The sequence below is a fragment of the Halostagnicola sp. A-GB9-2 genome (assembly GCF_030068615.1).
Lineage (GTDB): Archaea > Halobacteriota > Halobacteria > Halobacteriales > Natrialbaceae > Halostagnicola.
The window spans coordinates 392238-447692 of record NZ_JASJOC010000004.1 but is presented as its reverse complement, the minus strand read 5'-3'; the positions used below and the strand labels follow the sequence as shown (position 1 = coordinate 447692).

Below are 55455 nucleotides of genomic sequence, written 5' to 3'. Positions count from 1 at the left end.
TTGATTTGTGAGGGACAGTAATTCAGAAAAGGGTGTAGAGGTTGAATGGAGCATCCGAGGAGGATCTGTCGCGTCTATAGTAACGGTGGACCAAAGGCGGCTGCGGTGAACGAATCTGCGAGGAAAAGGAAAAACGCAAAGCCACCGTTGAAATCATGGTCGTCTGTTCGAATCGAGGCGTAAACGTATGCAGCCAAGCTTAGTACCATATCTTCCCCTGAGTGAGTTCCCATTTATGTGGCTCTGTTGAAATCCTTGAAGAGTTACAGATTCAGTCGATAGTTTGAATGGATGCAGACCCTCCCAAAATCTCGGTTGCTCCGATTTGTCGAGGAAGCATTTCATCTTGCCCAGCGAGCAGTCTCACCATATTCTTCAAAGTACTCGAAACAGCGCTACACGCTTCATCAGCACGTTGTTCTGCTATGTCTCAAAGTTCGGAAGAACACGACCTATCGAACACTCCTCGACGAACTCATCGAAATGCCTCGTATTCGGAACGCGATCAATCTCACCGAACTTCCTGCCCCGTCAACGCTATGCAAAGCATTCGATAGACTCGATATGGCAGTCTGGCGGGTGCTTCTCAATCTCTCTGTTTCACTGCTCCCAACTAACGGTGTTGCGGGAATCGACGCCTCGGGCTTCGACCGAAGCCACGCCTCGAAACACTATACGAAGCGAACGAAGTTGACGATTCAGCAGCTGAAAGTCACGCTATTAGTCGAACGAGAGTAAACGCGATCCTCGATCTCCATGTCACAACAACTCGAAGACACGATACGAAGATCGCACCATCGCTCATCAACCGCAATGCAACTGAAGTCGAAGTTTTGCTTGGAGACAAGGGATACGACGACCAGCAGGTTCGAGCAATAGCACGCGAGAGCGAGATTCGCCCACTCATCAAACACCGTGAGTTCTCCTCACTGCAGAAAGCGTGGAACGCTCGGTTGGATACCGCCCTCTATGGCCAACGGAGCCAGAGCGAAACGGTGAACTCTCGACTCAAGCGAAAATACGGTGCATTCGTCCGTTCACGACGCTGGTGGAAGCAGTTTCGTGAACTCGCCCTTGCGTGTATCGTCCATAATCTCGACCGAGCTATCTGACGGTTAATACAGAGGATTCACTTACCGACTAATTCTCGGAGAACACTCGCTCCCAAAGACGGTCTGAAATCACGATACCAAGATACCCCCCGATAACCATCACCAGAAACGGGGTGATTGCATCGGTGAATTTCTCAACCTCGAACAGGTTCAGTAGACCCACAAGGTCTACCGAGATGCAAGCGTGGCAATCACGACTAATGCTACGAGTAGTCGGGGTTGAATCAGGGAGGAACTATCAGATTCGGGGCTTTCGGTAGCCATTGATTCTGCTTATAGGCTTGTTCAGATATATGTTTGACTGACCGGGAGAGACATACGAAAGCACGTGTAGTGAGCAGTAGTTTCATAGGATTAAGTGTCTATAGAAGAGGATTTCAACAGAGCCGGTTTACCCTATTTGGGAACCCGTTAGGACCCCATTCAATCTATGATGCGAGAGATGTTCGGACATGGTCGAAGAAACTGTCTAGGAACCCTTCACGGTGGTTCCAAGCGAACCTAATCCTATTCCGTGGAAACACTCAGCTAATGATAGCTTTCAGGAGTCAGCAGAGGACTCTTATCACCAATTGAGAATCTCAACAGAGCGTTAGAAGGAAACATGTGAACTTAGATATTAACTTTCAGGTTAACATGCGAATGAGAACGCGAATATCCTACCGTGAACGCTTGTAAACAGCTGATTTGACGAACTAACTAACTTGAATCTGTTGTCCTATGGCCATTAATTTCCCACCACTGAAGTGCGCGAACGAGGGTTACCAACGTGCCGCGCAGCGAGTGCGGCTGGTCATGGAATTGACCTGAGAGAGGAATCCCGACCTGGGCGATCGTGGTGGGTCACCCGGATCTAATCAAAACAGCGAGAGAAATATCTGTTAACACTTGAAACGCAGACAAGCAGTCTGCAACCCCAGCCTGCGACGCGAGCGAACTTGTCAATCCTTACAGCAAAACGTAACCGGTTTGAACCCCTTGAGACGAAGACCTCTGTCACAGTGACGCGAGTGTGTTTCGAATCCCCGGTAATCGCATGAAGGCCTGAACCCCCAACCGGGGTACGGTCCGAATCCGATTAGGAATAGGCGCGAGAGACGCCGGAACCCTTAGCCTTACAATGAGTCTACTCGGACTCAAAGAAAGCGCGAAAGAGATGGGATCGCCCGGATTTGAACCGGGGTCACGGGCACCCAAGGCCCGAAGTATACCAAGCTAACCCACGATCCCGTACCTACATCTTAGGGTAGATGGGTTAAAGGGTTTCGTTATGCGATCGAACGATTTACCCTTCTCGTGACGAACCATCTACTATGGTAACTGGACTCGAGATTCTCCTTCTCGTACTGGTACTCGCGGTGATCGTCGGCGCATCGCAGGTCATCCAGGCCGTCAAACCGTTTATCCTCAACGCAGTCGTCGGCTTGCTCGTCCTCTTTCTCGCACAGGCTCTGTTCAACTTGTCCGTGGCCATCACGCCGATTGCGCTCCTGATCGTGGCCATCGGCGGCGTCCCGGGCTCGATTCTCGTGATCTTGCTTTCGGTGCTCGAGATCGCGTTCGTCTGAGCGTCGAACCAAACGTATCCTCAGCACGTAGAAAATCCGCTCCTCACAGCTCCGTATCGCGAAGTTCGATCTCCGCAACCAGTTCGTACGGATGGGCCTCTTTTCTGATCCCGTCGAGCATCGAGAACGCCTGCCCGGGATCGAGGAAGTGCTCGGTGACGACCCGACCCAACGGCGTCGGCTCGAAGCCGTCGATGAAGTCGAACTCGAGGAGCTTTCCGAGTGCATGTTTGGTCGGCACCTCGCCGAGCATCCGATCATTGAGTCGCTTGGCCGCACGCCCGCCGACCGTGACGTTCGCCAGCGTCTCCTCGATGGCCGCCGCCTCGTCGTAGTGGGTCATCACTGACTCCATTTCGCCCTTGAGGAGTTTGAACGCGACCTCGTCTTCGGTCATCTCCATCGAGTTGTGGTAGGCACAGTCGGGTTCGACGAGAACGTACACCTTCCCCGTATCGTGATAGTCCGGCCGTCCCGCTCGGCCGAGCATCTGGTGGAACTCCTGAACCGAGAGCCACTCGATCCCCATCGCCAACGAGTCGAAGACGACCTGCGAGGCCGGGAAGTCGACGCCGGCGGCGAGCGCGGCCGTCGTCACGACCGCCGAGAGATCCTGATCGGCGAACTGGCGTTCGACGCTCTTCCGTCGGCCGTAATCCAGTCCCGCGTGGTACGGCGCCGCCGAATACTCGAGTTTCCGCGAAATCTCGTGACACCGTCGCCGGGAGTTTGTAAAGATGATCGTCTGGCCGCGATACCCCTTCGAGGATTCCGTGTCGAACTCGCGTTTGACCAGTTTGTTCTCGACGTTTACCTTCTCCTGGCCGTCGGCGAAGGTGACGTGACGTTCGATGGGAATCGGGCGCTCCTCGAACTCGATGAGTTTCGCCTCGAGCGCGCGGCCGAGTTCCTTGGGATTGCCGACCGTGGCGGAAAGGTACACCCACTGGGTACCGTCGTACGACTCGCGCTTTTTCGCACGTTGTTCGCACGTATATTTCAGCCGCGAGATGAGCCCGTCGAGTCGGTGGCCGCGACCTTCCTCTTTGAGCGTGTGGACCTCGTCGATGACGACGGTCCCGATGTCCCCCATGTTCTTCCCGGTCCGCAGGGCGTGGTCGATCCCCTCGTAGGTACCGACGATGACGTCCGCGTTCGGATCGAACTGGTTGCCCGAGTCGGCGACGCGACTCGCACCGACGCGGATACTCACGTCGACGAGGTCGCCATACTCGTCTTTGAAGTCCTCGTACTTCTGGTTCGCGAGGGCGACGAGGGGAACCAGAAACAGCATCTTCCCCTTGCCGTTGAGCACGCGGTCGATTCCCGTCATCTCGCCGACGAGCGTCTTCCCGGTCGCCGTTGCCGAAACCACGAGCTGGTCGTCGCCCTCGAGCAATCCGTGGTCGGTCGACAGGCTCTGAACCGGCAGCAACGTCTCGAACCGATCCTCGAGCAAGCCCTGAAGGTCTGGATGGAGGTCGAGCGTCTCGACGCGGGCGAGATCGACCTCGTCGGTGGTCGAGGAAATCGTATCAAACTGCGTCAGATCGGGATCGAGCTGTCCCTTGAGCAGGTTAACGATCCGCTCTAAATCCTGTACGTCGTGCATGAGTTCCTCGAGGCGCTCTTTGGCCGCGCCCGTCACGTTCCCGACGTGAGAAAGCTGGCGCTCGAGTTCCTGGCTGGCACAGTCGGTACAGATCCAGTCTCGATCGTCCTTGATCGCCGTATCTGTCGTGATCGGGGAGTAGCGGCCGGCCGAGGCGCAGTACCGACAGGTTCGGACCGTTTTCGCGTCTAACTGATAGCCCTCGAGCATCTCCCGAAGTTCCTTTCGGCCCTGCGGAGAGGTTTGCTCGGAGATGCGGATCCGTTTGGCTCGCCGAGCGAGTTCGACGAACTCGTCGGGTTGGCGAGGCTCTTCGGTCGAGCCCTGTTTGAGCCTGAATTTGGCGGGTCGCGGCCCCGCATCCGTCTCCGAGAGCCCCAACTTTGCACGAAACAACCGCTTTCCGTCTCGGCTGACCACGACGAGATACTCCGATCCCACCTCGTGGCAAAATATCGTTTCGACGTCCTGAACCTGCTTCGACACGACCGCTGATAGGACCGTGGCCTACTTGAGCGATTCGGACTCAATACTCGGTTCGTTGCGCTGGGTTTCGTATTAGCACGTCGCCAAACCCACTGAACGGCTCGCTACAGGAGTTCGACTAACGGGACGATGCCGAACCAGATGATGTAAGCGAGCGACGTCGCCATCAACACGTTGATCTGACCGGGTATCGACCGGTTTTTCCCCCACAACCGGTCACGAAGCAACCAGAAGAGGAGCAAGGCGTGCGGAATGCTCAGATAGATAGCCGGTCCGTACGCGCCGGGAACCGCGTCCAGAACCCCCAAAAGTACGGCCGTTATCGTAGCCGCCAGCGTTGCAGCCGCCGCGACGAGTGCGGCACCGTCGATTCCGAACCGGACGGCGACCGTCTGTTTACCGACGGCGCGGTCGGCGTCGTAGTCGGGGACCCCAGCCAGCGTGATCGACGGGATGACGGCTAGGAAAAACGGCAGACCGAGAAGCCACGGGAGCGGATCGCGCCACGAGCCGCCCAGGACGAGAAATCCCAACAACAGAACGCCGATGCTGTGGGTTGTGGCTACGTCCAGCTCTCCGAGCGTTCGATACGCCAACTTCAGTGGCGGTATCGTGTATCCGATCGCCAGCGTCACCAACACCGCCGCTACGGCTATTTTCGCGAGAACCGAACCGGCTCCGAGAGTCACCACTGCCAGTCCGAATACCGCCGTGAACACTCCCGTGATGCCGATACCCCGCCGGAGCTCGTCGAACGACAGTTCGCCGTCGACCAAAACGCGAGATCCACCGGTGAACGGCCCGGCGAACGTATTCTTTCGGTCAGTGTCGTAATCGACGTATTCGTTGCTCAACACCGTAGTCGCTTCCAGAAAAAACAGGAACCCGAAGCCAGCCCAGTAAGCCGTAGTCGAGAAGACACTACTCGAGCCAGCCGCGGCCAGCGCGCCGATCGAGTACGCTACCCACGCCATCGGATAGAACTGCAACCGAAGGGCTTTCAGCCACGTCGTCAGCGTCCGTTTCGCTCGCGTCGACCGCGACTCCGGGCCGGTAGCCAGACTCCGGCCTAATTCCGTCACTTCCTCTAGCCACGCCTCTCGTTGCTCGAGTGTCGAGTCTTCGACCGAGCCGAGGTTCGTCACCCGCGTGGTTCGAATCCCGGCGAATCCGAGCGTGGAGCGCTTAACTGCGTTGTTTCCGGGTTGGCGATAGATCCACCGATACACCCATGCGGGCATGTCCATCGTGACGATCAGCTCGGCCGTCTTCCCGCTCAACAACGCTTCGTGACCCGCCCCTTCGTCCTCGTCGTAAAACGAGAACGCGAACCCGGACGTGAACACCCGATCGAAGAATCCCTTGAGCCGTGCGGGCATGGTCCCCCACCAGTTCGGGTAAAAGAGGACGAGATGGTCCGCCCACTCAATCTGACGCTGGGTGTCGATTAGATCTTCCTCGAGCGGCTGTTCGCTCGGCTCTTCGGTGTGAACGTCGGGATCGAACTCGAGGTCGGCGACGGAAATCTCTCGTATGTCGACGCCTGCGTCGCTCGCACCCGATCGATACGCTCGAGCGAGAGCGCCGCAAAAACTGTCGGTCCGTGGGTGTCCCAGGATGAGCAAGACGTTCACGTTTCGGTGTCGGTATTGTACGGACCGAACCAAATAGCTGTTTGATACCCGTTACGTTCAACGACTCTCGGATCGCCGTTACGAGTGTCGTCTTCGCGATGTTCGACCTCGTTCGTGTGCTTGGGAACCCCGGTCCCGGCCTCGAGAGTGAACCGGCGCATTGCGAAGTTCGGTGCGCCGTGTTCCTCGCCGATCAGGACGCCCGTCTCGAAGCCGTTCGCGGCATCGACCGCCTCGTAGTCGACATCGTCACTGCGGCGGAAAACGGGTTCGGATTCAGAGCTTTCGCTAGATTCGGATTCCGCGGTAGAGTCGCCCATACTAGCAGATGGGAGCCGTCGCTACGTAACGCTGGGCCCGATGCAACGCGCCCTCAGTTTCGGTTTGTCGACCGCGATACCGACTGCCGGCGCTCGTCAGTGTGTAAAATACGATTTTGAAATGCCGATACCTCAGCGAATTCGCCTTACAGGCGCTCGACGTTCGTCGCGCGCGGGCCTTTTGGGGCCTGCTCGATGTCGAACTCGAGGTCCTGTCCTTCTTCGAGATCTGGGCCGCCGATGTCTTCCATGTGGAAGAACACGTCGTCGTCCGCGTCCTCAGTTTCGATGAATCCGTAACCGCCTGTGTCGTTGAAGAAATCAACCGTTCCTTTCGCCATTGCCTTTGAACGTAGGTGGTAAAGACTCATAACCTTTCCGGAAATCCGCTTTCTGCGGAGAACATCGTCGTAAAGGGGCCATACCGAATAATTAGCCGTTTCAGTACTAGACATCCTCGAGATCCTCGAGTCGGTGAATCGCGATCGAGACGAAAAAGACGAGCATGAAAAAACCGAATCCGACGAGGAGTCCGAACAGTCCCTGACTACCGAGACGGATCGAGTTCAGCGTGGTAACTGCGGCGACCGAGAGGATGAAGACGGCGATAGTCAACACTCCGACCGCGTAGTAGAACTTCGTGTCGGACTCGAGGACGCTCCGCATACGCTCGTTTTTCGGTTCGAATCGCAAAACTGTATCGACGGGTGCACGCGAACCGGGGTTCACCTCGACAAACGTTCGGGGTGCGATAGCTGATCGGACGTTCGAGAGGCAGAAAGCGCACTCAACAGCAGCGATCGTCGTCGTCAGTAGAGGAGGCTTCGCGTCGCTGACTCGAACTCGTCCGGAATCGACGCGGCGATCCGGTCTGGCTCCGTCTCGCCGTCGAGGTTGACGAGGTAGGCCCGTCCTTTTTCGTTGCCGTAGACCGCCTGAAAGTCGTAGACGAAACCGTAGACGGTGACGGAATCGGGGATCTCTGCGGATTCTCGAAGGAACTGCGTCTGGTAGTCGACGTTGTACTCGACGAGTTGATTGATGACGCGTTCGTCCGGCCCGTCGGCATCGATGAGATCGCTCTCGAGGCCTTCTTCAACGACGGGGACAAGCTGGGAAACCCACTTATCGACGCCGAGCGGTCCCGGCGGCTCGGCTCCCATCGCGACCTCGTATGCGGCCGTGACTGCGCCACAACCCGTGTGACCGACGACGGCGACCGCCTCGGTTCCGGCGTGGTGGATCGGGTACAACACGCCGCCGTCGACGATCCGCTCGCCCTCGTGGTCATCCCAGGTCTGATTGCCGATATTGCTCGGCGTAAAGACCGTACCGGGATCATCGACGTTCCACATGCGCTCTTGGGGAACTCGAGAGTCCGAACAGCAGATCGATACCACCTTCGGTTCCTGGCCGTTTTGCACGTCGGAGAAGTAACCGCCTGGGAGTCCTTCCGTGTGGACGGCGTTTCCAGTGAGTAGTTCGACCAGTAGCTCGTCGTCGGCATCGCTCATACTGGTACGTGCACAGATCAGCCCCAAAACGGTTTCTTCTTTTCTCGGATACGTGTCGAATCCCGCGCCGTGCTCACAATCGATCGGTATCGGGGTTCTCAGTTGATCTCGAGCGTCCAGTCCCCGTCGGCTTCGACGTTGAACCACGTCGCGTTACCGACGCTGTAGGATCTCGAGCCGTTGAACTCGCCGACGACGTTGACGATCTGTTCTCTGCTTCCGCTCGAGTCGAACCCGTCGACGAGGAACTCGCGGTTTCCGTCGTGAGTGACGTCGAGGCTGATATCGTCCTCGCTCGCGAGCGGCCCGACGAACGACGAGCCAGTTCCCGATTCCTCGACCGGCAGTTCCGTGAGATCCGCCTCGGTGACTTCGGGCTGGTCGATTTCGATCGACCATTCCCCGTCGGCTTCGACCTCGAGCTGGTACGTTCCCTCCTCCACGAACGTGATCGACCCGCCCGGTCCGGACCCGGCTGTGCTCACGAGCAGGTCGTTCGCGAGGTCGCCGTCGGCGGTCGACGCTTCGACGACGAACTCGCCGTTGCCTTCGTGGACGAAACTACACTCGAGACCGCCCTCAGCGAGTTCGAACTCATCGGTCCGGTGGTTCCCGTCGCCGCCGAACGTGTGTGCGTTCCCTGCCTCGAGAATCGGGCCATCGTCGGTCTCTTCGGGTGCGTCGTCACCGTCGCGTTCCATCGTCCCGTCGACCAGATCCGAAGGCGTGACCACGTCGACGCCACGGTGTTCAAGATGGTTGAGCAGGTGTTCGAAGTCCTCGAGCGACATGTTGTTCGCCGTCACGTCGGCCTCGTCCTCGACAATCCCCGGAATTCGGAGAACGGTGAGCTGATTGTACTGATCCGAGAGGTTGATCGCGCGGCGAACGCCGCCGTGGAGGTCCGGCCCCCAGATGAGCGAGTTCATGTGAATCCCAGTCGGCGCAGAAGAATTCGGGCTGGCACCGAACAGGAAGCCGGATTCGTGAAGGTCGCGAACGATTTCGTGGGTCGTCTCGTCCATCCGGTCTTCCGGCGCGAAGAAGTGACGCGAGCCGTCCTCGAACCCGTGCTCGTGGAGCGAATCTCGCGCGTGCTCGAGGACGTCTCGCTGGCGATCCTCCGGCATTTCCGGAAGCCCGCCTTCACCTTCCGGATACGAACAGACATCCCAGCCCCCATCCCGAAGTTCCTGAAGCTGATTGCGATCCATTCGCCCCCCTTCTCCGATCCGGTCGGGATCGATCGGAATCGCTCCCGCCCAGTCTCGTTCCTCGAGTTGCTCGGCCGCAATATCGTAGTGTGAATCGAGGCCGCCGTAGAAGGCGAGGATCGCCTTCCCGTGATCGACGACCGATTCCGTCTTCCGGAGGTCGTCGACGACGACTCGAGTCGGTCCGCCCTCCGGTCCGGTCGCGACGATGTTGAACTGTGTTACGTTTGAGAGATCCGGATCGCCGCGTTTCATGATGTAGCCGAAGTCGACGCGAAGCCACCCTTCGTACTCGTCGGGGAAATGCCGGATGCTCGTCAGGTGATGGTCGCGGTTCGGGGCGAGAACCTCGAGTGCGATCTGGGTGGCAGAATCCACCTTGACCGCCAGCGACGCGTCCTGGTTCTCGAGGTCGACCCCGCCGACGACCTCCAGTCCGGAAGCGGCGGTGGCTTCGTCGCTTTCGATGACCATCGCCTGATCGCCAGTCACCGCTTCGTCGGGTGCTGGCTCGATATCACCGGTTCGGGCCACCCAGTGGTCGTCCTCTCCGAAGTCGGAGATCAGTTCACCCGAGTCAGAGCCAGGCCAGGATGCACCGCCGCTTCCGCCGCCGCCGTCACCGTTCCCGCCATCGCCGTCCCCACCGTCGCCGTCGTCGCCAGAAAAGAAGTCGAGACATCCTGCGAGTGAAGCCGAACCCACACCGACTGCAGCTAACATTCGACGCCGCGAGGAATCGAAATCCATACCGGAAAGCTCCCATCCGGAGTACTTTCTAATGGAGCTGTTAACGCGAATTGCGCTGAGCCAACTAACCGACAGGGTCCGAAGAGAAACACACTGGAGCCGATTCTCGTCAGAGTCGCCGCTCGAGCCGATTTATACAGTCGATAACCGCCTTTGGAGAGAGACGAGAACGGCAGGTGATCGATCGATCGGTTCCGGGAGGCGAATATTGATCTTCTGTCAGCGAGATGTGCGTACATGGCAACCACCAGACAATGGCATCTCGCGAGCCGTCCAGTTGGCGAACCGACCGCCGAGAACTTCGAGTTGGTCACCGTCGACCGTCCGGAACCCGACGACGGCGAAGTGCTCGTCGAGACGCGTTACCAGTCGGTAGATCCGTACATGCGCGGGCGGATGCGCGACGCCGAATCATACGCCGAACCGTGGGACGTCGGGGAGCCGATGAAAGCCAGTGTCGTCGGCGAGGTTCTCGAGTCCAACGATGAGGGACTCGAGGCGGGCGATATCGTCACGGGCGACCTGCTCTGGGCCGAACATGCGGTCGCTTCCGCTGACGAACTCCGGCGAGTGAATCCGAATCTGGCACCCGTTTCGACGGCACTCGGTGTCCTCGGGATGCCGGGCGTGACGGCCTACTTCGGCCTGCTCGACGTCGGTGAGCCGAAACCCGGCGACACCGTCGTCGTCTCCGCGGGTGCCGGCGCGGTCGGGTCGATAGTCGGGCAACTCGCACGAATCGCCGGCGCACACGTCGTCGGCACCGCGGGAAGCGACGAGAAAGTAAACTGGCTCACCGACGATCTCGGGTTCGACGCGGCGATCAACTACAAGGAAACGGACGATCTCGGCGGCGCGCTCGAGGACGCCTGTCCTGACGGAATCGACGTCTACTTCGACAACGTCGGCGGCCCGATTACCGACGCCGTCTGGCCACGGCTGAACGTCCGCGCCCGAGTGGCCGTCTGCGGACAGATTTCGCAGTACAACGCGACCGAAGTACCCACCGGACCGCGGAAACTCGCGACGCTCATCGAAAAACGCGCCCGCGTCGAGGGTCTCCTCGTTAGTGATTACGAGGGCCGCTGGGGCGAAGCACTCGAGCGTCTCGCCGGGTTCATCGACTCGGACGAACTCGAATATCGCGAGGAAGTCGTCGATGGCTTCGAGAATGCGCCCGACGCGTTCCTCGGGCTCTTCGAGGGCGAGAATATCGGAAAGCAGTTGGTCAAGGTTGCGGACGGATCGGCGTGAGAAATCGGTTCGATCGGCGTAAGAAATCAGTTCGAAATCGGTTCGATCGTCGAGATTAGTCGGTCAGTCCATATCCGATTTTAAAGAGGTAGATATCGAGCAGGACCACGAGCGTCGTCACACCAATCAGTGCGGCCAGGGAGGCCAGCGGAACGTAGTCGGCGTAGGCGGATGGTCCGATCGCGGCGAGATCCGAGTAGCCGAGCAGTCCGTACCTGACGCCGTCAACCATCAACACCATCGGGTTCAGCAGGGAGACCTGCTGCCAGATCGGGTCGAGCATCTCGAGGGAGTAAAACACCGCCCCGAAAAAGACCAGCGGGCGCAGGATGAACTGGTTCATGACGGTGAGGTCGTCGAAGTCTCGAGCGACGAGGCCGCCGATGATTCCGAATCCGGCGAACAACACGGAGATCGTCGCCATGATCGTGACGAGGTAGAGCCCGTTCTCGAGGCTGATCGGAACGAACAGTCGTCCGACGATGGCGATGATGACGCCGACGATGATCCCGCGAACCGCGCTGGCCGCGACGTAGGCGACGACCATCTCCGCGTAGGAAAGCGGCGACGTCAGCGTCTCGTGGATATATTCGTTCCAGCGGCCGTGGAAGATCGAGAACGAGGCGTTCTCGAAGGCGTTCGAGATGGTTCCGAGAACGACCAGTCCCGGGAGGATAAAGAGGATGTAATCGAAGCCGGCGATCTGGTCGATCCGACCGCCCAGAATAACGCCGAAGACGGCGAAGTAGAGCACGTTCGTGATCGCCGGCGGCATAAACGTGTTCTTCGGCCGCCGAACAAATCGCAGGATCTCGCGCTGAAAGAGCGCTCGAGAGCCAACCGACCACATCAGACGACACCTCCTTGATCCTGCTCGAGGAAGTCCTTCTCCCGTTCGGGGCCCGGCTCTTCGTCGTCACCGCCTTCGCCGTGCGGTGAGTCGCCCTCGCCATCCGATCCGTCTCCTCCCGCGTCACCTTCTCCGGAGCGCGTCACGGATTTGTCCTCACGCTCGGTGAGGTCGACGAACACCTCCTCGAGCGACGTGCGGGTGATCTCGAGGTCGACGATGTCGTACCCCTCGGCTTCGAGGTCGTGAAGCAACTGCGGCGCGGTCGAGCCGCCGTCGTCGACGCGGACCTCGAGCGCGTCGCCGGTGAGCCACGCGTCCTGTGCGTAGTCGCCGAGCGACGGTGGGGTAGCCGGCGGCGATTCGAGCGTGACCGAAATCGTGTCGGACCCCTCCTTTTTGAGGTCGTCCGGCGTCGCGACGGTTACCTTCCGTCCCTCGTTCAAGATTGCGACGCGATCGCAGAGGCGTTCGGCCTCCTCGATGTAGTGGGTCGTCAAGAGCACCGTCGTCCCCTCCTCGTTGAGTTCGGTGACGAGGTCCCAGAGATCGTGGCGCAGTTGGACGTCGACCCCCGCGGTCGGCTCGTCGAGGATTAACAGATCGGGATCAGTAACGAGCGCTCGAGCGAGCAACAGTCTGCGTTTCATCCCGCCGGAGAGCCAGTCGAAACGCTCGTCGCGCTTGTCGTAGATTCCGACGCGTTTGAGCACCTCGTCGGCTCGCTTCCCGGCTTCGTCCTCCGAAATTCCGTGGTAGCCGGCCTTGTGCATCAACACCTCTCGAATGGGGAAGAACCGATCTACGTTGAACTCCTGGGGAGCGAGCCCGATCGCGTCTCGAGCCTGCTGGTACTCCGCTTCGACGTCGTGGCCGAAGACGCGCACGTCCCCGCCGCTCTTACGAACGAGGCCGACGAGCGTGTTGATGAACGTCGTCTTCCCCGCGCCGTTCGGGCCGAGCAGTCCGAAGAACTCACCCTCCTCGACGGTCAGCGACAGGCCCTGTAACGCCCGTAGCTCGCCGTACTCTTTGATAAGGTCCTGCGTCTCAATCGCCGGTGGCATCACTCGAGCGGTGGCCACGACGGCGGTTAAGGGTGTTGTCCCCGGCATCCCAGGGGGCCATCCATTCCTGTCACTCACAATCATTCGTTTCTGTCATTCACAACCAACCGATCCTGTTCACTCACAAACACCATCATCTATTATTATGGGCGTGTCGTTACTCCGACTATGGCCTCGGAGTACACCCCCACGGCGATGATGGATCGCGATTCGCGGTCGAACCGGTACTACAGAAACGCGGTTGAACGACACTGGGACCCCAGCGAGATCGACCTCTCGAGGGATCGAAAAAACCTCCTCGAGGTCGCCGAGACGACCGACGGATTCGATCGGCTGGCCCTCGACGGAATGGTAAACGGGATCGCAAAGTTCGGCGCAGGTGAGGACGCCGTCACCGAAGACCTCGCACCGCTGGCGACGGTCCTCGAGGATATCGACGACCAGCTGTTTCTGACGACACAGCTCTACGAGGAAGCCAAACACGCCGATTTCTTCGATCGGTACTGGCGCGAGGTGGTCTGGGCCGTCGAGGACGAACTCGGCTGGGACCGGTCGAACCCCCGCGACGAAAAGTGGTTCAACGACCCCTATATCGAACTGTTCGACCGAAACAGGCAGGCGCAGTACCGCCTCCTCGAGGAGGACACCCTCGAGAACCGCGCCGGCGCGTACTGTCACTATCACCTCGTAGTCGAAGGAATTCTGGCACAGACGGGCTACTACGGGATGCAACGCTCCTTCGGCGGCGAGTTCGAGACCCTCCCGCATCTTCCCGGCCTCGTCGAGGGATTTACGAGCATCCGCAGCGACGAAGGCCGCCACGTCGGGTTCGGGATGAATCAGCTCAAGAAACTCATCGCCGAGGGTGTCGAACCCGCACTGATCGAAGACACCGTGAACGAACTCCTCCCGCTCGTCCAGGGGATCACCGAAGACGACCGGTTCCAGCCCGAGGACGGCGAACCCGCAGGTCTCGAGGAAGGGGTGCTCGCGAGCTACGCGGTCGAAAAACACACCGACCGCATGCAACAGATTACCAACGCCGCCGCGGACATCCCCGACGTCGACGAACTCGTACAACTCGAGGGTGACGACTGAGTTCCGCGGTCGGTCGAAGGGGTCGGGTAAGTTTGGCCGTCGAGTGGGTAGGGCCGTCGAGTAGGTTGTGCGGCTCGTCGAATAGGCAGGGCCGTCGGTCGAATCCGTCGAATTACGCCTCGCCGTTGCTTCGCTACAGCGGCGCGCCGACAAGAACGAGCTTCGTGGCTTCGTCACTCTCGTTGTGGATCTGTCGCTCCACTTCGGTCTCGATCCGGAGCGCCTCGTCGGCCTCGAGCGTCACCGACTCGTCGTCGAGATCGACCGTTACCGTCCCCTCGACGACGTAGTACACCTCCTCCTGACCGGTGTGGGTTTCGTCGTGGGCCTTCCCGCTAACGCCGGGCTCGAGCTCGAGCACTGAAAGTCCGATCTCGTCGGTCTCGAGTTCCTCCTTAAGAAACCACAGACCGCCGCTTTCTTCGGGAATGATCGATTCAGGATCAGTCTTGTGAGCCTTCTCGTAGGACATGTTCAAGGATTGTGTCGTACGCCATATAGGTTGGACGAAAGCGGAAGGCTTCGAACGAGTTCCGTCGCAGGCGGCTCCGCTCCCTCGAGCAGGAGTCCCAAGAGCCCGGGACAGGCGCTCGGTGAGGTCAACTCGAACTGCGGCGCTCGAGAAACCAACAGGTTACGCGTGAGTTCCGGACGACATCCGCGCCCGAACTGGCGTTGTGGCGGCGGACCGTCTTGTAGCGGCAAAAGACCGTCTCGTAGCGGCAAAAGACCGTCTCGTAGCGGCAACACTGTCGTTCGTGCGCACAAGAGACACTTCGAGAAGTTCCGGGTCGCCGTTCGTATCTTCACCTTGTGACGAGAAGCACTTAAAGGAACGCGCGGAGCGACCCACTTCGAGTGGCGATACTCCCTCAAGCCGAACCGTCACGTCCGGCCAACGATGTCCCTTCCGAAAGGTTGAATCGCACGCTGTCCTGAATACAGGCAATGAGTCAACAGCTTCCCGACGTGCAGGCGACGGCCCCCGACGTCACCGTCGGCCTGAACCAGGTCGGCGTCACCGGCGTCGAGAAACTCGTCAAGATCGCCCGCAACGGCAAACGACCGCTCGTCCTCACCGCCGAGTTCGAGGTCTTCGTCGACCTCCCCTCCTGGCGCAAAGGAGCGGACATGAGCCGCAACATGGAGGTCATCGACGAAATTCTCGAGGAGGCAACCCGCGAAGAGGCCTACCGCGTCGAGGACGTCTGTGGCGACGCCGCCGAACGGCTCCTCGAGCGACACGACTACACGTCCAAAGCCGAGGTTTCGATGGAAGCGGAGTTCATGCGCCGCGAGCAGACGCCCGCCTCGGATCGGGAAACCCAACACACCGTCGACATCATCGCCTCCGCGACCGCCACCGAGGACGGCACCCGCGAGGAAATCGGCGCACACGTCGTCGGGATGACCGTCTGCCCGTGCTCGCAAGGAATGTCAGTGGCGCGTGCGAAACAGAAACTCGAGGACCTCGAGATTCCCGAGGAGAAGATCACCGAATTCCTCGACGACGTTCCACAGCCGGGCCACTCCCAGCGGGGTCACGCGACGGTCACGGTCGAAGCCGACGGCGATCCGGAGGTCGACTTAAACGAGATCATCGACATCGCTCGAGAGTCCATGAGCGCCAAGATCTACAACCTCGCGAAACGACCCGACGAGGATCACATGACGTTCGAGGCCCACTCCGACGCCAAATTCGTCGAGGACTGCGTTCGGGCGATGGCAGAAGGCGTCGTCGCCGAGTTCGACCATCTCGAGGACGACGCGGTGATCACGATGTCCCAATCGAACGACGAATCGATCCATCAGCACAACGCCCACGCCGAACGCGTCGTCGAGATGGAAACCCTTCGCGAAGAAGTCAACGGCGATCTCGAGCGATAGCCCGCCACCCGAAAACGAACCCTCTCGTCTCGATCGGTTTTCTTTTCGGATCGGTCGCCACGGAGCTTGCGGTGTGAGACGCTTAGTGTGAGAGACCCTTTACGGGTCGTCCTTGAGAAATCAGACCGTCAGAACTCGAGGGGCTCTGCCTGTTCCCAGCTCGGGTAGAACTCCTCGTGTACCTCGGCGGCGAACTCGGGGTCTTTCAGGTCGATCATGCCGAAGACCTCCTTGGAGTTGAGCGGGTTCGGCACCTGAATACAGACTTCGACATCGTCGATGAGGTTGAACGAGCCCGTAACGTCGTCGTTGATCCGCACCGAGAAATCATCGCGCTCCTGAAGCGTCGCCTGATATCGTCTCCCGACGTTTTCGGAAAGCGACGCGACGAGATCCCGAGTCATGAGGACGTCGACGGAGACGCCTCGATCCAGTGCGTCCTCGAGATGTGCGAGAACCTCATCGCCAACGGTCCGGATATCCATCTGTGGTGCGGGATCCGCAGAAACCATCACGATATCGTCGTCAGCCGCGGTGAGTCGTTCTAAGAGGAGATCGATGGTCTCCTCGGGGCCGACGGAAGCCGTCCAGAACTGCTCTTCGACGGGTTCGGCCGCATCGAGCTCGTCGGAAAGGTCGTCGACGATCGACTCGTACTGTTCGGCTTTCTCGTCGAGTTCGCGTTTTTTATCGTCCAGCAGTCGATCGAGCGCGGTTGCAGGTTCGACGGCGACGTACTTCTTGGGACGACTCGCGGTCTGACTACGAACGAGATTGTACTGTTCGATACTGTTGAGAACATCGTAAATCCGGCCCATCGGCACGTCACTGGCCCGGGAGAGTTCTTTGGCCGTCGTCGGACCGGTGCTCAACAGCGATCGGTACGCTCGAGCCTCGTACTCCGAAAGCCCGAGATCCCTGAGACTGGCCATATGGATACGCAACCAACTCGAAGGTCATAAACGCTACGATAGTTTGATCAGATATCGATTCAGCGGCGTTCGTTCGCTGTATCACTCGAGTAGGCTTCGAACCTGCTCGCTCAACTTCTCTGGAGTTTCAGCGGGTTCCGAGACCCGTTCGCCCCGTTCGACTCGAGCCGTTCCCCGATCGACCCCGTCCGCGGCGTTCGGAACAACGACTTTTTCGTGATCCGCAACGCGGAACGCGGCTCGGTGGAGATCGGAGCCCGCTTGCGTTCCGACGCGAACGACGAGCGGATCGTCGAGCATTCGTGCGGCGGCGGAGCCGTACTTCGCGATCTGGACGCCGAACCGATCGCTCGCGCCGGCAAAGTCCTCGAGGGTCTCTCGTGCGACGGTTCGATACCGCTCCTCGCCGGTCAGTACTGCGAGATCGACGAGCGCGTCCGCGAACGCGACGTTCGCGTCGAGCGGCCGAAGTGACCGGTCGAGCAGACCCGTTCCTCGGGCTGGCGCATCGATGAACGAGTCGCCGTCCCGAAGCCGATCGATCGTGACGTCGGCGACGGCGCGCGCATCATCGAGCGTTTCCGCGCCGAGAACGCTCGCACCCGCGAGCGCGGCCCGGAGCGTTCGAGCCTGCGTCAACAACAGCGGTGTCCGCTCGAGTGATTCCGCGCTTTCGTCGGCTTCGGGGAGTCTGTGCGTCGCGACGCCGTCCTCGAGGAGGTCGGTCCGGAGCGTCTCGAGTGCGCGTTCGGCGTATCGACGGGCGCGCTCGTCGTCCGTATACGAATAGTAGGTGAGCAGGGCCTCGACCGCCAACCCGTTCGGACCGGCGAAGACGCCTGGATCGACCGGCGGAGCGTCGGCTCCCTCCCGGTCGCTCGCCTCGAGCGTGTAGGAGCCGCCCTCGCCGGGGGCCTGACTATTCGCGAAGGCGTCGGCGTCGGCGTTCCAGAGCGTCGTCGTGAGGTACTCGATCGTTCGGGATGCCGGTTTCTGATACTCCTCGCGACCCGTCGAGAGGTAGGCGTTCGAAAACGCGCGAACGAGCGCGGCGTTCGAGTCGAGTAGCTTCTCGTGTTGAATCCCGCCCCAGTCTGCTTCGGCCCCGAATCGGTAGAATCCGCCCTCGTACTCGTCGAGCAAGTTCGCGCTGACCGCGTCGAACGAGCGAAGCGCCATCTCGCGGTCGCGTTTGAGCGCGAACTCGAGAGCGTCCGGGAGCGGGAACTTCGGCTCGGTTCCCCAGCCGCCGGCGACCTCGTCGTAGTTCTCCGTAAGCTGTCCGAGCATCGACTCTTCGATACCACTCGAGAGCGTTCCGGCTGGCGGCTCGTCCTCCCGAAGCGGTCGGGGGATTCGGCTCGCTCCCTCGCCTTTGGCCTCCCACATCGTCCCGACGCTATCGAGAACCTGGCGCATGCCGTCGGGTCCGAGATAGCCCGCTCCCGTCAACAGCGCGCCGTCGGGGGCGAGAAAGACCGTCGAGGGAAAGCCGCCCATATTGTATCGGTCGCGTACTCGAGGTCGCCGGTCCGCGTCGACCCGAATCGGTACGAATCGATCGTTGATGTTCGCGGCGATCCGCGGCTCCGCGTACGTTTGCTCGTCCATCTCGTGGCAGTGATCGCACCACGTCGCGGTGAGCGAAAGCAGTACGGGGATATCTGACTCCGCCGCCTCGTCGAAGGCCGCTTGTCCCCATTCGCGCCACTCGACTCGCGTAACGTCGTCCATACCCGCTTGGACGTGAGTCCCGTGCGTAAGGCCTTCGTTCGAACCCGGTCCCGAATTCGATGCGAGCGTATCTCCAACGCTGAGAGTAAAGGGTTTTGACCCTCCACACCCTAGAACGAGGCATGCTCCGGTGGCTCTCTGCGCTGTTGCTCATCCCGTTTCTGGACGCGGTCCTCCTCGCGTTCGTCTTCAGTCGAACCGACTTCGGTTGGGCCGCGATGGTGTTGCTGGTCGTTCTGACCGGACTGATCGGGATGTTACTCGTCCGAGCAGAAGGGCGGCGCACACTCGGGAAGATGCAACAATCGCTGGCTGAAGGGAAGCCACCGACGAATCAGTTACTCGACGGCGGCCTGTTAATTGCCGCCGGTGCCTTCCTGCTCACGCCGGGACTGGTTACGGACCTGATCGGCTTTCTCCTCGTCGTTCCGATCACGCGAATTCCGATTCGAGCGGGACTCAAACGGTTCGTGATCGTCCCCTACGCGGACAAAAAGACGGGCGGCTTCGCCAGCGGTGGCGTCTACACGTTCGGATTCCCCAACGGCGAAAACGCAGGAGGCCAGCAGGCAAAAACAGCGAACACGAACGGTACGGCGGGTGCGACCGACGCGACGGGCGGCACCTACGACCTCGACGAAGACGCCTACACTGTCGAATCGGATGTCGGGGACGAGGAGTACACCATCGAGTTTGGTGACGAGGAGTCTCGAGACGACGAAACAGACAGCGATCCTTTCGCTCGGTAGCGGTTCGCACGGGTACTGAAGAAAGAAACGCTTAAACGTACCAGTCCGCAACTCATTGATGCGAAGCGGGCCAATAGCTCAATTAGGTCGAGCGCCACTCTGATAAGGTGGAGGTTCTCGGTTCAAATCCGAGTTGGCCCATACTTTTGCGGCGAGCAAACCCGCGAGCCGTGAGTATGAAATCCAACTCGGATTTGAATTAGACCGAGGTTCTGCACAACGCGCAGGTTCTCGGGCGTGGTTAAAATTCGAGCTGGCTCACTTCTTGCGATGAGCAATTCCTCGAGCTCCGATCATAGTATCTAACTCGAATGTGGGGAGGTCGGGTGTCTGTCCAAGAGATGGTCGTTTTACAAAAATCGAGACCAACGTAATTGGGGACGGAGGATACTGGCGCGGCTGGCCGAGACGAACGCTGTCCAGAGTGGATCACTCGAGCACCGCGCTACTTGGATTCGAACGAACCCGTATCGCCGCGGCGATATCGATCGATCCGTTGGTATCCCAGCACGACGGCGTCCTCGTCGAGTTCGATCTCGTATCGACCGAGGACGTCCTGCGTATCGGGAACCGACGCCCGTTCGACGACTTCGGCGACCGCACGCCAGCCCTCGTCGGTCGGCGTGATCTCGCTCACGCCGTCGAACCGGTAGCCGATCAGTTCACCCGCCGTCGACTGAACGGTCCGACGGACCGCGAGCACGCCTTCGATCTTGCTCTCATCGACGTCATCCATCTCGAGGTCCGAATCCTCGAGCGAACTCGTATCAACGTCTTCCGGGTCGGTCGTTTCCTCTCCGGCCATCGAGGCCGTTTGCGAACTGTCAGAGTCCGCCGATTCTTGGTCTTGTTCTTGGGCCTGTTCTTGCTGTTCTGTTGTTTGACTGTCGCTCACGGTTGAATCACTCTCATCGTGTTGGTAGCAAAACCCGTCGTCCTGGGCCGGCCGTGAACACCGCTCACCGTCGTCGGTGACTGCCTGACATCGTTCGGTCGTGTCCGTGCCGGCTTCGGCCATAGGGGATTACGTTCGTCTCGGAAGTGTTGGTTTCGGGTGGGCTCTACACTGTGTCTGCGATTCGGTCGCTGAGTTCGGCTACGTTGCTTTCGTCGCGTCCGCCGGCGACTTTCGGCGCGAGCACGTCGGTGAAAACGTCGGCGAGCAGGTCGTCGTCGATGGTTTCGTTACCGTTGAACACCGACAGTCCTTTGGCCGTCGTGATCGCGGCTCGAGTGCCGACGACGATATCGAGTTCGTCACGGAGTTGCTGGGTCGTCTCGACGACCAGTTCGATCTGATCGGACGGCAACTCGACGTGGGCGGCGACGATCTCGCACTCGGTTTCGGCGTCGTAGTAGTCGATGTGGACGCCGACGACGCGATCGAGAAGGGCATCCTGTTGCTGGTGGACGCCCGCGTACTCGACGTCGTTCGAGGTGAGCACCGCACGAAATTCAGGGTGAACATCGATCGTTCGATCCTCGCCGCGCTTGCCCGGGCGCTCCAAGACGCCCTCCTCGAACACCGACAACAGGACGTTGTGCGCGACCGGATCGCTCCTGGAGAACTCGTTGTACACCAGCGTCGCTCCCTCCTGAACGGCGACCGAGAGAGGGTTGTCGACCCATCGCTCGCGGACGATCTGGGTCCGTTTGTCGACGCCGCTGACAAACTGATCACGTTCCTCGTAGCGTTCGCCGCCCGCGTGGTCGCCGACGAGGGCTGCCGTATCGACCGCCTCGTCTCCGTTGAGCCAGACGACTGGCCGTCCGCGTTCCGCGGCGGCCGAAAGCGCCAGCGACGTTTTTCCGCAACCGGTCGGACCGATCAGGTGGACCGGCTGTTCGGCCTCGAGCCAGCCCTGAATCCGCCCGCGAATCGAATCGATTTCGTCGGTTTCGACGAACGGCTCTGGAGCAACGTCTTCGGGGGATGAAAGCGGTGTATCACCGTTTTGTTCGTCGGCGGCCGCCGCCTTTCGGCGGAGCTCTTTTTTCGCTCTCCGGCCTTTCTTCTGTTCGCGATCGGTCCGAATTTTCTTCCCGCGGACCTTCCGCTTTCGCGAGGACGAATCGTCCGCCATCGAGGTTATTGTGAGGCCGACTGTGGTGACGACTCGGGGCGTTGTTCGACCTCGAGTTCCTCGAGGTCTTCCAGATCGCCGTCGGCCGTCGCTTTCTCAAGTTTTGCGATCTCCTCCGCGTAGTGCAGGAAGGTGTCCACCGACGCGACGACGACTCGCGCTTCGATGGTGAGCAGTTCGATGCCGACAACCGAAATTCGTGCCCAGATGTCGATGACGATGCCCTTATCGAGGACGCGGTCGAGTACCTCTGCGAGACTCGAGGAATCTGGTCTTCGTTGTGGTGATGCCATTACATTCGGTTTTCCTACCCGAATGGGTTTGACGACTGGCACTGCGATTGCAAGCCAAGAGAACACCCCTTGGTCCGGTGACAAGAACAGCACTTATGACGTGTCGTCAGGGTTATAGCTACAGACGAAGTGGCGGTCTCGGTTATCCGCAATGTATTCGTAGATGCGTTCGCCGACCATTCTGACCGGCGGGAGGACCATCAACAGGGTAATCGGGAAGAAGATCCGGAACTGCTTGAACAGGTGACGAAAGGCGTCGTAGCCCCCGTAGGCTTCGCCGTCACGAAAGAGGTACATTTCCTTCTCGAGGTCTACACCGTCGCGGTCGACCAATTCGGACGGAGCGTCCGACTGCGTGTAGAACTGGACCGAATCGTTGATGTCGAGGTGTTTGAAGAGATAGAGGGCTCTCGCGCAGAAATAACAGCGTTCGTCGTACACCAACTGAACAGCGTTCATCTGATCCGCAGCGATTTTTCGGTAGCCGACATCCCAGGCGGCGTACAGTGAGAGAACGACGATCATATCGACGAAGTAGATCCCGAGCGTCAGGATCACGCCGACGTGGAAGCCGATCAGACCGAGAATAAACGGCGTAACCGTCACGCCGAGAACGATTGCAACGATGAACAGCGACTGAACGAGGGCAGTTCCGACGAAGCCGAGCCAGGCCAGTATCTCGTGTTGGACGACGAAGTCACCGATCGGACGGTACATTCCCGTCGCGACCTGGTTGTAGACGATGTCGCGCTGAAGATCGGCACCGGAGAGGTAGATTTCGAACCCGCCGTTGAGCAACTTGCCCCACGCGGCACCGAGATACATCAGTCCGAGAATAACGAGTCCCCACTTGAACGGCCGCATCCGATAGGTCTGATTCGATCCCTCCTTCAGGAACCAATTCAGCTGATCGATGGATTTCTCTTTTGTTCGAATCACCGCGTCCGCCGACAGCGCGTCGTCGTCGTGGAAAAACGCGAACAGGAGGATGAAATACGCGCACACGAACATCGACTCGACGGTCCCCGACATGTAGATCGTCGACTTGACCGACAGCATCTGCATTAACAGCAGACTCGCGAGTCCGCCGGTCCACTTTATTTTGTACCCGACGATGAACAACGCGAGCAGTCCGGCGACGAGCCACTGCTGATAGGGCAATAGCGAGAACAACAGGTCGTTGTACAGGAAGTTGATTCCGGGATTGAAATCCCGAGGCCACTCCTGGTAGAACCCCCAATCGAGGAAGACAACGCGCCAGAGAACGTACGCGCCGAGCACGACTCGAGCGGCCGCGAGGTTGATCGGTGACGAACGGGAGTCGTCGGCAAAGTAGTTGATAAACGCACTCATGTGTGTTCGTGTTCGGTGATTGTTTGGTTGCCCACGTTGACCGTGAGACGACGGTCGCGCTCGTGGGATTCGATTTCGGTGTTATCGTCGGTAACCGTAAGCGTCCGTTCGTAGATCCGGATGGCTTCGAACGTTTCGAACTCCTCGAGTTCCTCGGCGGACCACTGCTTATCATCGGTGTAGCGCGGTGGCGCTAGTGGCTCCGTGGGAGGCGGATAGTCACCCGATTCGACGTCCGAACGGTACTCTTGAGCGTTAGAGAGATAGAACTCAGCGATCTCTATCCGGTCTTCATCCGGATACTCCTCGACCATGTGCCCAGCGATCGTCGACGACCGACTGCCGGTCGTTGGGGGTGCCGCACGGTAATCGTAGTACAGTTCGTTTCCGTCAGCATCGACGACCACGAACTCGTGAGCCGTGTTCTGTTCGTCGTTCGGCTGTGAAAACTTGTGCATCTCGACGACGGGCATAAGCGGCGTCCCGACGACGGTGACAGCGAGGAGGACGAGTATAAATCCGCCGACCCAGACCGATCTCGCGACCTCGCGGTCCGAAAGCGCAAGCAGGACGAGCGTTCCGAGGAAAAACCCGACGTAAAATACGGGGAAGATTATCCCCCGAAATTCGGAAAGAAGCTCTAGCATTCTATCATCTCCATCCATATCCAATCCGAAATGTCACTATAGTAGTTCCGTACGTTCATTGCGTTCATTACCAATGGATATCTATCTAACAGGTCACTAAATGATTTCCCAAAACGGTGCGATAGCGGCTACCGGACGCGATTACGCTTCTAACAGGTTGTTAAACGAGTATCGGAAACACCCACCAGAGAGTATCCACGCTACCGCTAGCTGTGAACTCGCTGGATTGCCGACCGAAGATCCCAGAGAACGCAAAATAGTGCGAACTCGACAAGACGACCACCCCATCGACCAAAAGAAATTGGCCCGAGATACATAACGGACGACGTAGTACCAGAAAACGGCTACCGACGAGTGGCCACGGGAAGACAGGGAGTCGGCGTGTCAAATATTCTATCGACCGCTCGAGGATCACCCGGAACCCAAATCCGTTCTTGTAAGTGATAACCCAAATACGAGGGAGTCGGCGAGCGACGGTACGGATCACCCATCCGAATATTCACGAGGACTAGTTTCACTCGAGTTTGCGACCATTTATACGCAATGGCGACCCAACAACAGGTCAATGGCGCAAGCGGGAAACTCCGAACTCGTCGACGCATTCGAGCAGTTCTTCCGGAACTACTACGACAACGAGGTGAAACAGCTTGCCCAGCAGTATCCGAACGAACAGCGCTCGCTGTTTATCGACTGGCAAGACCTCTACCGGTACGATCCCGACCTCGCGGACGACTATCTGAACCAGCCCGAACAACTCCAACGCTACGCGGAGGAGGCGCTTCGACTGTACGACCTCCCGATCGACGTCAGTCTCGGGCAGGCACACGTCCGAATCCGGAACCTTCCCGACACCGAGTCCCCCGAAATTCGGGACATCCGTGCCCAGAACATGAACAAGCTCGTGCAAGTTCGGGGAATCGTCCGCAAGGCGACGGACGTCCGCCCGAAGATCGAAGAAGCCGCCTTCGAGTGCCAACTCTGTGGCACGCTCAATCGAATTCCACAGTCCACCGGCGACTTTCAGGAACCCCACGAGTGCCAGGGCTGTGAACGACAGGGGCCGTTCCAGGTTAATTTCGACCAGTCGGAGTTCATCGACGCCCAGAAACTCCGGATTCAGGAAAGCCCGGAGGGACTACGTGGCGGCGAAACGCCGCAGGCGCTCGACGTTCACGTCGAAGACGATATCACGGGACAGGTGACGCCCGGCGACCACGTTTCGGCCGTCGGCGTCCTCCGGCTCGAGCAACAGGGCAACCAGCAGGAGAAATCCCCCATCTTCGATTTCTACATGGAGGGGATATCAGTCGATATCGACGAAGAGCAGTTCGAGGACATGGACATCACCGAGGAGGACAAAAAGGAAATCGTCCGCCTCTCGACGGAAGACGACATCTACGAGAAGATGGTCGCCTCCATCGCGCCGTCGATCTACGGCTACGACCAGGAGAAACTCGCGATGATGCTCCAACTGTTCTCGGGCGTTACCAAGCAATTACCCGACGGCTCGAGGATTCGCGGAGACCTGCACATGCTGCTGATCGGAGATCCTGGTACAGGTAAATCTCAAATGCTAGGATATATAAGAAATATTGCACCCAGGTCCGTCTACACCTCCGGCAAAGGTTCGTCTTCAGCGGGTCTCACGGCCGCGGCTGTACGCGACGACTTCGGAGATGGACAGCAGTGGACACTCGAGGCCGGCGCGTTAGTGCTCGCGGATCAGGGAATCGCGGCAGTGGACGAACTCGACAAGATGCGATCGGAAGATCGCAGTGCCATGCACGAGGCCCTCGAGCAGCAGCAAATTTCGGTTTCCAAGGCGGGGATCAACGCAACGCTCAAGTCACGGTGTTCCTTACTCGGCGCGGCTAACCCGAAGTACGGACGCTTCGACCAATACGAACCGATCGCCGAACAGATCGACCTCGAGCCGGCGCTCATCTCGCGGTTCGATCTAATTTTCACGGTCACCGACAACCCCAACGAGGAGAAAGACCGAAATCTCGCCGAGCACATCCTAACGACGAACTACGCAGGGGAGCTGACGACCCAGCAAGAGGAGATGACCTCCCTCGAGGTGAGCACCGACGAAATTGAGGAGATGACCGAGCAGGTCGATCCCGAGATCGACGCGGAGCTCCTTCGCAAGTACGTTGCCTACGCAAAACAGAACTGTCATCCGCGGATGACAGAAGAGGCGAGGAACACGATTCGAGATTTCTACGTCGATCTCCGATTGAAGGGGACCGACGACGACGCACCGATCCCCGTCACCGCACGAAAACTCGAGGCACTGGTGCGACTCGCCGAAGCGAGTGCGCGGATTCGCCTCTCCGATACGGTCGAAGTCGGCGACGCAGAACGGGTCGTCGAGATCGTCCGTTCGACGCTCCAAGACATCGGCGTCGACCCCGAGACGGGCGAATTCGACGCGGATATCGTCGAGGCCGGAACCACGAAGTCTCAGCGCGACCGGATCAAGAACATCAAACAGTTGATCAGCGATATCGAAGCGGAGTACGACGACGGCGCACCGATGGATATCGTCCTCGAGCGAGCCGACGAGATCGGAATGGATCAGTCGAAAGCCGAACACGAGATCGACAAACTCAAACAGAAAGGCGAGGTCTACGAGCCGAGTACGGATAACCTCCGAACGACGTAATCCGAAAACGGCAACCGTCGCACGAGAGACAGTGAACGGCGTGTTTTCCGGACAGAAATCATCGTATCGGCGGGACACGGTCACGACCGCCGACCGGGTACTCGAGTTTATATGTAGAAACGAGACCAATAGCGGCATGGTCGACATCTCGACGCGTATCGATCGCCGCGACGGCGTGACGTTCGTCAGCGCCACGGTAACGAACGATCGAACGACACCGCAGTTGGTCCGGTTCCAGAGCACAATCGAGCCAGTCTGGCCGCCGCGACGAAACGGCGTCGTCGCTCCGGAGTGGGACGGGCCGCGCTGGGAGGGGCGACTCGAGCCGGAAAGCAAACGGGGTGTGGGCTTTGCGAGTCCGGAGACAGTGATCGACGAGCCGCTCGAATCCGTCGAATCGAGGCGTGCTGACGGTCGGACGGAACTGAAGACACGAGAAGTTCTCTCGAGTCTCAGTCGATCGAAGCCACCGAAAGGGGTCCTCAGCCGACGATGATCGTCGCCGTCAGCGGGGGAAAAGGGGGTGTCGGAAAGTCGACGATGGCGTTGAATCTCGGGGCCGAACTCGATGCGGTCGTCGTTGACGGGGATCTCGCGATGGCGGACCTCCCTCGCGGACGGGGACCGGATCTTCACGATGTCCTCGCAGAACGGGCGGACCCGATCGAAGCAGTGACGGCCGTGGGAACGGTTCAGGTGCTTCCCTGTGGCAGGTCGTTAGCCGGCGCTCGAGCAGCCGATCTGACCAGGTTCGAAGACGTACTCGACGCCGTCGAACGAGAGTTCGGTCGTGTCGTTATCGATTGTCCGGCAGGGCTCGCAAGTGATGTCGGCGTACAGTTACACGCCTCGGATCTGGTCGTTCTCGTGACGGCCGATACGGACGAAGCGATAGCCGATGCACTTCGGACGAAACAGCTCGCGCTCGAGGTGGGTACGCCGGTCGGTGCGATCATCCTCAATCGTTCGGACGCCAGAACCGAGCGAAAGACCGCGATCGAACGCGCGCTCGGCGCAACCGTAACGGCCGTTCCCAGCTCGGAAGTCGTCCACGAAACACGGGCACAAGGAGTACCGGTTCGAGAAGCTGAACCCGATTGTCTTCCAGCGACGCGTATTGAGAGGGTTGCAAAAACGGTCTCACGCTGTAAAGAGGATCAACACTCTTCGAGTTGGTGAACCGTCGAACGGATCGTTACGGGATTGACGTCGGCGACGTCGCCCGCGGATGCTTGCGTAATACTATCGCAATCGGGACAATCGTTCGCTGCGACGTACAAACACGCCGCCGCGACCCCGCTAGGGTTTCTGCCCCCGATTGCACAGTTATCGAGAAGCGTTTCGACGTGCTCTCGAGCGCACTGTTCGATGTCGGTGTCGAGATCCAGTTTCGATGCGTATCGGGGGAGATACTGCGTCGGATCGATCGGACCCGTTGGAAGACCGAGCTCTCGATTCAGCGCATCGTATGCCGCTTTGAGTTCGGATTCGTCGGCTCGAGAGACGGCGACGATTTCCGAGAGCGTTCGAGCCATCGACAGGGTTCGACAGATCGCATACACCGTCGCGGCCGCAAAGCCCTCGAGCGATCGGCCGCGAAGGAGATCCTCGGATTGTGCGGATTTAAAGAGCGTACACGCCTGGTCGCGAGCAGAGTCGGGAAGGGAGAGCTCGGTTATCAGTCGTTTGATCTCCGTGAATCCGTACACTTGATTTCGCTCGACTTTCGACGAGATACGCGCTCGATTGTGTTCCCGACGCATTCTGGCGAGCTGTCGACGCTTTCGACCCGTCAGCCGGGAGCCGGAACCGTATCCGATTTCCGTCGAGAGACCCCTGTCGTGACGAGAGCGGGTCAGCGGCGCACCCGTTCGCCGTCGGTCGGTCTCGTCGTCCTCGAACGACCGCCACTCCGGTCCGTGATCGATCGCGTTCTCGTCTGAAACGAGGCCACACTCCTCACAGACCGTCTCGGTGCCGTTACTTCGAAGTTGTCCATCGCATTCTGTACAAGTCGAGTTCGTATTGCCGTCATCCATTCGCAATGTCCTCTAGTGATAATATACTAATACCAATGGTATTTAAAATATGCTAATTAGTTAGAGTTCCAACATTGTAGAGAGAGACATCTTAGTTCAAACAGGGAGATCAAAAAACGACACGTATCGCCCGGGTCACTCGAAAAGACGCCGAATACGACGGACGAGTCCGTCGTCATCCGTCGTCGATTCGACAGAATCGGATTCGCGGTTCTGAAGCACGAACTCGTACCGGTCAATGATCTCCTGTCGTTCGGTTTCGCTCGCCTCGAGTTCGCGCTCGAGTGCGGTGACTCGAAGCCGTAGTTGGGTTCGTTCGATTCTCGCCGGGAGGGGGTCACGAACTCGAGTGGTGCGGTTGGAACGTTCGGGCGATCTCGGCTCGTCCCGAGTGGTTCCATCTGCGTTCGTTTGCTGCACGCACACTCGGGTGGGGGTGTCGGTGTGTCGGTGCTCGACGGACATGGAATAGCATATAGCTTTTCTGGCCGCAAAAGCTTCAGTCAGTCGACCGTCTGACGCGTCAGACAGAGCGCATGCGGATGAAAGACGGGAGGAAGTATCTCGATCGACCGAATCCGGTCACGTAACCTGTAAACGACCACGGGTCAGGTGACCCGTGGAACTCGCACTGTACCCTTTAGAGCGTTACTCGTGAAGTCGCTCGAGCACGCCTTCAGTATCGTTCGGTACCGGTTGTGGATCGCTTCCGGCGGCGGCCGCCGCGTCGGGGTCCTTGAGCAAATGGCCCGTCGTGAGGCAGGCGACGCGTTCGTCGTCGGAAACGGTGCCGTCGGCGCGAAGTTTTCGAAGCCCCGCGATCGAGGCGGCGGAGGCGGGTTCGACGCCGATCCCTTCCTCCGCGAGGTCGCGCTGTGCGTCCGTAATTTCTTCGTCGGAGACGGCAACGGCGGTGCCGTCAGTCTCGCGGATTCCCGGGAGCGCTTTCGGGGCGTTGACAGGGTTCCCGATACGGATCGCCGTCGCGCGCGTCTCGACGTCGTCCCAACGCCGGACTTCGTCGGCATCGTTCTCGATCGCTTCGACCATCGGCGCGGCACCCTCCGCCTGGACGCCGGTGAGTTTTGGCACCTCCTCGAGTGGTAGGTCCCCAACCTGAACCAGTTCTCTGAATGCCTTGTACAGCGCCGAGGTGTTGCCGGCGTTTCCGACCGGGAGGACGATACGATCGGGGAACGCACCGTAGTCGTCGCGGAACGCCTCGAGGATTTCGAGGCCGATCGTCTTCTGGCCCTCGAGGCGGAACGGGTTCAGCGAGTTCAGGAGATAGGCCTCGCCGCGGGCGGCTAGCTCTTGAACGATGTCGAGACAGGAATCGAAGTTGCCGTCGACCTCGAGAATTCTCGCGCCGTGGAGGCTCGCCTGCGCGATCTTTCCGGCGGCGACCTTTCCGGCCGGGAGGAGCACGAGCGTCTCCATCCCGCCACGGGAGCCGTAGGCTGCGAGTGCCGCACTCGTGTTTCCGGTCGACGCGCAGGCGAGCCGATCGACGCCGAGTTCTTTGGCGACGGCGACGCCGACCGTCATCCCGCGATCCTTGAACGAACCCGTCGGGTTCATCCCCTCGTGTTTGATTCGCAGCGCCTCGACGCCGATGTCGTCTTCGAGCCGTGGCACCTCGTACAGCGGCGTCGCACCCTCCTGAGTCGTGACGCCCGAATCGAGCGGGAGCGCGTCGGCGTAGCGCCAAACGCCTCGTCCTTCGAACTCGTCGAGGCTCGGAAGGTCAGTGTAGCGGACTTCGAGCAATCCATCGCACTCGTCGCAGGTGTAGCGGATATCCTCGAGCGGCGCGAACGTTTCGCCACACTCGATACACTCGAGCCAGGCACCGTCGTCGGCTTCGGGCGGGTGTTCTGGCTGATCCGCTGAAAGACTCAGACTCATTATCGGCGAGAAGAGCGGGACGGGCAAAAAGTGAGTGGATTCGGCTGTCGGTTGTGGCCTCCGTTGCCTGCTAGAGGGCTACTCGAGGAGCCAACTCAACAACGCCTTCTGTGCGTGTAATCGGTTCTCCGCCTGATCGAACACGATCGACCGATCGCTTTCGATAATGTCGTCGCTTATCTCCTCGCCGCGGTGGGCCGGCAAACAGTGCATCACCGAAGCGCCGGGGGCGTGCTCGATCAGGTCGTTGTTGACCTGAAAGCCCTCGAAATTGTCCATCCGGACGTCGCGCTCGTCTTCTTGTCCCATGCTCGTCCAAACGTCGGTGTAGACGACGTCCGTGTCAGCAACGGCCTCGACGGGATCCGTCGTGGTGGTGAGGTTGCCACCGAGGTCGTCGACGCGGTTTATGACCTCCTCGTCGATCTCGTACCCTTCCGGCGTCGAGACGGTCAGGTCGATTCCCGCCAGTGCGGCACCGATCGCGAACGATTGGGCGACGTTGTTGCCGTCGCCGACCCAGGCCGCTGATACCCCCTCGAATCCGCCCTGTTGTTCACGAATCGTCAACAGATCGGCGAGCGTCTGGCACGGATGAGCGTCGTCGGTGAGCCCGTTGACGATCGGAACCGAGGAGTACTCGGCGAGCACCTCGATGTTCTCGTGTTTGAAGACCCGAGCCATCACCGCATCGACGTACCGCGAGAGCGTTCTGGCAGTATCCTTGAGCGGTTCGCCGCGGCCGAGTTGAATGTCGTCTGCGCCGAGGAAGACCGCGTGGCCGCCGAGTTGGGTCATCCCCGTCTCGAAGGAAACCCGCGTTCGCGTGCTCGGCTTCTGGAAGATCATTCCCAGCGTTTGGCCAGAGAGGTCTTCGTGATCCTCGCCCTGTTGCTGTGCCCGCTTGTATCGCTCCGCGCGCTCGAGGATCGTCTCGAGTTCCGACGGAGCGAGATCGTCGATGTCGAGTAAGTGTCGTGTCGTCATTGCGTATCACCGCTGAGATCGGCTGCGACGGTCTCGAGGACGGAAACGGCACAATCGAACTCGGCCAGCGAGAGCCGTTCGTTCGGCGCGTGATCGAGATCCGAGTTCCCGGGACCGTAGGTCACCATCGGACAGTCCCAGCTGCCGGCGTAGATGTTCATGTCGCTGGTCCCGGTCTTGCGAAGCAATCGGGGATCTGCATCCTGCTGGCGGATCGCCGCGCGGAACGCCCGCGCGACCTCGGTTCTCGGACTTTCCATAACCGGCGGGATCGGCTCCGCCCAGGAGACGGTGCCGATCTCGAGTTCGGCTTCTGCTGTCTCACGAACTGCCTCGGCGGTCAACGAGGGCGGAACGCGAAGTTGCACGTCGAGGGTCGTCTCGACGGAGAGCCCGTCCTCGCTCGAGCCGCCGTCGACGTCGACGGGTTTGGCCGTCACGCGTTCGAAGACCGGATGGTACTCGTCGTCCGCGAACGCGTCTTCGACGGCCGTCCACCAGTCGACCGCGTGCTGGATCGCGTTCGGTTCGGGTCGGGAGGTGTGACCGGACTCGCTCGTCGCGACGTAGGTACCCGCGAGAAACCCTCGATACCCGAGCGTAATGCCCGTCGCGCCGCTCGGTTCGCCGTTGACGACGGCGTCGGGTTCCTCGCGGTCGACGGCCAGGTGGCGCGCGCCGCGGGAGTTGGTCTCCTCGCCGACGACGCCGACGAAAGACACACCGGTACGAACGGCGGCGACGGCCATCGCGGCGAGCGGGCCGGTGGCGTCGACGCTGCCCCGACCCCAGAGGACATCCTCACCCTCCTCGCGAGCGACTTCGGCCTCGAGGTCGTCCGCGTCGGCCGCCCGAACTTCGACGGGAATCTCACCGGGGACTGTATCGACGTGAGAAGTCAGCAAGACCGCGTCGTCGGCCGGCGCACGGACGTTGCCGACCTCGTCGATCCAGGCCTCGCGGCCGTTGGCCGTGAAGAACTCAACGAGGCGTTCGGCTGCCTGACGTTCCTCGCCACTGGGAGAGGGTATCGAAACGAGATCGACCAGCAGGTTCCGCGCGTTCTCGGGCGAGACGTCGGTCGGTTCGGGTTTGCTCGCGTTCATAGTTAGGACTCGGAGGCGACGACTTCGGTCAGCGCGTCGACGAGTTGGTCCGCTTCCTCCTCGTCGATGACGAGCGGCGGCAGCAGGCGCAGGACGGTTCGTCCCGCCGGCAGTGCCAACACCTGCTGGTTCATCGCCAGATCGCGAGCGACGCGGTTCGCGCCGCGTTTCAACTCGATTCCGATGAGTAGCCCCTCGCCGCGAATTTCGCGTACGTCGTCGTCAAGGGCTGTATCAAGTTCGGAGACGAGATAGTCGCCCATCTTGGCGGCGTGGGCAGGCCACTCTTTTTCGACCAACGTCGAGATCGTCGCGTGGACCGCCGCAGAGACGACGGGTCCGCCGCTGAAGGTGGCGTTGTGCGAGGCCGCGCCGTCGGCGATCCAGTCCCGAACCGCAATCGCGCCGACGGGCAGGCCGTTGCCGAGCCCCTTGGCCGTCGTCAGTACGTCGGGCGTGACGCCCGCGTTCTGGCAGGCCCACATCGATCCCGTCCGACCCATGCCGGTCTGGACCTCGTCGAAGACGAGCGCCGCGCCGGCCGAGTCGGTGAGTTCTCGGGCTGTCTCGAGGTAACCCGCGGGCGGGACGTTAATTCCGCCCTCACCCTGGATCGGCTCGAGGATGACCGCCGCGGTCTCGTCGTCGACGGCGGCTGCGAGTTCCTCGCTATCGCCGTAGGGGACGAACTCTACGTCGCCGGCCAGGGGCTCGTAGGGCTCCTTGTACTTGTCCTTCCAGGTGGCCGCGAGCGCTCCCATTGTCCGGCCGTGGAACGAACGGGTCGCGGCGACGATTTTCGAGTCGCCGGTCGCCGAACGGGCGAATTTCAGCGCGGCCTCGTTGGCCTCGGTCCCGGAGTTACAAAACCAGGCCTGCTCAAGTCCGTCGGGAGTCGACGCGACGAATGCGGCGTAGGCGTCCTCGCGCGACTGAACGGGGTAAGAGGAGTCGACGAACGTCAGTTCGCCGACCTGTTCTTGTACCGCGTCGACGACCGCCGGGTGACTGTGTCCGAGCGGCGTGCAGGCGAAACTCGCACCCGCGTCGATATACTCCGTGCCGTCCGTGCTGTAGAGAAACGGTCCCTCGCCGCTGTCGATCCCGATGGGTTTGCCACCGGAGACGAAATCGTGGTCGCTCATTCTGTGGCCTCCGTTCGTGCTTTCTCATCGTCTGCGAGCGCGCCGGGCGTCAGGGTCGTTCCCTCACCCTCGAGTGCGTTCGTGATCGGCTCGTTCGCGTTCGCGTCCGCGACGACGACCGAGGCCGCACCGCCGTCGAGAGCCTCCTCGGCCGCCATCACCTTCTTCGTCATGAATCCTTCCGCGGCAGATTTGACCGACTCGAATGCTTCGGGCGTCGCCGCCTCGTCGATCTTCGACGACTCGTCGTCGGGGTCCTCGTAGATCCCCGAGACATCGGTTAGGAGCACGAGGTCGGCATCGAGCGCGCCCGCAACTGCGGCGGCCGCACGATCCGCGTCGGCGTTAACAGCGGTGTAACCACCGTCTTTCTCCCTCCCGAGTACCGGGACGGAGACGACGGGCGTGTACGAACTTGAGAGCAACGTCTCGAGCAACTCCGCGTTGACCGACTCGATCGTGCCCGAGTGGTCGCCACGCTTGATTTTCTTCTTGCCGTCTTCTTTGACCCGGACCGCGGACTTGCGTTTCCCTTCGAGCAACTTTCCGTCGGTGCCGGTGAGCCCGACCGCGTCGACGCCTTCGTTTTGCAGGGCCTCAACGAGGTCCGTGTTGAGCTTGCCGGGCATCACCATCTTGAAGACGTCCATCGTGCGTTCGTCGGTGAATCGGCCGACGACGCCACCGGGCGTCTCGACGTAGGTCGGCTCCTCGCCGAGCTCCTCGAGCGTCTCGTCGACGGCTGTCGAGCCACCGTGGACGACGACCACGTCTTCGCCGGCTTCGGCGAGCTGTGCAACGTCGCCGAGTGCCCCTTCGGGGTCGACGGCGCGTGCGCCGCCGATTTTGACGACGGTAGTCATTCTAGGGTGCCCCCACGGGGTGGAGTCCCGCGAACTCGAGGCCGGCTGTCTCCTCTAAGCCGAGCGCGATGTTCGCCGCGTGGACGGCCTGGCCGGCCGACCCCTTCATCATGTTGTCGATGGCCGAAAAGACCACGATGCGTTTGTTCGATGGGTCGAGTTCGAAGCCGACCTCCGCGAGGTTCGTCCCGGCGATTGCCTTCGGTTCGGGGTAACGATAGACGCCCGAGCCGCCGGCGGCCATGCGAACGAACGGTTCATCTTCGTACTCGCCGCGGTAGGCCTGCCAGAGGTCTCCCTTCGAGACGGGACCCGACGGGAAAACGTGACTCGTCGCGCTCGCGCCGCGAATCATGTCCACGGCGTGGCAGGTAAACGAGACCGACGTGCCGAGGAACTGCTCGATCTCGGCCTCGTGTCGGTGGCCAGTCGGCGCGTACGGGCGCACGACGCCCGAGCGTTCGGGGTGGCTCGAGGCCTCGCCGCCGCCGGCTCCGCCTTCGGAGGAGCCGACCTTGACGTCGACGACGATCTGTTCTCCTCCCTCGAGGATATCGTGTTCGAACAGCGGATACAGGCCGAGGATCGTCGCCGTGGCGTTACAGCCGCCGCCGGCGATGAGCTCCGCACCCTCGAGGTTCTCGCGGTTGATTTCGGGGAGCGCGTACTCCGATTTCTCGAGGTACTCCGGCGCGTCGTGGCCGTCGTACCACTCGTCGTACTGGGACTCGCTCTCGAGACGGAAGTCCGCCGAGAGGTCGACGACAGTGTCCGCAACGTCGAAAAAGTCGTCAATCTGGCCCATCGAGACGCCGTGAGGCGTTGCGGTAAAGAGGACGTCGACCGACTCGAGGTCCTCGGGTTCGGTAAAGCGCAGATCAGTTCCGCGAAGCGGCGGATGGACCGAGCCGACACTCTTGCCCGCTTTCGAGCGACTGGTAACTTCGGCGAGTTCGATGGAGGGGTGGCCCGCGAGCAGACGCAGGAGTTCCCCGCCCGTAAAGCCGCTGCCGCCGATGATGCTGGCCGTGACGGACGCGGCGTCCGAACTATTGCCCGCAGACATCAGGCGGTCACCTCGAGCGAGGAATCGGCTTCCTCGGCTTTCCGTTCGATCCAGTCGACGACGGTGCCAGCGATGTCGGTCTCGACGGCCGAATCGAGCGCCTTGAACTCGACGGTGTGGTTGACCTCGTGGACCGTATAGCTGTCGCCAGTTTCCATGAGATCGACGCCGAGCAGTCCGCCGCCGACGGCGTCGCTCGCGTCCTGGACGAGGGCTTTCGCCTCGTCATCGAGTTCGAAGACATCGGTCTCGGCACCTTTGGCGGCGTTCGTGAGCCAGTGGTCCGAGGAGCGAGCCATCGCCGCGACGGGTTCGCCGTCGATGGCCAGCACGCGGATGTCGCGTCCCGGTTTCTCGACGAACTCCTGAACGTAGAACACCTTGTGCTCGTAGTGGCCGAGCGTGGCCTTGTGCTCGAGAATCGCCTCCGCGGCGTCTCGAGTGTCAATTTTGGCCATCAGGCGACCCCACGAACCGACGACCGGCTTGAGGACGCAGGGGTAGCCAAAGTTCTCGATTGCCTCGAGCGCGCTGTCTTTCGTAAATGCGACGGTCGTCTCGGGCGTCGGTACGCCCGCAGCCTCGAGCGCGAGGCTGTTTTTGACCTTGTCAGCGCAGATATCCGCGGTCGTGTTCGAGTTGATGATCGGGATATCGTACGCCTCGAAGAACTTCGTCGCGTACAGGCTGCGACTCGTCGCGAGACAGCGATCGATCACGATGTCGAGATCGGCGAACGAATCCGGCGCGCCCGAGATATCGAACGTCTGCTTGCGCACGTCGATCTTTTCGACCTCGTGGTCGCGGTCGCGAAGCTCCGAGAGGAGCAGCTTCTCGTCCTTGCGGATTCGTGAGTAGAGTAATCCTATTTGCAAGGTTACTCACCCCAGTCCTCTTCGAGCTCCGGGGCCCGTTCGAGGACTGGCGGCGCGGTGTCGACGACTTCCAGCTCTGCTCCACAGGTTGTACAGTCAACGATCTCTCCAACTTCCAGATCGTCGTGAAGGGCGACGTCCGCCCCGCACTCGACGCATTCGGTCATTGTATTCCCAACTGGGAGGTGATTACCCTTAAACCTGTCGAACCTAACAGCACAATTACAATACTGCACACCACACTAACGGTGTGTACGTGTCTTTTTCAGGAATATCCAGACCGATATATCACTATTTAGATATAGTTCGCCCCCGCGGGGGCGGCCGGAGTGAGGGGGCCATAAAGCCGGTTGCGGAGGAATGATCCGGACGGCGTGTCGAAATCGCGTCACACATACCCACTCACCTCTTCGCGGAGCGATGCATGTGCGCTCGCGAGGTGGTCTTCGAGCCCGTCTAACTCCTCCCGGTCCGCCTCAAGCGTGCCCCGACCGGACTCGAGCTGGGCTCGGACCGCCGTCGGTGCGGGGCCGCCCTGGGAATCTCGGCTGGCCACGCTCTCGGTCGGATCGAGCGCCGCTTCGACGGCCTCGAGAGCGACGTAGCTCTCGAGCGGTTCGCCCAAGACGTCCGCCGCGGCGGTTTCGACCGCCTCGAGTTCGTCCGACGCATCCGATTCGGCCGCGTGTGCGACGACTTCGTGGGCGGTTCTGAACGGCAGCCCGTTCGCCGCCAACAGATCCGCGACGCCGGTCGCCGTCGAAAAGCCGGCACCCGCCTCCTCGGCGAGTGCGTCGTCGTTCCAGTCGGCCGTTGCAACCGCGCCAGCCGCAACTTCCGCTGCCTCGGTGACGGCGTCGACCGTCTCCCAGGCGTGGGGCGTGGCGCGTTGTAAGTCGCGGTTGTACGCACGCGGCAGTCCTTTCAGCGTCGTCGTTAACCCCTGTACTTCGCCGGCGGCGTCTCCCGCGACCGCGCGAACCAACTCGAGCGTGTCCGGGTTTTTTTTCTGGGGCATGATCGACGACGTCGAGGAGTAGTCGTCGGAAAGGGAAACGAAGCCGCGGTTCGCGAAGATGATCACGTCTTCGGCGAGTCCCGACAGCGTCGTCGCGAGCGTCGACAGCGCCTGGGTGGTCTCGAGCAGGAAATCCCGGCTCGAGGAGGCGTCCATCGAGTTCTCGAGGACGGCCTCGAACCCGAGCAGGTCGGCCGTCCGTTCGCGGTCGATGTCGAACGTGGTTCCTGCAAAGGCCGCGCCGCCGAGGGGAGACTGGTTGATTCGACCGTACGCATCCACCAGCCGAGCAGTATCGCGGCGGATCGCGTTCTCATAAGAGAGCGCCCAGTGGCCCACCGTGATCGGCTGGGCCGGCTGAAGGTGCGTATAGCCCGGCATCGTGGTCTCCGCGTGCTCGTCGGCCACCTCGAGGAGCGCCTCACGGAGTCCGAGCGTCGTCTCGAGCGCCGAAAGTACATCCTCGCGGAGGCGGTATCTGATGCAGGTCGCCACTTCGTCGTTGCGCGAGCGGGCGGTGTGCATCTTGCCGCCATCGGAGCCAATCTGTTCGATGACGGCGGTTTCGATCGCCTCGTGGACGTCCTCGCCGTCGGGAAGGCTCTCGTGGCCTTCGACTTCGATCGCGTCGAGTGCGGTGAGGATTTCGCCCGCAATATCCGTCTCGATGACGCCGCACTCGGCGAGCATCACGACGTGTGCGCGATCGACCTCGAGGTCAGCTTCGAAGATGCGTTCGTCCGCCTCGAGCGAGGAGAGAAAGCTCCGTGCGGGGCCGCCGCTGAATCGGTCCCGGCGGACGACGCTGTCGTCCCCGGCTGATTCGTCTGCGGTGGCCGTCTCGGTCGCCTCGACCGTGTCGGCTATCTCGTCCGTAGCACTCCCGTTACCGCCATTGGGTGCCCCGTCGTCAGCGTTCTCTCCTGTCATAGTTACTCCTCGGTCGAATCGTCGTCTTCGCCGCCGTCGGTCGTGAGGGAGACGGCGTCGCCGCCGATGTCTTCAATTGCAGCGTTGGCGAGACGGCGCTGGAAGCCGTGGTACTTGGCGACGCCCGTCGCGTCTTCCTGCTTGATCTTGCCGACCGTTTCGGTGTCGAAAGAGGCGTGGGCCGCCGAGTACGCGGCGTACTCGCTGTCACGGGCGACCGGGCGAGCCTTCCCACCTTCGAATCTGATAGTTACCGTTCCGGTAACGCGTTTTTGGGTTTCGGCGATGAACGCCTCGAGCGCGTCGACGAGGGGCGCGTCGATCAGCCCCTCGTAGCCCTTCTGGGACCACTGCTGGTCGATCTGCTGTTTGAACTGACGCTCTTCCTGGGTGAGAACGAGCCCCTCGAGCGCCTCGTGAGCGTTGAGAAGCGTCGTCGCGGCGGGGTGCTCGTAGTTCTCGCGAACCTTGAGTCCGAGCATGCGGTCTTCCATCGAATCCGTGCGACCGACGCCGTAGGAGCCGGCGAGTTCGTTGAGCGTCTCGATCAGGTCGATGGCGTCGTACTCCTCGCCATCGATCCCGACGGGGTACCCCTGTTCGAAGGAGATTTCGATCTCCTCGGTCTCCCCGGTCGGATTCTCGGTCCACTCGTAGATTTCCGTCGGCGGAACGTAGCTCGGGTCCTCGAGTTCGTCGCCTTCGACCGAGCGACTCCAGAGGTTGGTATCGATCGACCAGTCGCCGCCGCTACCGCCCTCGACGGGCAGGTCCTTCTCGTCGGCGTACTCCTGTTCCCACTCGCGGGTGAGGCCGAGTTCACGCACGGGCGCGATGACTTCGAGATCCGAGTCGCGCCAGATCGCTTCGAAGCGGAGCTGATCGTTTCCTTTGCCCGTACAGCCGTGGGCGATGCCGGTACAGTCGTTTTCCTCTGCGACCTCGAGAATCGCCTCGGCGATCACCGGGCGCGCGAGAGCGGTTCCGAGCGGGTATCCCTGATAGGTCGCGTTCGCGCGAACGCTATCGAGACAGAGGTCGGCGAATTCTTCCTTCGCGTCGACAACGTAGTGCTCGAGGCCGAGCGCTTCGGCCGTCTCTTCGGCCTCGTCGAACTCGGAGGCCGGCTGACCGACGTCGACGGTGACGCCGATAACATCATCGTATCCGTACTCTTCCTCGAGCAGCGGGACACAGACAGTCGTGTCCAGTCCGCCCGAAAACGCAAGTGCCACACGTGTCATATCGTACTCGAGTGAAACGGAAGGGGAGACTTAAGTTCGTTGGTTTAGTCTCCGTAAAATTACGTTAGAGCGTCTGCTAACTATGAAATCGAGAGTTCGAAGGTGTGGAAAGCATCGGGACTTGGGGAAGGAAATAGTACGGGCTCAAAGGGCCCGCCGCGGCCGCCGCCGAGGGACGAACCTGTCGGTCTCAGAAACGATGCCCTGAATACCGACGAGGTTTCTCATTGTTCGAGCTAACACACTCGAGTCCCTTAAATCCTCCTGGCCGGGCAAATGTTACACATCCGAGTCACAGACGCGACAGCGGCAACGAAAAAACGAGGTCACTCTTGTGACCGAACGCACGTGTGGACTATTCAGTTGCTTCGGTTGCGGAGTCGTTGTCTTCTCCCGCTTCGGGCAACGTTAGCACGTTCTCGCGGCCGATTCTGAAGACGTCGACTTCGCCGTCTTCTCGGAGTCCGCTGACGACCTGGCTGGTCTTGGCCTCCGTCCACTCGAGTTCCGAAACCACCTGTTGCTGTTTGAGTCGGCCGCCGCGTTCCTCAAGCAAGCGCAGAACGCGCTCTTCGTTGCTCAACAGCTCCGGTGGCGGCATCGTCACCTGTCCGGAGCCCGCAGCGGCCGAATCCGTCGGCTCCGGCGACTCGTCCGGATCCACTGCCGGAGCATCATCGTCGCGTCTGAACAGCCACCCTGCAACGGCGGCGACCGCTGCGACGGTAACAAGGACGAGTGCGGCGACGAGACCATCGACCGGAAGGACACCCGTCGTGCCGTCGTCCGGTGTGGGCTCGTTCGTCGCGGCCCCCTCTTCGATCAATTCGACCTGTGGCGGATGGCTGTCCGATCCCGCACTGTCGCCGTCCCACAGCACCCAGTTATCGTTGAGTGTATCCGGTTCCGGGTCAACTGCAGTTGCGTTGTGCGTCTCGGGCCAGGACATCTGCAGTTCGGTATCGTCGTCGAACATGAACCCAGCCAGGGCGTCACCCGCCTCGATGCGGTTTAGCTCGACGTAGGCGAACGATTCCCACTCGAAGGTGAACTCAACGTGCCCGTACTCCCGCGGAGTCGTACTTTCATCCGTTTCGACGGCGAACGACGAGAGATTCATCTCTCGATTCGTTTCGTTCTCCCCCTCCTCGAGCGTGTCCTGCCAGCGGTCGGATTCCTCCCCGATGTACGTCTCAGCGTTCTCGTCGACATCAGCTGACAACGTGTCCCACTGCTGTTCGGTCTCGGTATTGTTCCCGATCAGATACCGGTAATCGACGAACACGGTGGCGTTACCGTTCGGCTGAAGTTGCATTTCGATATTGATCGTATCAGCATCATCAAGTGTCAGTTCTTCGTTGCCCTCTTCCTGTATCGTCGGTGACGGGGCCGTTCCCGCATCCGGCGTCGCAACTGCTGACGGGCCCACCACGAGCAACAAACCTGTTACCACGAGCACACAAGCCAGGGCTCGAAGCCCCTTCCCGACCATTGTACGGTGATGGTATGGCCGCCTAAATAGGTCTTTCCGACTCAGACGACACAGTGCTTATGAGACAGTCATCCCAAAGTGAACGTATGATCGATACCAGAGGGAACATCGAAGTCGAAACCTTGCTGAAGATCGTCCTCGGATTGCTCGCCATCTGGCTCGCTCTCTCTATCGTTGGCACCATTATCAGCGGCTTGATACCGTTCCTGCGGCTTCTGATAATAGCTGCAATCGTACTAATCGTTCTCTGGCTACTTGACCTCATCTGATACACCGCCCCACCAAAACAAACTCGAACCGAACACTAATACGGCACCAAATCGAACCGCAGGCAAGTGTACAGCGTCAACGTCCCGGTTCCCGGTCAGGTTCGAAAGCTCGCATCCGATCTCTATCCTTCGTTGCAGGCCTTCGAGACGACTCGCGAGGACCACTCGATGGTACTCAAGCGACTCGGCGACGCCGACCACATCTCGCAGTTGCAACACCGCTTCAACCGCGCACTCGAGGGCACACCAGCCGTCGAGGCCCGGATTACCGGGATCAACTACTTCGCAGACCCGCCGCTGGGAACCGCCCCGGTCGTCTACCTGGCCGTCGAGAGTTCCGGTCTCGAGTCGATACACCACGAGTTGACCAGCGCTTTCGAACCCGTCGACGACCTCGAGGGAGCGGACTATGTCCCCCATATCACGCTCGCCCGCGGCGGCGACCTCGAGGACGCAAAGCGCCTCGCCTCGCGAGAACTCGAGCCGATCACGTGGACGGTCGACGGCCTCGAATTCTGGGACGGGACGTACAAGTTACCGGTGAGTCGCGTCTCGTTACCGGCCTGAACGGATTCCTGATTGGTCTGGTCGAGTCAGAAAACAGCCAGAAAGTATTACACGCCGGTGTTAAAATCACATCACATGAACAGACGAGCGTTTCTGGCGATCGCAGCGGTCACTCCATTAGCCGGCTGTGGCGGCGTGTTAGGCGGCGGTGGCGTCGATACCACTCTGGATGACGAAGAACGAGCGGAGTTCGAAGCGGACGAAGGAGCCGAACTAACCGTCACCGTCGAGGTCGAAGAGATCGAAGAACCAGGAGAGGACGGGAACATCGAGGCAGAACGGGACTCACTTGGATTCCAGATCCAACACGAGGACAACGGCCCCATCGACACGTGGAGTATCGAAGACGAGGAGACGTTCGAGGTGACCATCGAGAACGGCGGCACGCATTATGCGGTCGTCACCAGCGGAACTGCAGACGTCACTATCGAATAAGGAGACGACAAACGGCGCAAACCGCGTTTCTCACGGTGCAGGCGCCTCGTCGTCGTACCGATCGTGGTCCGCGTAGAAGTTCAACATCGCGAACTTGAGTTTCTCCGGATCGATATCGATCAGCTCGTCGCGCTCCTCGAGCGGGAACGTGCTGTTGACACTGTACTTGCCGAGATCCGACTTCGATCGAGAGGAGTAGCGCCGATCGAGGAGGGCTCGCACGCCGACGTCTTCGGGCGAACGAATTACCCGGCCGAGCGCCTGTCTGGTCTTTCGTACGGTCGGAATCTCGACGGCGTATCGCCAGCCAGTGTTCGTGCCATCGAACGCCGCGTCGTAGGCATCTTGAACCGCTTCGGCTCGGTCATCGAGGTGCGGGTAGGGGACGCCGACGACGAGCACCGTCGTGGCGTCGTCGCCGTCGAAACTCACTCCCTCCGCGAGGGTCCCCCACAGCGACGTGCACAGGACGGCGTCGTCGTCCGCGATGAATTTCTGGCGCAGTTCTTCGACAGACACGCCCGGTTCGTCCTTGTAGATGGATGCGGCGGGGGCCCGCTGCTCGAGTCGGTCCGCGTACCGCGTCGCCTCGTTGTAGTTCGGGAAAAAGACGAGCGTGTTGCCGGGAGTGAGTCGAACCGCGTTGTGGATCGTCTCCGTAACGGTTTCCTGAACCCCGGGATCGTCCCGATCCGAAGAGAAGAGCGGCGGCGTCTCGACGGCGTACGTTCGTCGGTTCTCCTCGGGGAACTGCAGACCGTAGGCCATCGTCACCGGTTCGGAGAGCCCAAGCACGTCCTTGGTCACATCGAAGGGCTGGAGCGTCGCGCTCATCAACACCGTCGAGTGCACTTCCTCGAACAGTTCGCCCGTCACCTGTCGCGGGAGACAGCTGTACAGTTCGGCGCGGCCGTAGACCTCGCCGGTTCCCGCGTCTCGGCGAACCGAAACGACCGGATACAGACCCTGGTCCGTCCCCTCGTCCATCCACGCGCTGACGAACGCCGCGGCCAGTAACGTCTGACACTCCGTTCGCGTCGCGGTCTCTCCCTCGCGGTACTGCTCCTCGTACTTCTCATCGAGTCGTTTTCCGAGTTTCAGCGCCGCCTCGAGGTCCGAACCGATGCCCTGCCCGGAGTATCGCTGCAGGAAGGCGATCGTCAGGTCGTCTCGACCGTCCTCGTTGCTGATAGGGACGTCCTCCCAGTTCTCGTCGATCTGTTCTCGCTTTCCAAAGCCGAACGACTCCTCGTAGGTGTCGACGAGAGCGGTTCCAAACGCGCTGATAACGTTGGCCGCGTCTTCGGCGAGCGGGTCGTCGGTATCCGCGAGTTCGTCCAGCGCGGACTCGAAGGTTCGTTCCGTACAGGTTCGGGTCGCGTGTTCGCGGGCGGCGTCCTCGACGTTGTGGGCCTCGTCGAAGACGGCGATCACGTCCGAAGGATCCCGCCCGAGCCACCGGAAGAACTGCTCGCGAATGCCCGAATCGAGGAGGTGATGATAGTTACAGACGACGAGATCGACGCCCTCGATCCCCTCCTTGAGGAGTTCGTAGCCACAGAGTTTGCGCTCGTCGGCGTACTCGTAGATCTGGTCGGGCGTTCGGACGTCCTCGAAGAGCCAGCCGAAAAAGTCCTCAGTGTTCTCGGTGAGGTTGTTGTGGTAGTACTCGCAAACGTTCTGGTCGTCGATGTCGTCGATATCGTCCTCGAGTTCCTCGAGTTCGTCCATCACCGCGCTTCGGGCTTCAGCCGCGCTCGAATCGCCCTCCCGGCTCTCAGACAGGAGTTCTTGCTGGCGTTGCTCGAGCTGTTCGCGATCCCGTTCGGTCTCGACGAGCGATCGGGTGTTGTCACGGAGCGCCTGACACTCCTCGTACTCGACGTCGATGTGACACATCGAGGATTTTCCTTTAAATACGATTGTCCGGATCGACTCTTCGTCGGAAATCGCTCGAGCCTCGGCGACGAACTGGCGCATCTGCTGGTGAACGTTCGTCGTGATGACGACCGTCTTGTCCTGCTCGCGGGCGACCTCGAGCGCCGGCGCGAGCGAAGACAGCGTCTTGCCCGTTCCGCAGGCACCCTCGAAGAGGACGTTTTGCCCGCGCACGAGCGAGTTGTACATCCGCTCCATCGCCTCCCGCTGGTTTTCGTACGGCTCTTCGTAGGGGAAAAAGCGCATGTACCCGTCAGTCTCGGCCACGATGAGTGATACGTCCCTACTCCGATAAAAGGATTCGTCTCGGTTCGATACCCGTTCGGCCAACGAAGGCCGCTGTGTGACGGAGAAATGACTTCTTCCGGGTGATTCAGAACGAAACGTCTCGCTGGGAGGACATCGAAACCCGGCGTACGCACGCATCAATCATACTACCCCGCCACGCTGACGGCAAACCATGGCAATTCCCGGATACGATTCGACCGACGTGCACGAGATCGCCCTCGAGTATCAGGCTGACGGCCCGACGGCTCTCGATTCGATAGAGCGCGAGGATAACACTGCTGAAAGGGGAGCCGGCAAGGGGGAGGACGCCGCCGTTCGCGAACGTGCACGCGCCGCAATCGTCGCCGACGCGGTTCCCGATTCGATTCGTATTCGCGAGAGCGATCGCGAAGCACCCGACGGTGCGCTTACTGAACCGGTCGAGATCGTCGGCCTCGGGGGAGTCGACGGACTCGAGGCGATTCAACTGACGCTCGAGTACGATCCAGCGGGGCTCCCTCCCGGAGCGAGTCCGACGGACGTCGCAGTCGGCCTCGAGACGCCGACAGGGTACGACCAACTTCCCTCCGAGGTGGACCTCGAGAAGACGACCGTCACCGCTATTCTTCCGGAACCACCGTCGGGTGAAACGGTCGTCGCAATGTACGAGAAGAACGACGAGAAGCTGGTAAGCCGGGTCGAGTAATTGGGTTCGAAAGCGAACGGCCTCCCGAGCGAACGAAACATTCGTCGTCCCTGACACAGTAGCACCCCTATGATCGCGATTTTCTCCGACACGCACAGCACCGGTGGCCACCAACTCGAGGGAGCACCCCTCGAGGCGACTCGCGATGCCGACCTCGTCCTCCACGCGGGCGATTTCACGAGCGCAACGGCTCTCGAGGCGTTCCAGTCCGAATGCGACCTGTTGTACGCGGTTCACGGAAACGCCGACTCGGTCGCGGTCCGGGATCGACTGCCGACCGCACGAACCGTCGAATACGATGGACTCCGAATCGCCATGACGCATCGCCGAGACGGCGGCGAAACGGGTCTCGCGATGTTCGGCCGGTCGCGGGACGCCGACATCGTCATCTCCGGACACACCCATCGCCCCGTCGTCGTCGAAACGGCGGACAGTATCCTTCTGAATCCGGGTAGTCACGCCGATCCCCGCGGGAACAGAGCCGGATTCGCCACGATCGAATCCGGACCGGACGGGTTCGAAGGGCGCTTGCTCGAGACCGACGGAAGGGTGCTCGAGACCTTCGGCGGCGAAAAAACGACTGACTGATCGACCGGATCCTCTGTCCGGTTTGGACAAAGTGAGACAGCAGGACAGCAATTCGGAAGCGTCAGCGGGGACCAGCAGAACGGGGGAACTCAGCTCGGTTGTCCGAGGCAAAGAGAGTCCAGGTGGACTCCGAGTAGGGGGTGGTCGAATGGGTCGGACCGGCTGTGGTCGGTCCGACGGAGGCAGGGACCGCGGACAGGAGCCCCGGTCATGGGGGAACAGCCAAAGGCTGTAGAGGGGTTCGACCGGGACAGATACGACTACGTTCTCGACTGAAAAATACCCGCGGTAAGCTGAAATCCCAGTTTTAGCTAGCGGAATCGTCGTCGAGAACACCAGATTTTCTGATCGGGAGCACGAAATACGTCACACGACTGACCTTCGAACGAGGTCGAAACGATTTTGCGCCGCCGCGCTGTAGACCCGGCTATGCTGGGATTCCTCCCCGACGACCCGGTCATCATCGTGGTGGTCCTGATACTGCTGTCGCTGATCTTCTTTTCGTATCTGCTGGTCCGTCGAACCATCCTCGAGTTTCGAGACGGAATGGACGGCGGCCGTTGAGAGGAATCTCTCGGACGATACACCACATGCGGGTCCGTGTGGCCGTAGACGACCGCTCGTCTCTCGATGATCGGTCGTCTCTCAGGCGAGCGCTTGCGTTACACGTCCGACCGCACGCTCGATATCATCGCGGGTGACGGACCGATGCGTACAAAACCGGATCGTCGTCGGACCGAAGGGCGTCGCACCGACCTCGTTTTCGCGTAATCGGTCGATAACCGACTCGACATCGCTAGCCAACTCCGAGACATCGGCGATAACGATGTTCGTCTCGGGTTCGGCGACCTCGAGACCCCCAATACCGTCGAGTCCGTCGGCCAGCACGCGTGCGTTCTCGTGATCCGCCTCGAGATCGGACACGTTCTCGAGGGCACAGAGTCCGGGGTTCGCGATGATCCCGGCCTGGCGCATACCGCCGCCGAAGAGCTTGCGAACCCGCCTCGCCCGCTCAACGAACTCCGCACTGCCGGCCAGCATCGATCCGACCGGCGCACCGAGGCCCTTCGAGAGACAGAACATGACGGAGTCGGCGTGATCGGTGATCGCTGTTGTGGGAACCTCGAGCGCCGTCACCGCGTTGAACACTCGCGCCCCGTCGAGATGGACGGCTACGTCGCGTTCGCGAGCGGCTTCCGCGGCCCGTTCAATGCGTTCGGGCGAAATTGCAAGGCCGCCCCGGGCGTTGTGGGTGTTTTCGAGACAGAGCAGGCCGGTTCCCGGCCGGTGGAGATCCTCCTCGACGCATGCCGACGCGACCCGCTCTGCGGTCGGGACGCCACGCGGCCCCGCGTCGAGCATTCGAACCTGCAGATCCGCGTGCTGGGCGAATCCGCCGAGTTCGTACTTGACGACGTGGCTCTTACGATCAGCCAGCACCTCCTGACCGCGATCCGTGTGGACGCGAGCGGCGATCTGGTTCCCCATCGTCCCTGATGGAACGTACAGGGCGGCCTCCTTGTTCACCAACTCCGCAGCGCGGTCCTCGAGTTCGTTGACCGTCGGATCCTCGCCGTACACGTCGTCGCCGATATCGGCGTTCCGGGCGGCTTCGCGCATCTCCTCGTCGGGGGTCGTTACGGTATCCGAGCGGAGGTCGATCATACCGGATACTGTATCGGCTCCTCCCTAACCGTATCGGAGACCAGACGACGAGCCGGGACGAGAAAAGTGAGCCGAGAATGCTCCGATTTGGGGAGGAGACACCGATGGTTTCAATTCGGTATCACGTCTGGACTCGAGACGAATGGTTCCCGGTCCAGACGACGACAGTGGTGATGGCGACGGTTGGAACGGCGATACTGACAAATGGGATACGCACAATGACGGAACGGGCAGCGGCGAAGACGGTGGCGACGAACGCAGTAGCGATCCCGACGACAGCGATACGAACCGTGACAGGGACGACACGAACCACGACGACCGCGACACTGGCAGCGGTGACGAGCCGAATTCGTTCGAATGGCACGTCAGTCGGATTACCAATCGGTTCGGTGAGCTTCTGGTATTCGCGCTTATACCGCTCCTGACGACGCTTCTCGACACACAGAGCGTCCGTCAGGCCCTCCGCCAGAATCGCGGCGACTTCTCGATCACGTTCGAGTTCGTGCTGCCGTCGCCGCTTCTCGATCTCTGGGCGTTCGCCGACCCACCGGAGCCGGCTGACCCCCAGTTTCCGGACGGTGGCCACGGAGGGTCGGCGATCGAACCGTCGGGCGGGACGGCAGGCGGAGACTCAGGCGTGGGGTCCACCGGTCGGACCACCTCGAGCGGCACCGATCTGACGGTCGAGAGCCACCTCGATATCATGACGGCTCCGTTCGAGGTGCTGGGGCTCACGCTCGTTCCGATTCTCGTTCTCAGCGTGCTCGCGTCCGCCGCTGTGTTCGCCGTGCTCGAGGCAGTCTACGTCGGCGGAATCGATCGGCGGCTGGAAAATCGACGGAGCGAGCCGATCGAGTGTATCCGACGCTATACCCCAAAATACTTCGCGTACACCCTGCTCGTACTCGGATCGACCCTGCTGTTGATCCCCGTTCTGCTCGTCGCGCCCCTCCTGTTCCTCCTTGCGCTTCCGGCCACGCTCGTGCTCGGCTATCTTTTCTACGCCGTCCCGTTCCTGTTCGTCGTCGACGACGCCGCATTCTTCGAGGCGTTCGAACGATCCCTCGAGTTCGCCCTCGAGGGCGGGGTATACTTCTGGTTTGCTGTCAAACACGTCGTGATTACGGTCGGAGCGTCGGTCGTACTCTCGATACTGGTGAGCGTCGGTGGTCCGATCGGGTTCGTGCTCGCGGTCGCGCTCACAATCCCGCTCGCGCTCGTCCTGACCGCGGCGACGACGTCGTTCCTCCGAGAGCTGGTCGAACTCGCAGATCGGGATACGACAGACTGGGGGGTCTCATAACGGTTTCCGGGACACTGAGACAGGTCGATACTTCCAGAAGGAATCGATACCCGGATCACAAACCGTTTTTCACGGCCGGGTCCGATATCCGGGTATGGACCCACGCATCCGCGAACACGCCGAAATCATCGCGAACCACTCTGTCGACATGGCGGAAGGCGACAACGTCGTTATCGACGCTCACCCCGTCGCCGAAGACCTCGTCGTTGCCCTCCACGAAGTGATCGGCGACAAGGGAGCCAACCCCCTCACGACGAGCCAGCGAACCGGAACCCGAAACCGACGCGCCTACCTGAAAGCCGCGGGAGCCGACCTCGAGGACGACGAGTTCGAAACCCCCGAACACGAGCAGGCGTTAATCGAGAACACGGACGTCTACATCGCGATCCGTGCGAGCGACAACGTTACCCAGACGAGCGACGTCGATCCTGAGGTCAGCGCCGCGTACCGACAGGCCCAACGCCCGATCCTCGAGGAGCGACTCTCGAAGCGGTGGTGTCTCACGCAGTATCCAGCTCCGGCGAACGCACAACTCGCCGAAATGAGCACCGATGCCTACGAGAACTACGTCTGGGACGCCGTCAACAAGGACTGGGAGGAGGTCCGGGAACACCAACAACAGATGGTCGAGATTCTCGACCCCGCCGACGAGGTTCGGATCGTCAGCGGCGAGACGACCGACGTGACACTGTCGGTTGCGGGCAACCCGACGATCAACGACTACGGCGAGAACAACCTTCCCGGCGGCGAAGTATTTACTGCCCCCGTCCCCGACAGCGTCGAAGGCGAGGTACTCTTCGACATGCCGCTGTACCACCAGGGTCGGGAAATCACGGACGCGTATCTCGAGTTCGAGGGCGGCGAAGTCGTCTCCCACTCCGCGGAGAAAAACGAGGAGACGCTCACCGAGGTGCTCGAGACCGACGACGGGGCCCGGCGCCTCGGCGAACTGGGTATCGGAATGAACCGGGATATCGACCAGTTTACCTACAACATGCTATTCGACGAGAAGATGGGCGACACCGTCCACATGGCCGTCGGGCGAGCCTACGACGACACAGTCGCCGAGGAAAACGAAGCCAACGAGTCGGCCGTCCACGTCGATATGATCGTGGATATGAGCGAAAATTCGTTCATCGAGGTCGACGGGGAAGTGGTACAGCGGAACGGTACCTTCCAGTTTGAGGAAAGCGAGGTCTGAGTCTACGAAGACCTCGAATCGGAACGGCGAGCACGCGAGCCGTGGAGACAGGTTCTAACGTGCTCGAGGAGGAGGAGTACCGCGACGAACGACAGTGAGTCGCGCTTTTTCGCCCGACTACTGCGTGTTCGTCATCCCGCCGTCTACCACGAGCGACTCGCCGTTGACGTACCCCGAGAGGTCGCTCGCGAGGTACAACGCGGCGTCGGCGACATCCTCGGGTTGGCCGGCGCGGCGCGAGGGGATCCCCTGAACGAACCCCTCTTCGGCTTCGGTTCCCATGATCTCGACGTCCTCGGTCGTCATCATCGTCTCGATTAATCCGGGGTGGATGACGTTCACGCGGATCCCCTCCGGACCGAGGTTCGCGGCCATCGCGTAGGTCAAGAGCCGAACCGCCCCCTTCGTGCCGCAGTAGGTGACGAAGTCGGCCGATCCCTCGAGTCCCGCCACCGACGAGAGGTTGATGATCGAGCCGCCGTCCGATTCGACCATCCGTTTGGCCGCGGCTTGCGCGCCAAAGTAGGTCCCCTTGACGTTAATGTCCATCATCCGATCGTACGTCTCCTTGTCAACCTCGAGAAACTCGTCCCCGTGGAAGATCCCCGCGTTGTTGACCATCACGTCCACGCCGCCGAACTCCTCGGCCGCGTCGACGGCCTCCTCGAGATCCGACTGACTCGAGACGTCACAGTCGACGTACGTCGCGTTGGCGTCCGTCTCCGAGTCGATCAGTTCGTGGGTCGGTTCGCCGCCCTCTCGAGGTTCCTCCTGGATATCCGCGATCACGATGTCGGCACCTTCCTTGGCGAATCGCCGAGCGATCGCTCGGCCGTTCCCGCTCGATGCACCGGTGATCACTGCAACGCGATCTGAGAGCATTGGTGACATTGCAATGGGACGAATCACGAGCGAGCTAATAAACTCGAGAGGGGTATTCAGTAGCTGATCGTATCAACACTCGAACTAGGCGCCACCGTCGTACTCGAACCGATCCATAGGTGTGCTTCCGTCGCCAGCGTCCCAGACGACCTGAACCGTTCCGCCGCCGTCGTCGAGACCGGCATCTGAATCCTCGGCGAGCGTGAACGAATCGCCGGTCGACGTCGAATTGCCCCAGGTCGTCGCATCGACGCCCCCGCTGGAACTATTCGCCGTCGCACGCAGTTCACCAGTCATCCCGTCTCCGGTTATCCGCACGCCCGCCGCGTCGAAGTCGTCGCCGCCAGCGTGGGCGATCGTCACGGTCTCGTCCTGCTGGTGAAACTCGAGATTGACGGTCGGCTGTGACGGTTCGTCGGGAATCATTCCCATCACGAACCCCGCGATAATGGCGGCCATTATCACCGTAATTCCGACCATCAGAACGATTCCGATGACGGGACTCACTGCGTGTTCGTCCGACGGTGCCGCTCGCTCGAGTGAAGGGGCGTTCATATCCATTGGTGAAACACCTGCGGACGGGTGGAATTGGACACGGAACGATCGCCGAGACGCGTGCGGTCTCGAGAGTCGTGTCGGGGAAGCTGTCACGTGGTCCGTCCGACCCGCAGTGCTGGGCAAGCCTCCCTCGTCATCCACTAAAAACGCTCGTCCGGTCGGGGCGCATGCGACGATTCGCGGACGAGGTACCCTCGGACTACTGTCGGCGATAGATATCGACGCCGAGCACCATCGCCCACAGGTACAACACCGGCAGCATGAGCGTCGCCGCGTCGAAGAGGAAATGTCCCTCCGACCCACCGCCGTAAGCGGCGACGAGCGAGTACGTTGCCAACGCCACGGTAAGCACGCCGAGAACGACGCCGGCCGCTCCGACGTATCGGTGCGTGATCCGGGTCCGACGGAGCGCCCACCCCAGCAACGCCATCGCGCTCCCCAAGAGGACGCAGTACATGAGGAGGTGACCGGCACCGAACGGAACGATAATCGCATCGACCACCAGCTCGTGTTCGCCCTCTCGAGCGGCCCGAACGTCTACGTAGGCCCAGGTGACCCACTGCAGGCCGTGAAGCACACCCAGACCGAGGATTCCGACGGAGAGAAAGCCCGTGAGACCTCATCTGAGTGGCTCGATCCACCGTAACAGGATAGCGACACCCAGCGCCAGAATCGCGACTGCGAGCGCCCACAGCGCGTGACTGAGTATTCCCAGCGTCGGCGACAACGACGGCGGCGTATCGGTCTGGATGACCAGCAGTCCGCCGATATAAAACGGGATTCCGGCGACCATCAAAGCAATGCTCGCTCGAGTAAGTTCGCGTGGATGGTTGCTCGCTCTCGAGTCGGCGGACGCGGCGGTTTCCCCGGACATGATGGGTTCTACGACCACGAGAGGAAGGGAAAAGGTTCGTGGGAGAGACACGGTTCTCGAGGCGTAGTGCTCGAGCAAACTGTGTCTCGGGGTGAACCAAAGCGGAACGTGAATAGAGAGCGCTCGAGGGGGTTATAGGAGGGAGAGACAAGGGATTCAAACCACGGCTGAGAACCTGCGCGAAGCGCAGAACCTCAGCCTGATTCGAATCCCATCTCGGTGAGTGATTCGCTCCTCACGTCCGTTCGTCGCAGAATCACGGGCACGATGGGATTCGAACCCACGACCGTCGGATTAGAAGTCCGACGCTCTATCCAGACTGAGCTACGTGCCCTCGAATACGTTTCGCCCCCCAAAGGCCATAAGCAGTTGGGATTTCCCTCAGCCGTGGAACCGATAGAGCGACGTGACGAACGGCAGGCGGTTAGCCAACCAAATCGCAACCGGTAGTCCGATGATCGTGATCGCGAAGATGACAGCGACGTTTGCCCAGAGGAAGCTCAACCACCAGCCTACGAAGACGAAATATAGCGCCCGGACGAGCAGGGAGTGCTGACCGCGAGCGAGATCCGGTTCGGTGAACGAACGGGATTCCTGGAGGGTCAACACGGTTGGAACGAGATTGATGAGTTTGATCCCGATCGGTGCGAGGACAACGGTAACGTTCAGGAACCAGGCCAGATTGACCACGATCGGCGTGAGCCACCAGCCAATGAAGACGAACCAGAGCGCCCGGACGAAAAACGAATGCTGGGACATGGGATAACAGAAGCTCTTCCTTCGAAATAACTTCGTTGGTCGATCCGTTCTCTGTGGGGCACTCTCGAGTGACTCGAAACGGACAATGGGCGACTACTCGAGACAGGAGAGACGACCGCTCGATGCAGATCTCGAGTCTAGCCGCCCCCGAATCGCGGGCGAGACACAGCCCTTATGCAGTCCTCGCCTGTACTCTTTCCCGATGCACGTCATCGGAACGGTGGGATTGCCCGGCAGCGGCAAGGGCGAGGCCGCCACCGTCGCACGCGAAGCGGGGATTCCGGTTGTAACGATGGGCGACGTCGTCCGTCAGGAGACCGCCGATCGCGGGCTCGATCCCGCGAAAGATCACGGAACAGTCGCACAGGCACTTCGCGAGGAGAACGGCCCGGCGGCGATCGCCGAACGGTCGCTGCCGATGATCGAGGATCGCCTCGAGGATCACGACTCCGTCCTCGTCGACGGCCTTCGCTCTGGGGTTGAGGTCGACGCCTTCGAGGAGCGCTTCGGCGCGGACTTTACGCTCGTGAGCATCGAAGCGCCGTTCGATCTTCGCGCTGAACGGATCGATGCGCGCGGGCGAGACGCGAGCGAGGACGACGGGGGCGAAGGCCTCGAGTCACGCGACGAACGCGAGCGCGGCTTCGGGATGGACGACGCGATGGCGCGAGCGGATGTCGTCGTCGAAAATACCGAGACACTCGAGGCGTTTCACGATCGGATCCGAACCATCATTCGAGACGGCGAGCAACAGATGCAAAATTCATGAGTCAGAGTCAAACCGAAATCTACCGCGTCGACGTCGAAATTACGGCACCGGTGTACGACACGGAGGTAACCTCCCGTGTCGCCGACGCCGCGACGAACATCTTTCCGAACGCCGAACTCGAGGAGAGCCTCGGAGAGATCAGAGGAGAGACACACTCACTCGAGCAATTCTCGGATCTCCTGCACCGACAGGAAATCCTCGACACCGCCCGCGGCGAGTTCTTCTCGAATCGAGAGGGACAGACATTCAGCTTCGCGCTGAAAAAACAAGCGGCGTTCGAAAACCGGGTGAACTTCTCGGTCGGCGAGCCCGACGAACTCGGCGAAATCGCGGTCCAGGTCCGAGTCGAGGAACCGAGCCTGGAGGAGTACGTCGACCACGTCGCCCCGCCGACTGAGGACGGTCGACCGATCGATTCCTGAGTTAACAGTTTTCGGCCTTTTCGAGCGCATCCTCGCCGTTGCTCTGATGTCGTTGGGTAGCGAGGACGTCACCGTCGTCAGCGGCGGACGCACCTTCTTCGAACTCCGTCGCGGCCATCTCGAGGTGGCCGCTCTGACAGGTGGCGGTGTCGAAGTACCCCTCGAGACTGTCCGGAGCATCCGATTCGCCATCAGAAAACGTCTCCGCCGCGTCAGCGAACGAACTCGCCGCGTTCTCGAACGCCGACTCCGCGCGTTCGTACTCGCCCGCGTCGAAGCGTTCCTCGCCTTCGTCGAGCCCTTCGTGTCCGGAGAGCATCGACTCGTATCCAGAAATCAGCGATTCGAAGGATCCGAGCACCTCTCCCAGCGTTTCGGCTCCCGACTCGACGCGATCGATCTCGACGATCGAGTGGTCCTCGAGAGAGTCTCGATCGAGCGCCCCGAGAATGTCCATCGCCTCGTCGTGGCTCGTTCGAGCGTCATCCGTCTCCTCACTGCGAATCTCGAGCGTTTCGGTTGCCGACGCCGTGTCACCGCTGTCCATTTCGGCGGAAACGGTCTCGATATCCTCCTCGAGCGTCTCGTCAGTGAGCGTCTCAAGAACGTCGACCATTCCTTCAAGAACGGTCGAATAATTCCGTAGCTCATCACCGATATCCGAGTTGTCGACAGCCTCGAGTTCGGTTCGTGCGGTGTCGATAAACGATCGCGGCTCCGACGGCGAAAAATCGACGTCGTCCGGGTTCTCGA

Annotated in this window: 55 protein-coding genes, 3 tRNA genes and 2 pseudogenes (1 of these 60 cut by a window edge); 20 read left to right on the top strand and 40 right to left on the bottom strand. The window is 60.7% G+C overall.

What is annotated here, in order from left to right; all coding sequences use genetic code 11:
* Positions 1–291: 291 nt before the first annotated feature.
* Positions 292–1112, top strand: a pseudogene (locus QNM96_RS13365) (IS5 family transposase).
* Positions 1113–2269: 1157 nt separating this feature from the next.
* Here QNM96_RS13365 and QNM96_RS13360 read toward each other — a convergent pair.
* Positions 2270–2342 (bottom strand) — tRNA-Pro (locus QNM96_RS13360).
* Positions 2343–2425: 83 nt separating this feature from the next.
* Between QNM96_RS13360 and QNM96_RS13355 the strand changes: the two genes are divergently transcribed.
* On the top strand, positions 2426–2680 hold the full coding sequence (locus QNM96_RS13355; protein WP_283836915.1) for a pro-sigmaK processing inhibitor BofA family protein: 255 nt from the start codon (positions 2426–2428) through the stop codon (positions 2678–2680).
* Between the two features lie 43 nt (positions 2681–2723).
* Here the strand turns inward: QNM96_RS13355 and QNM96_RS13350 are convergent, their stop codons facing one another.
* The 7 genes and pseudogenes from QNM96_RS13350 to QNM96_RS13320 form a co-directional block, all read right to left on the bottom strand.
* Positions 2724–4778 carry a DEAD/DEAH box helicase gene (locus QNM96_RS13350; RefSeq protein WP_283836914.1) on the bottom strand — a complete coding sequence of 685 codons (2055 nt, stop codon included), beginning with the start codon at positions 4776–4778 and terminating at the stop codon, positions 2724–2726.
* Between the two features lie 104 nt (positions 4779–4882).
* Complete coding sequence (locus tag QNM96_RS13345) at positions 4883–6412, bottom strand: NAD(P)H-dependent oxidoreductase (protein WP_283836913.1); 1530 nt, start codon at positions 6410–6412, stop codon at positions 4883–4885.
* A gap of 92 nt (positions 6413–6504) precedes the next feature.
* Positions 6505–6732: pseudogene (locus tag QNM96_RS13340) on the bottom strand (cupin domain-containing protein); the annotation flags it as partial.
* Between the two features lie 146 nt (positions 6733–6878).
* Positions 6879–7073, bottom strand: coding sequence for a cold-shock protein (locus tag QNM96_RS13335; protein ID WP_049951623.1), 195 nt, complete (start codon positions 7071–7073; stop codon positions 6879–6881).
* 106 nt (positions 7074–7179) lie between these two features.
* The gene (locus tag QNM96_RS13330) at positions 7180–7398 is read right to left on the bottom strand and encodes a hypothetical protein (RefSeq protein WP_283836911.1); all 219 of its coding nucleotides are present in this window, start codon (positions 7396–7398) and stop codon (positions 7180–7182) included.
* Positions 7399–7541: 143 nt separating this feature from the next.
* Entirely contained in the window at positions 7542–8246 is a 705-nt protein-coding gene (locus QNM96_RS13325; RefSeq protein WP_283836910.1) for a carbonic anhydrase, read from the bottom strand.
* Between the two features lie 98 nt (positions 8247–8344).
* Entirely contained in the window at positions 8345–10210 is a 1866-nt protein-coding gene (locus QNM96_RS13320) for a polysaccharide deacetylase (protein WP_283836909.1), read from the bottom strand.
* Between the two features lie 237 nt (positions 10211–10447).
* On the opposite strand from QNM96_RS13320, the gene QNM96_RS13315 reads away from it, so the two are divergent.
* The gene (locus tag QNM96_RS13315; RefSeq protein WP_283836907.1) at positions 10448–11464 is read left to right on the top strand and encodes an NADP-dependent oxidoreductase; all 1017 of its coding nucleotides are present in this window, start codon (positions 10448–10450) and stop codon (positions 11462–11464) included.
* A 55-nt stretch (positions 11465–11519) separates the two neighbouring features.
* Here the strand turns inward: QNM96_RS13315 and QNM96_RS13310 are convergent, their stop codons facing one another.
* Both QNM96_RS13310 and QNM96_RS13305 read right to left on the bottom strand, forming a co-directional pair.
* Positions 11520–12314 (bottom strand): ABC transporter permease, encoded by a 795-nt coding sequence (locus QNM96_RS13310; RefSeq protein WP_283836906.1) that lies wholly within the window; start codon positions 12312–12314, stop codon positions 11520–11522.
* Positions 12314–13381: an ABC transporter ATP-binding protein gene (locus tag QNM96_RS13305; protein ID WP_283836905.1), complete on the bottom strand. Its 1068-nt coding sequence runs from the start codon at positions 13379–13381 to the stop codon at positions 12314–12316. The genes QNM96_RS13310 and QNM96_RS13305 overlap by 1 nt, the downstream gene beginning before the upstream one ends.
* 168 nt (positions 13382–13549) lie before the next feature.
* Between QNM96_RS13305 and QNM96_RS13300 the strand changes: the two genes are divergently transcribed.
* Positions 13550–14479 carry a ribonucleoside-diphosphate reductase gene (locus QNM96_RS13300; RefSeq protein ID WP_283836904.1) on the top strand — a complete coding sequence of 310 codons (930 nt, stop codon included), beginning with the start codon at positions 13550–13552 and terminating at the stop codon, positions 14477–14479.
* 133 nt (positions 14480–14612) lie between these two features.
* Here the strand turns inward: QNM96_RS13300 and QNM96_RS13295 are convergent, their stop codons facing one another.
* Positions 14613–14951: a cupin domain-containing protein gene (locus tag QNM96_RS13295; RefSeq protein ID WP_283836903.1), complete on the bottom strand. Its 339-nt coding sequence runs from the start codon at positions 14949–14951 to the stop codon at positions 14613–14615.
* A gap of 476 nt (positions 14952–15427) precedes the next feature.
* Between QNM96_RS13295 and mptA the strand changes: the two genes are divergently transcribed.
* On the top strand, positions 15428–16366 hold the full coding sequence (mptA, locus tag QNM96_RS13290) for a GTP cyclohydrolase MptA (protein ID WP_283836901.1): 939 nt from the start codon (positions 15428–15430) through the stop codon (positions 16364–16366).
* 128 nt (positions 16367–16494) lie between these two features.
* Here the strand turns inward: mptA and QNM96_RS13285 are convergent, their stop codons facing one another.
* Both QNM96_RS13285 and QNM96_RS13280 read right to left on the bottom strand, forming a co-directional pair.
* Positions 16495–17298, bottom strand: a complete 804-nt coding sequence (locus QNM96_RS13285) for a TrmB family transcriptional regulator (protein WP_283836900.1) — start codon at positions 17296–17298, stop codon at positions 16495–16497.
* A gap of 81 nt (positions 17299–17379) precedes the next feature.
* Positions 17380–19032, bottom strand: coding sequence for a DUF255 domain-containing protein (locus tag QNM96_RS13280; RefSeq protein WP_283836898.1), 1653 nt, complete (start codon positions 19030–19032; stop codon positions 17380–17382).
* A gap of 122 nt (positions 19033–19154) precedes the next feature.
* Between QNM96_RS13280 and QNM96_RS13275 the strand changes: the two genes are divergently transcribed.
* Entirely contained in the window at positions 19155–19781 is a 627-nt protein-coding gene (locus QNM96_RS13275; protein WP_283836897.1) for an FxsA family protein, read from the top strand.
* Between the two features lie 67 nt (positions 19782–19848).
* Positions 19849–19922: transfer RNA gene (locus QNM96_RS13270), tRNA-Ile, on the top strand.
* 304 nt (positions 19923–20226) lie between these two features.
* Here QNM96_RS13270 and gvpO read toward each other — a convergent pair.
* The 5 genes from gvpO to QNM96_RS13245 form a co-directional block, all read right to left on the bottom strand.
* Positions 20227–20799, bottom strand: coding sequence for a gas vesicle protein GvpO, halophile-type (gene gvpO / locus QNM96_RS13265; protein WP_283836896.1), 573 nt, complete (start codon positions 20797–20799; stop codon positions 20227–20229).
* A gap of 43 nt (positions 20800–20842) precedes the next feature.
* A complete protein-coding gene (gvpN, locus tag QNM96_RS13260) occupies positions 20843–21865 on the bottom strand; it encodes a gas vesicle protein GvpN (RefSeq protein ID WP_283836895.1) in 1023 nt (340 codons plus the stop codon).
* A gap of 5 nt (positions 21866–21870) precedes the next feature.
* Positions 21871–22158: a gas vesicle structural protein GvpA gene (gvpA, locus tag QNM96_RS13255; RefSeq protein WP_283836894.1), complete on the bottom strand. Its 288-nt coding sequence runs from the start codon at positions 22156–22158 to the stop codon at positions 21871–21873.
* Between the two features lie 93 nt (positions 22159–22251).
* Positions 22252–23511: a DUF393 domain-containing protein gene (locus tag QNM96_RS13250; protein WP_283836893.1), complete on the bottom strand. Its 1260-nt coding sequence runs from the start codon at positions 23509–23511 to the stop codon at positions 22252–22254.
* Positions 23508–24158, bottom strand: coding sequence for a hypothetical protein (locus tag QNM96_RS13245; protein ID WP_283836891.1), 651 nt, complete (start codon positions 24156–24158; stop codon positions 23508–23510). The genes QNM96_RS13250 and QNM96_RS13245 overlap by 4 nt, the downstream gene beginning before the upstream one ends.
* A gap of 565 nt (positions 24159–24723) precedes the next feature.
* Here QNM96_RS13245 and QNM96_RS13240 point away from each other — a divergent pair.
* The 3 genes from QNM96_RS13240 to QNM96_RS13230 all read left to right on the top strand — a co-directional run bounded on the left by QNM96_RS13240 (position 24724) and on the right by QNM96_RS13230 (position 28005).
* Positions 24724–26826, top strand: coding sequence for a minichromosome maintenance protein MCM (locus QNM96_RS13240; protein WP_283836889.1), 2103 nt, complete (start codon positions 24724–24726; stop codon positions 26824–26826).
* A gap of 136 nt (positions 26827–26962) precedes the next feature.
* Entirely contained in the window at positions 26963–27322 is a 360-nt protein-coding gene (locus tag QNM96_RS13235) for a hypothetical protein (RefSeq protein ID WP_283836887.1), read from the top strand.
* A complete protein-coding gene (locus tag QNM96_RS13230; RefSeq protein ID WP_283836886.1) occupies positions 27319–28005 on the top strand; it encodes a P-loop NTPase in 687 nt (228 codons plus the stop codon). The genes QNM96_RS13235 and QNM96_RS13230 overlap by 4 nt, the downstream gene beginning before the upstream one ends.
* Here the strand turns inward: QNM96_RS13230 and QNM96_RS13225 are convergent.
* The 13 genes from QNM96_RS13225 to QNM96_RS13165 form a co-directional block, all read right to left on the bottom strand.
* On the bottom strand, positions 27984–28865 hold the full coding sequence (locus QNM96_RS13225) for a transcription initiation factor IIB family protein (RefSeq protein ID WP_283836885.1): 882 nt from the start codon (positions 28863–28865) through the stop codon (positions 27984–27986). The two genes, QNM96_RS13230 and QNM96_RS13225, sit on opposite strands and share 22 nt — an antisense overlap.
* Before the next feature lie 135 nt (positions 28866–29000).
* Positions 29001–29330 (bottom strand): hypothetical protein, encoded by a 330-nt coding sequence (locus QNM96_RS13220; protein WP_283836883.1) that lies wholly within the window; start codon positions 29328–29330, stop codon positions 29001–29003.
* 183 nt (positions 29331–29513) lie between these two features.
* Positions 29514–30773, bottom strand: a complete 1260-nt coding sequence (gene thrC / locus QNM96_RS13215; protein ID WP_283836880.1) for a threonine synthase — start codon at positions 30771–30773, stop codon at positions 29514–29516.
* 78 nt (positions 30774–30851) lie between these two features.
* Entirely contained in the window at positions 30852–31760 is a 909-nt protein-coding gene (gene argF / locus QNM96_RS13210; RefSeq protein ID WP_283836877.1) for an ornithine carbamoyltransferase, read from the bottom strand.
* On the bottom strand, positions 31757–32866 hold the full coding sequence (locus QNM96_RS13205; RefSeq protein WP_283836876.1) for a [LysW]-lysine hydrolase: 1110 nt from the start codon (positions 32864–32866) through the stop codon (positions 31757–31759). Before QNM96_RS13205 ends, argF begins: the two co-directional genes overlap by 4 nt.
* Before the next feature lie 2 nt (positions 32867–32868).
* Positions 32869–34011, bottom strand: coding sequence for an aspartate aminotransferase family protein (locus QNM96_RS13200; RefSeq protein ID WP_283836875.1), 1143 nt, complete (start codon positions 34009–34011; stop codon positions 32869–32871).
* Positions 34008–34874 carry an acetylglutamate/acetylaminoadipate kinase gene (locus tag QNM96_RS13195; RefSeq protein ID WP_283836873.1) on the bottom strand — a complete coding sequence of 289 codons (867 nt, stop codon included), beginning with the start codon at positions 34872–34874 and terminating at the stop codon, positions 34008–34010. Before QNM96_RS13195 ends, QNM96_RS13200 begins: the two co-directional genes overlap by 4 nt.
* 1 nt (position 34875) lies before the next feature.
* Positions 34876–35940 (bottom strand): N-acetyl-gamma-glutamyl-phosphate reductase, encoded by a 1065-nt coding sequence (gene argC, locus QNM96_RS13190; protein WP_283836871.1) that lies wholly within the window; start codon positions 35938–35940, stop codon positions 34876–34878.
* Positions 35940–36815 (bottom strand): lysine biosynthesis protein LysX, encoded by an 876-nt coding sequence (gene lysX, locus QNM96_RS13185; protein WP_283836869.1) that lies wholly within the window; start codon positions 36813–36815, stop codon positions 35940–35942. Before lysX ends, argC begins: the two co-directional genes overlap by 1 nt.
* A gap of 2 nt (positions 36816–36817) precedes the next feature.
* Positions 36818–36982 (bottom strand): lysine biosynthesis protein LysW, encoded by a 165-nt coding sequence (gene lysW / locus QNM96_RS13180; RefSeq protein ID WP_049951598.1) that lies wholly within the window; start codon positions 36980–36982, stop codon positions 36818–36820.
* Between the two features lie 221 nt (positions 36983–37203).
* A complete protein-coding gene (gene argH, locus QNM96_RS13175; protein ID WP_283836867.1) occupies positions 37204–38763 on the bottom strand; it encodes an argininosuccinate lyase in 1560 nt (519 codons plus the stop codon).
* Between the two features lie 2 nt (positions 38764–38765).
* Entirely contained in the window at positions 38766–40007 is a 1242-nt protein-coding gene (locus tag QNM96_RS13170) for an argininosuccinate synthase (protein WP_283836866.1), read from the bottom strand.
* Between the two features lie 355 nt (positions 40008–40362).
* Positions 40363–41499 (bottom strand): hypothetical protein, encoded by a 1137-nt coding sequence (locus QNM96_RS13165; RefSeq protein WP_283836865.1) that lies wholly within the window; start codon positions 41497–41499, stop codon positions 40363–40365.
* An 86-nt stretch (positions 41500–41585) separates the two neighbouring features.
* Here QNM96_RS13165 and QNM96_RS13160 point away from each other — a divergent pair, with 86 nt between their 5' ends.
* From QNM96_RS13160 to QNM96_RS13150, 3 genes are all read left to right on the top strand, one after another.
* Complete coding sequence (locus QNM96_RS13160; protein ID WP_283836864.1) at positions 41586–41768, top strand: hypothetical protein; 183 nt, start codon at positions 41586–41588, stop codon at positions 41766–41768.
* 66 nt (positions 41769–41834) lie between these two features.
* Positions 41835–42335, top strand: coding sequence for a 2'-5' RNA ligase family protein (locus QNM96_RS13155; protein WP_283836863.1), 501 nt, complete (start codon positions 41835–41837; stop codon positions 42333–42335).
* Positions 42336–42410: 75 nt separating this feature from the next.
* Entirely contained in the window at positions 42411–42770 is a 360-nt protein-coding gene (locus QNM96_RS13150; RefSeq protein ID WP_283836862.1) for a hypothetical protein, read from the top strand.
* A 30-nt stretch (positions 42771–42800) separates the two neighbouring features.
* Here the strand turns inward: QNM96_RS13150 and QNM96_RS13145 are convergent, their stop codons facing one another.
* The gene (locus QNM96_RS13145; protein ID WP_283836860.1) at positions 42801–44975 is read right to left on the bottom strand and encodes an ATP-dependent DNA helicase; all 2175 of its coding nucleotides are present in this window, start codon (positions 44973–44975) and stop codon (positions 42801–42803) included.
* A gap of 193 nt (positions 44976–45168) precedes the next feature.
* On the opposite strand from QNM96_RS13145, the gene QNM96_RS13140 reads away from it, so the two are divergent.
* The 3 genes from QNM96_RS13140 to QNM96_RS13130 all read left to right on the top strand — a co-directional run bounded on the left by QNM96_RS13140 (position 45169) and on the right by QNM96_RS13130 (position 46833).
* Positions 45169–45681 carry a hypothetical protein gene (locus tag QNM96_RS13140; protein WP_283836858.1) on the top strand — a complete coding sequence of 171 codons (513 nt, stop codon included), beginning with the start codon at positions 45169–45171 and terminating at the stop codon, positions 45679–45681.
* 69 nt (positions 45682–45750) lie between these two features.
* On the top strand, positions 45751–46269 hold the full coding sequence (locus QNM96_RS13135) for a metallophosphoesterase (RefSeq protein ID WP_283836857.1): 519 nt from the start codon (positions 45751–45753) through the stop codon (positions 46267–46269).
* A gap of 429 nt (positions 46270–46698) precedes the next feature.
* Positions 46699–46833: a hypothetical protein gene (locus QNM96_RS13130; RefSeq protein ID WP_283836856.1), complete on the top strand. Its 135-nt coding sequence runs from the start codon at positions 46699–46701 to the stop codon at positions 46831–46833.
* 81 nt (positions 46834–46914) lie between these two features.
* On the opposite strand, the gene QNM96_RS13125 is transcribed toward QNM96_RS13130, so the two are convergent.
* Positions 46915–47934, bottom strand: coding sequence for a GntG family PLP-dependent aldolase (locus QNM96_RS13125; protein ID WP_283836855.1), 1020 nt, complete (start codon positions 47932–47934; stop codon positions 46915–46917).
* A gap of 142 nt (positions 47935–48076) precedes the next feature.
* Here QNM96_RS13125 and QNM96_RS13120 point away from each other — a divergent pair, with 142 nt between their 5' ends.
* Both QNM96_RS13120 and QNM96_RS13115 read left to right on the top strand, forming a co-directional pair.
* Positions 48077–49237 carry a hypothetical protein gene (locus QNM96_RS13120; protein WP_283836854.1) on the top strand — a complete coding sequence of 387 codons (1161 nt, stop codon included), beginning with the start codon at positions 48077–48079 and terminating at the stop codon, positions 49235–49237.
* 94 nt (positions 49238–49331) lie between these two features.
* Positions 49332–50438, top strand: coding sequence for an aminopeptidase (locus QNM96_RS13115; protein ID WP_283836853.1), 1107 nt, complete (start codon positions 49332–49334; stop codon positions 50436–50438).
* 117 nt (positions 50439–50555) lie between these two features.
* Here the strand turns inward: QNM96_RS13115 and QNM96_RS13110 are convergent, their stop codons facing one another.
* The 6 genes from QNM96_RS13110 to QNM96_RS13085 all read right to left on the bottom strand — a co-directional run bounded on the left by QNM96_RS13110 (position 50556) and on the right by QNM96_RS13085 (position 53511).
* The gene (locus tag QNM96_RS13110; protein WP_283836852.1) at positions 50556–51329 is read right to left on the bottom strand and encodes an SDR family oxidoreductase; all 774 of its coding nucleotides are present in this window, start codon (positions 51327–51329) and stop codon (positions 50556–50558) included.
* A 75-nt stretch (positions 51330–51404) separates the two neighbouring features.
* Positions 51405–51875 (bottom strand): type IV pilin N-terminal domain-containing protein, encoded by a 471-nt coding sequence (locus tag QNM96_RS13105; protein WP_283836851.1) that lies wholly within the window; start codon positions 51873–51875, stop codon positions 51405–51407.
* Positions 51876–52077: 202 nt separating this feature from the next.
* Complete coding sequence (locus QNM96_RS13100; protein WP_283836849.1) at positions 52078–52455, bottom strand: hypothetical protein; 378 nt, start codon at positions 52453–52455, stop codon at positions 52078–52080.
* 42 nt (positions 52456–52497) lie between these two features.
* Positions 52498–52752 carry a hypothetical protein gene (locus QNM96_RS13095; protein ID WP_283836848.1) on the bottom strand — a complete coding sequence of 85 codons (255 nt, stop codon included), beginning with the start codon at positions 52750–52752 and terminating at the stop codon, positions 52498–52500.
* 259 nt (positions 52753–53011) lie between these two features.
* A tRNA-Arg gene (locus tag QNM96_RS13090) sits at positions 53012–53086 on the bottom strand.
* Positions 53087–53133: 47 nt separating this feature from the next.
* Entirely contained in the window at positions 53134–53511 is a 378-nt protein-coding gene (locus QNM96_RS13085; RefSeq protein ID WP_283836846.1) for a YccF domain-containing protein, read from the bottom strand.
* A 202-nt stretch (positions 53512–53713) separates the two neighbouring features.
* Here QNM96_RS13085 and QNM96_RS13080 point away from each other — a divergent pair, with 202 nt between their 5' ends.
* Positions 53714–54280, top strand: coding sequence for an AAA family ATPase (locus QNM96_RS13080; protein ID WP_283836845.1), 567 nt, complete (start codon positions 53714–53716; stop codon positions 54278–54280).
* The gene (locus QNM96_RS13075) at positions 54277–54702 is read left to right on the top strand and encodes an RNA-binding domain-containing protein (protein ID WP_283836843.1); all 426 of its coding nucleotides are present in this window, start codon (positions 54277–54279) and stop codon (positions 54700–54702) included. The genes QNM96_RS13080 and QNM96_RS13075 overlap by 4 nt, the downstream gene beginning before the upstream one ends.
* A gap of 1 nt (position 54703) precedes the next feature.
* On the opposite strand, the gene QNM96_RS13070 is transcribed toward QNM96_RS13075, so the two are convergent.
* Positions 54704–55455 carry the 3' portion of a hypothetical protein gene (locus QNM96_RS13070; protein ID WP_283836842.1) on the bottom strand. The gene runs 199 nt beyond the window's last position, so only the last 752 of its 951 coding nucleotides appear in the window; its start codon lies beyond the right edge, outside the window — the gene reads right to left on this strand; its stop codon occupies positions 54704–54706.

Excerpts from the sequence above, each read along its gene's own strand:
- thrC (WP_283836880.1), bottom strand. The coding sequence starts at position 30,773 with ATGAGTCTGAGTCTTTCAGCGGATCAGCCAGAACACCCGCCCGAAGCC.
- QNM96_RS13200 (WP_283836875.1), bottom strand. The coding sequence starts at position 34,011 with ATGAGCGACCACGATTTCGTCTCCGGTGGCAAACCCATCGGGATCGAC.
- lysW (WP_049951598.1), bottom strand. The coding sequence starts at position 36,982 with ATGACCGAATGCGTCGAGTGCGGGGCGGACGTCGCCCTTCACGACGAT.
- QNM96_RS13320 (WP_283836909.1), bottom strand. The coding sequence starts at position 10,210 with ATGGATTTCGATTCCTCGCGGCGTCGAATGTTAGCTGCAGTCGGTGTG.
- QNM96_RS13305 (WP_283836905.1), bottom strand. The coding sequence starts at position 13,381 with ATGCCACCGGCGATTGAGACGCAGGACCTTATCAAAGAGTACGGCGAG.
- QNM96_RS13235 (WP_283836887.1), top strand. The coding sequence starts at position 26,963 with ATGGTCGACATCTCGACGCGTATCGATCGCCGCGACGGCGTGACGTTC.
- QNM96_RS13205 (WP_283836876.1), bottom strand. The coding sequence starts at position 32,866 with ATGAACGCGAGCAAACCCGAACCGACCGACGTCTCGCCCGAGAACGCG.
- argF (WP_283836877.1), bottom strand. The coding sequence starts at position 31,760 with ATGACGACACGACACTTACTCGACATCGACGATCTCGCTCCGTCGGAA.
- argH (WP_283836867.1), bottom strand. The coding sequence starts at position 38,763 with ATGACAGGAGAGAACGCTGACGACGGGGCACCCAATGGCGGTAACGGG.
- gvpN (WP_283836895.1), bottom strand. The coding sequence starts at position 21,865 with ATGGCGGACGATTCGTCCTCGCGAAAGCGGAAGGTCCGCGGGAAGAAA.
- QNM96_RS13115 (WP_283836853.1), top strand. The coding sequence starts at position 49,332 with ATGGACCCACGCATCCGCGAACACGCCGAAATCATCGCGAACCACTCT.
- QNM96_RS13225 (WP_283836885.1), bottom strand. The coding sequence starts at position 28,865 with ATGGATGACGGCAATACGAACTCGACTTGTACAGAATGCGATGGACAA.
- QNM96_RS13245 (WP_283836891.1), bottom strand. The coding sequence starts at position 24,158 with ATGCTAGAGCTTCTTTCCGAATTTCGGGGGATAATCTTCCCCGTATTT.
- QNM96_RS13335 (WP_049951623.1), bottom strand. The coding sequence starts at position 7,073 with ATGGCGAAAGGAACGGTTGATTTCTTCAACGACACAGGCGGTTACGGA.
- QNM96_RS13110 (WP_283836852.1), bottom strand. The coding sequence starts at position 51,329 with ATGTCACCAATGCTCTCAGATCGCGTTGCAGTGATCACCGGTGCATCG.
- QNM96_RS13095 (WP_283836848.1), bottom strand. The coding sequence starts at position 52,752 with ATGTCCGGGGAAACCGCCGCGTCCGCCGACTCGAGAGCGAGCAACCAT.
- QNM96_RS13160 (WP_283836864.1), top strand. The coding sequence starts at position 41,586 with ATGATCGATACCAGAGGGAACATCGAAGTCGAAACCTTGCTGAAGATC.
- QNM96_RS13080 (WP_283836845.1), top strand. The coding sequence starts at position 53,714 with ATGCACGTCATCGGAACGGTGGGATTGCCCGGCAGCGGCAAGGGCGAG.
- QNM96_RS13240 (WP_283836889.1), top strand. The coding sequence starts at position 24,724 with ATGGCGCAAGCGGGAAACTCCGAACTCGTCGACGCATTCGAGCAGTTC.
- QNM96_RS13280 (WP_283836898.1), bottom strand. The coding sequence starts at position 19,032 with ATGGACGACGTTACGCGAGTCGAGTGGCGCGAATGGGGACAAGCGGCC.
- QNM96_RS13310 (WP_283836906.1), bottom strand. The coding sequence starts at position 12,314 with ATGTGGTCGGTTGGCTCTCGAGCGCTCTTTCAGCGCGAGATCCTGCGA.
- QNM96_RS13140 (WP_283836858.1), top strand. The coding sequence starts at position 45,169 with ATGGCAATTCCCGGATACGATTCGACCGACGTGCACGAGATCGCCCTC.
- gvpA (WP_283836894.1), bottom strand. The coding sequence starts at position 22,158 with ATGGCATCACCACAACGAAGACCAGATTCCTCGAGTCTCGCAGAGGTA.
- QNM96_RS13300 (WP_283836904.1), top strand. The coding sequence starts at position 13,550 with ATGGCCTCGGAGTACACCCCCACGGCGATGATGGATCGCGATTCGCGG.
- QNM96_RS13075 (WP_283836843.1), top strand. The coding sequence starts at position 54,277 with ATGAGTCAGAGTCAAACCGAAATCTACCGCGTCGACGTCGAAATTACG.
- argC (WP_283836871.1), bottom strand. The coding sequence starts at position 35,940 with ATGTCTGCGGGCAATAGTTCGGACGCCGCGTCCGTCACGGCCAGCATC.
- QNM96_RS13120 (WP_283836854.1), top strand. The coding sequence starts at position 48,077 with ATGGTTCCCGGTCCAGACGACGACAGTGGTGATGGCGACGGTTGGAAC.
- QNM96_RS13130 (WP_283836856.1), top strand. The coding sequence starts at position 46,699 with ATGCTGGGATTCCTCCCCGACGACCCGGTCATCATCGTGGTGGTCCTG.
- QNM96_RS13150 (WP_283836862.1), top strand. The coding sequence starts at position 42,411 with ATGAACAGACGAGCGTTTCTGGCGATCGCAGCGGTCACTCCATTAGCC.
- QNM96_RS13135 (WP_283836857.1), top strand. The coding sequence starts at position 45,751 with ATGATCGCGATTTTCTCCGACACGCACAGCACCGGTGGCCACCAACTC.
- QNM96_RS13325 (WP_283836910.1), bottom strand. The coding sequence starts at position 8,246 with ATGAGCGATGCCGACGACGAGCTACTGGTCGAACTACTCACTGGAAAC.
- QNM96_RS13285 (WP_283836900.1), bottom strand. The coding sequence starts at position 17,298 with ATGGCCAGTCTCAGGGATCTCGGGCTTTCGGAGTACGAGGCTCGAGCG.
- QNM96_RS13230 (WP_283836886.1), top strand. The coding sequence starts at position 27,319 with ATGATCGTCGCCGTCAGCGGGGGAAAAGGGGGTGTCGGAAAGTCGACG.
- QNM96_RS13165 (WP_283836865.1), bottom strand. The coding sequence starts at position 41,499 with ATGGTCGGGAAGGGGCTTCGAGCCCTGGCTTGTGTGCTCGTGGTAACA.
- QNM96_RS13355 (WP_283836915.1), top strand. The coding sequence starts at position 2,426 with ATGGTAACTGGACTCGAGATTCTCCTTCTCGTACTGGTACTCGCGGTG.
- QNM96_RS13295 (WP_283836903.1), bottom strand. The coding sequence starts at position 14,951 with ATGTCCTACGAGAAGGCTCACAAGACTGATCCTGAATCGATCATTCCC.
- QNM96_RS13250 (WP_283836893.1), bottom strand. The coding sequence starts at position 23,511 with ATGAGTGCGTTTATCAACTACTTTGCCGACGACTCCCGTTCGTCACCG.
- QNM96_RS13315 (WP_283836907.1), top strand. The coding sequence starts at position 10,448 with ATGGCAACCACCAGACAATGGCATCTCGCGAGCCGTCCAGTTGGCGAA.
- QNM96_RS13085 (WP_283836846.1), bottom strand. The coding sequence starts at position 53,511 with ATGTCCCAGCATTCGTTTTTCGTCCGGGCGCTCTGGTTCGTCTTCATT.
- mptA (WP_283836901.1), top strand. The coding sequence starts at position 15,428 with ATGAGTCAACAGCTTCCCGACGTGCAGGCGACGGCCCCCGACGTCACC.
- QNM96_RS13220 (WP_283836883.1), bottom strand. The coding sequence starts at position 29,330 with ATGTCCGTCGAGCACCGACACACCGACACCCCCACCCGAGTGTGCGTG.
- gvpO (WP_283836896.1), bottom strand. The coding sequence starts at position 20,799 with ATGGCCGAAGCCGGCACGGACACGACCGAACGATGTCAGGCAGTCACC.
- QNM96_RS13195 (WP_283836873.1), bottom strand. The coding sequence starts at position 34,874 with ATGACTACCGTCGTCAAAATCGGCGGCGCACGCGCCGTCGACCCCGAA.
- QNM96_RS13330 (WP_283836911.1), bottom strand. The coding sequence starts at position 7,398 with ATGCGGAGCGTCCTCGAGTCCGACACGAAGTTCTACTACGCGGTCGGA.
- QNM96_RS13170 (WP_283836866.1), bottom strand. The coding sequence starts at position 40,007 with ATGACACGTGTGGCACTTGCGTTTTCGGGCGGACTGGACACGACTGTC.
- QNM96_RS13105 (WP_283836851.1), bottom strand. The coding sequence starts at position 51,875 with ATGAACGCCCCTTCACTCGAGCGAGCGGCACCGTCGGACGAACACGCA.
- QNM96_RS13125 (WP_283836855.1), bottom strand. The coding sequence starts at position 47,934 with ATGATCGACCTCCGCTCGGATACCGTAACGACCCCCGACGAGGAGATG.
- QNM96_RS13275 (WP_283836897.1), top strand. The coding sequence starts at position 19,155 with ATGCTCCGGTGGCTCTCTGCGCTGTTGCTCATCCCGTTTCTGGACGCG.